Source organism: Paenibacillus sp. MABNR03, assembly GCF_050455445.1.
GTDB classification, from domain to species: Bacteria; Bacillota; Bacilli; order Paenibacillales; family Paenibacillaceae; genus Paenibacillus; species Paenibacillus xylanilyticus.
Genome location: NZ_JBCIYR010000001.1, coordinates 461,371 through 519,041, shown reverse-complemented (window position 1 = coordinate 519,041; position 57,671 = coordinate 461,371). Strand labels below are relative to the sequence as shown.

The window sequence follows — 57,671 nt, the reverse complement described above, 5'->3', positions numbered from 1 at the left end:
CACGCTGTGGGATGAGCATCTGTGCAGACTGGAGGCATTCCCGGCCTATTTTCAAGGCAGAGCCCATCTGGACAGGGTTGATATTCTGCAAATTCCATGGAGTGCCAAAACAGAACGGGGTGACTATGCCGAAGCCGAAACTCCGTTTTTTCACCTTGTTCATAATCCGGCTACCGCTGCGGGGACAGACTGGACGCAGATTAGCGCAGGAGTCACGGTCCGCAAACTGCTCACTTGTAACACGCAAAAAACCGGACCGCTAAGCGATCCGGAAATAAGAGCGCATGTACACGCCTGTATTACTGAGGGAAACCAATCCACTGAAATTCCTTTTGCTTTGGATGAACCAATTCCTTTACAGCTTGCTACCATTCCGCAATATCGTAAGGATGCCGTCCTCATTGCAGGAAGACTGGAGAAATACGGCTATGCTTGCAAGATTCACACGGCAACGATGGAGCAATTCAAAGGTCAGCTGCGACTGGAGTCCGATCTCATTCTCTTCTCCCTGATCCGTGACAGGGATGAAGAATTACGCAGAAGCGATCTCTATCTCACCTTGTCCGAGCATCTGGATGAGTCCACCCAAACGAGTGTACAAACGATGCTGCAAACCGTTATAGAATCGGCATTAACCGCAGATCGAGCGGCAGGACTGGAACAGATTGAACAATTTTTACTGGACCGGGATCTGATGTTTCATCTATCCGAAAAACCTGTCGAAACCGCCTACCTGCCTTCCGTGCGCGGGCTCTCATTCAATAGTCAGGGCTGGGTAAACTTGCGCCATATCTGGTTTCCATCTGGAAGTGCATCGGTAGGAGATTGAGGGAACAGATTAATATACGTTTCTGTATCTGATGCTACGTCTATCACTGTACAGGTGTCGCCACCGATTGGCTCTTCTCATTCTTCAGTAGAACGGTATCTTTGCGGCGATACACCCCAAGAAGTAATCCAATCATGGCATAATCAAAAATTAGATGGTTACCGTAGCCTATAAAAGGAAAGACCACACTAAGGATGGGAACTCTTCCCGTGGTCATCGCCAGCGAATAAATCATCTGCAGTGCAAACATGGATGTAATAATGACAATAATCATCCGACCAAAGTCATCCCGAATCCGAGGGAGCATATTCACCATACTTGCAACAAACCAGATGATACCTACCAATAACAGTATTCCGGCTGACCAGCCAAACACATCAATGAGCAACACACCTGGGTAATCGAAATAACTCGTTTTAAATTGGTCAAATGCTATGTCAAGTCCATTCCCCCACCATCCGGCTGATTGAAGGATGCCCATGATGGAATGGTTGTAGTAGCCATTTCCCATTGAATCATCCTCAAGATTGAACACAACCGAGAATCTTTCCAAACGATGGTAAGAATCCGTTGTAAGCAACAACAAAAGCCCGATACATACAGTTATAACTGTGGCTATGGCTGTATAGAGCCATTTACGCGTGATCCAACCAAATAATACTAGTGAAATTATCCCGAACATCACAAGGCGAACCCAATCTGATATTTGAAGCAACAGCACTGAAGGTAACGCTACCATCGCGATATAGGATAATATGGTTTTTACATTACAATTGGAACGAAGCTTGTCCAGCATAATAGCGCCAATGGTAAGTGGTAATACCCACATTGCAGCTGAGGTAAGATCTAATACAAAGCCATACGCGTTATAGTATCTGTACATCCCATTGATACTTGAGGATATCATTGGATTAACCCACAGCATGGTATTAAGCAGGATATAGATCCACCAAGCGGCTCTCTTCCATTTGCGATAATCAAAAAATATAAAGAAGGACATAAGCGTCATTCCTATGATGGTGTATACCACTTGAACGTTATAGAAGTTCTGATACCTGGCATTTGTGACATTGGTTGTAAAATTCCACATCAGAAACAGGCTAACGATGGCTAAACTGATCAATCCGCATATGAGTCCCCAATGCATCCGATGACGATGCAGCCTGTGCATGCTTTTGCCTACTGCAGCAGGATCACCCATTTGCTTTATGGCATATACGGCAGCCTCTTCCTCGGTAAAGCCCTCCTGTTCCTTGTCCAGCATCATTTCTCTCATGTGGTTTCCCAGTTCATCACGCAGATCGGTATGTACTTCACGAGCTTTGACCTGACTACACATTTCGTCAAGATAACGTTTAATTTTATCATGTTGATCCGTCATGTTAAGCCTCCTTCCCCGAGTACACGATCAACGGCTCGCCGGAACAAAAGCCACTCCGTCTTTTTGAGCTGTAAGGCCTCCATGCCCTTATCACGAATCGAATAATATTTGCGTTTCCTGCCTTCAACTTCCATCCAGTACGATTCCACCCACCCTTCCATCTCCATGGCATGCAAGATAGGGTATAACGTGCCTTCTTTCAAATTAAATACACCTTCCGACTGGCGATGAAGTTCCTTAATCAATTCATAACCGTAAAGTGGCTGATGCTGCAGTAACGTTAAAATAAGAGTCTCTGTACTTCCTTTAATCATTTGTTTGTTTACCTTCACTAATGGTCTCCTCTCTCTCATTCTTTTGATACATCGGAAATCTATGCATAGTTAATCTAGGTATAATACTACCTTATTCTTCCTTTTCTGTCTATCCATCGTTTCTGCCTGCATTGTGATAAAATAACTCTATTAAGGAGCGTGACTTTCATGAGCAAACTGATTTTCTTTCTCGGCGGTGCGGGCAGTGGCAAAACAACTCTTGCCAAAGCTCTTTCCCGCAAATATAAGGCAGCCTTCTTCGATATGGATATTCTACTCCGTCCGGCTGCAGAGGCGATCATGACGCTTCAGGGTCTTGACCCATCTGACCGGGATTCTCCTGAATACAAACGCTTATGCCGTGATCTGGGATACCGCATTACGATGGATGCTGCACTGGATAACGTACAATTAGGGATCGATACCATCGTTGTAGGCCCGTTTACGAAAGAGACCGAAACAGCTGACTGGATCGAACAGGAACTCGGCCGAATCGGACGTTCACTGCAAGATACGGATGTCCGTGTAGCCTACATCTATTTGGCGAATGAAGCCTTGTATCACAAACGGATCGTAGCGAGACAGTCGCCATTAGACGAATGGAAACTCGCCAACTGGGATATATTCACAGCCTCCCTTGCCCGAAAGCAAGTGGCCTGGCCGCTGCCTGCTTCTTCCGTCGTTTACATTGATAATTCAGAAGAAGATGTGAATGTGGCTTTGTCCGAATGTGAGAGACACATGTTCGGGTAATGAGGAAATAATTTATTCTATTCACAGCATGCAAATAGAACTGCACAAAAAAGGATTGGTTTTGTTCCCTAGCGGATTCATTTCCAATCCCTCACCAACTCAACTAAGACATCTAATCATATAAAAACTCTTTCCATTCTTTTATTAAACATTCCAAATCAACATCGTATGTTTCTTCAACTTTGTTAATATCTGCATAAATAGCCATGAACTTTTCTTTTCCGTATGTGCGAATTAAATAGTGGACGAATGAGGCTGCTTTATTATAATCATCCACATTTTCGTTGTATCCCGGATCTCCTGAATTATATTTAAGAGAATCCAGCGGGTTTTCCCATCCTTTCTTAGACGCCATATTAGCCCACACGTGCATCGCTGCTATTAAATCTATGGGATCAGATGGTTGATAAGACTGACCCGCGTATTTTTCATAATTTTCAATTACACTGTAAAGAACAGAATTCTCGTTTCTTCTTTCAAAAGTGAACATAAGGTCAGCTTTAGACTTGTTATATACGTACTGCCTGTTCTTTGCCTCAAATTCATACATTAAGGCTTCAGCAAGCCCTTCTGTAAAAGGATAGAAATCCGAAAAGATTCCCATTTGAAAAGTTATCGCATGAACGGTTTCATGTACGGCTTTGTAAGGCGGGACTTCGAAGACCCGATACAAGTCAATTGCGTAATTATCTCCTAATTTATATGTTATTCCGCCATAAGTAGGATTATATGCGTTTAAATGTGGATAGATTGTAAACGTCAGAGGATGATCCAATGTGTAGTTCATCCAATTCTCTACATAACGAACACCTTGATCCATATAGTCTTGATAATCATATACCTGTTGATAATTCCAGTTTTCTTTTTTATATCTCGCTTTAACTTTATCTGAATGAACTTCAAACCAAATCTCTTCATATGAAAAAACATAACGATAACTCGTATCAATATCACTGTTAGGAGTTTGAATGAATTCACTCCAATATTGTCCTAGTAGATTTAAATCCTCATTTTTATCCTTCATGAATATATCAACAACAGACAGTAACTGTTTTTCTTGATCCAGATATTGAACAAACAAAAAGGCAATCTGTTGTCCTACCCCTGCAATTTCTTCATCGAGAAAATTGGGGATAAACCAGGCATCCCCGAAATCCGGATATTCTCTGGAGCTTGCTGTGTTAATCCAGTTATTAACATCTCCTTCTAACACAGTAGAGGATATACCATCTTCATTATTATTATTATGCCAATACAGTTCCAACCCAACACATAACCAAGCAGGAAGTTTATAATCACTCAAATAACTAACGACTGCCCCAAGTGACTGGTCCCGATCCCCAGACACAACTATTCTAGTCAAACTATTATTGAACGGGCTTTCACTATCCTGATTCAGATAAATTTGAATTATTTTATCCTGGCGAGGAATATCTAGATGATTCTGCATATTTCGGATAATGTATTCCACTTGATTTACAAATGCTTTGTTATCAGAATCATTATTAGAGCTAAAGTAATACTGAGCCTTCTCAGTGCTAGTTTTAGACACAAATCCTACTGTTTCAACCGAAGCTATATTCTCAAAAGTTAACTCCTTTGCATTGTGTCTCAATATAACAAATCCCCATAACAATACAATTAATATACAGAACACAAGTAATGTAATAAGAATAGTACGTTTTGTTATATCTATCTCTCCTTTTCTGGTAATTATATGTTCTATGTCAATACTTCTTTTTTGTTAGTTTACAATATATAGAATATTAACCCATATTTATTTTATATTTCTATATACCTCCTTACTGTGATCTAACTCACTTGGTAGCTTGACTAAATAAAACATGCCTGTCATACAATAAGTCCATTGTTGTAGTTTTAGACGTTTATATGTTTCCGGCATGATAACCCTTACATCCAATGCACTATCACTAGTCAGGAGGGGTCGCCATGAATAAAAAGAAGCATAGATGTCATCCACCAGTGACAAAATGTTATTACAAAAAGATCACAAAATCCTGCGTAACCAAAATCAAATATGTTCCCAAGGTTAAAAAGCACTGCCATGTAACCATTAAATACGGTGTCATCAGAAAAAGAAATCACCATTAATCAAAGACTGCCGCCCTTCTCAGTTGAGAAGGGTTTTTCTAATAAAAAAACCGAGGATACATGCACCCCGGCTTTCTTCCATATCTATTAGGTTTTGGACAGCTCAATAAATCCTTCACCGAATACGTCACGAACATCATGAATCGTAATAAATGCGATCTCATCTTCTGCCCGCACAATCTTCTTCAACATAGGGACCTCTTGTTTGCTAATGACAATGTACAGAATTTCTTTCGGTGTTTTCGTATAGTATCCATGACCCGACAGAACCGTTACACCGCGATCCATCTTCTCGATCACCTGTTTCGCGATCGCATCCTGCTTCGTCGAGATAATCGTAACCGCCTTTTTCGGATTCAGCCCTTCAATGATAAACTCCATCGTTTTGGTCCCGATAAACAGCATGACGATCGTACACATCAGTCCCTGTGGCCCAATAATGAAGAAAGAGGAGAACGCCACAATTAGATCAAAAAACAGAAGTCCATAACTGATGTTCCAATCCAAATACTTATTGGCCAATCTGGCCAAAATGACGGTTCCCGCAGTTGTGCCGCCCACTCTAACAATCAAGCCAATCCCGAGACCGGCAAACAATCCGCCAAAAATCGTGTTGATCCACAGCTCGTGCGAATCAATGGTCCAGCTCTCGGTCAAGTGCAGGAACAAGGAGTTGAATACCACTGCAATAATGGTATACACCGTTGTTGTTTTGTCCAGAAATCGGTAACCCACGATTAACAAAATCCCGTTCAAAATCAGATTCATTAACCCTGGTGACCATCCCAGCAGGTAATACAGAATAATCGTAATCCCCGTAACGCCACCTTCAGCAAGATCATTCGGAATGACGAACAAATTCACTGCCAGAGCAAACAGAAATGCACCCGCCATAATAAATAAAATATCCGTGATACGTTTCTTCATCATGTATTCCATCCAATCCTTCAGAAATCAACCTATCCATCCGGCTCATAAGTTGTCATATACACCCAAGGATAGATTCTACCATGCCATCAGCAAAATTTGTATACATAATACAAATTGTTGCACGAAATGTGCAAAGGGATCTTGATTGGGATCAATTTTGAATGGTTAAACAAAAAATAGCTGCAACTGATCCAACCATGACAAATGTCATGTGTCATCCTTGATATTCATCATTACAAAGGGCTGACGTTTATGACTTACCGACAGAATCGTATTCTTTTACAATGATAAAAAGGCTTCCCTTAGAGTAAATATTCAGGGAAATACAGCGTTATAGCCGTGCATGGTTATAATGACTGAAGGAGGAACCATTCATGAGCAGAGCAAAAGAAATGGCACTGAAAAAAGAAGTCACCCCTTACGAGAAAAATGATCTTCGATTAAGTATCCGACAAATTATCAATACAATACTCCCACTCTTTTTATTATGGGCCGCAGCCTATTACAGCTTGTCCGTTTCGTATTGGCTGACTTTTCCAATTGCCCTGGTGGCATCCGGATTTGTACTACGAACATTCATTATTTTCCATGACTGCTGTCACGGTTCGTTTTTCAAAAATAAACGTGCCAATGACATCCTGGGTACCATTACAGGCGTCTTGACCCTCACTCCCTACCAGCAATGGAAAGCCGAACATTCCATTCACCATGCCACCAGCAGCAATCTAGACAAACGTGGTGTAGGCGATATCTGGGTCATGACCGTTGAAGAATACAAAGCAGCGTCACCTTGGGGACGACTGTTCTACCGTATCTATCGTAATCCGGTCGTGATGTTCGGGATCGGTCCAATCTATGTATTTCTGCTGGCTTACCGTTTTAACCGCAAGGCAGCACGTCGCAAAGAACGCATCAACACACATCTGACTACGGTACTGATCATTGCATTATATGCATTTATGAGCTGGTTGGTCGGATGGCAGGCATTTGTTATGGTGCAGGCACCTGTCTTTTTCTTCTCCGGTTTCTTCGGGATTTGGCTGTTCTACGTTCAGCATCAGTTTGAAGATACTTACTTCGAACATGAGGATGAATGGAGTTACGTCAAGGCTGCTGTAGAGGGAAGTTCATATTATAAGCTGCCGAAGCTGCTGCAATGGATCAGTGGTAATATCGGATTTCACCATGTGCATCACCTGAGTCCACGTGTACCGAACTATTATCTGGAAGAGGCACATAACGCTACACCGCCTTTGCAAAAAGCAACGACAATTACCCTGCGTTCCAGTCTGGCAGCCCTGCGCTTCCGTCTTTGGGACGAAGAATCCAAACGATTTATCAGCTTCAAGGAGATCAAATCGTTATCCCGCAAGCCATATGTTCAGCCACCTATACGTGTAACCAATCAAGCGGGTCTGACAGAGAAGCCTTAAACTCTGTCGGATTCGTTTTCTTGTATTCAGGCTGAAGTCATGCTACAGTCAGGCTAAAGTTGAGTGCAAGTGCAAGTATAAGGAGGAGAATTTTATTCAGAAGTGGTCGCAGCTCTTTTATAAAAATACAGGCTTGAATCCGTACGTATGGCTCGTCTTTTTCATCCTTCCTTTCTATTATATTTCGCAGTATTCAAAACTGTGGACCTTGGTGACAGGAATCGTGATCATTCTTGTCTTCTTTGTCTGTTATTTGCTCGCCTTCATCACCAGAGGCTGGCAGGTGTATATGTGGATTGGTCTGCTGATCGCCATATCCATTACCATGACGATCGCATATGATTATGCGTACTTCTCACTGTTTCTTGCCTTTTTTATCGGAAACATAAAAAATAAAGCTGGCTTCATTACCCTTTATTCGATCAATCTGGCTGCCAGCTTTCTCACGATAAATTATGGATTTATTATTCAAAGCTCCCGGCTGCTTAGTCAGTTTCCATTTGTATTCATTAGTCTGATGGCCTCCATTCTTCTCCCGGTGAGTACGTATAACAAAAACAAACGGGAGCAATTGGAAGGGCAGCTGGAGAATGCCAACAAACGACTGGATGAACTGGTGAAAATGGAAGAACGCCAGCGGATTGCCCGAGATTTGCATGATACCCTCGGACAGAAACTGTCCCTGATCGGCCTGAAAACCGATCTGGCGAAACGCTTGCTTCGGACTAACCCGGAGCAGGCCGAGATTGAATTAAATGACTTGCGACAAACGGCGAGCACAGCCCTGAAAGAAGTCCGGGAGATGGTTACCACGATGCGTGGCACACAGTTGGTCGATGAGCTGTTCCGTGCAGAACAGATTTTGAAAGCCGCTTCGATTGAATTCAACTTGGATGGTAACCCCAAACTGCATGACACCTCTCAGCTCAACGAAAATGTTCTGGGCATGTGTCTAAAAGAAGCCGTCACGAATGTAGTCAAGCATAGTCAGGCAACCATATGTACCATCAGACTCAAGGAGACACTCTCGGATAACATTGTGCTTGTACACGACAACGGAATTGGCATGGAACAAGGCAGCAATAAAGATCGCCGTGGTACGGGAATCCTCGGCATGAAAGAACGGTTGGAATTTGTTAACGGTTGTCTGGACATCCGTTCCGGAGCAGACATGGACGGAACAGAGCTTATTATTCAGGTGCCGAAGCTGGTTCGCAAACCAATCAAGGAGGAATAAAAATGATTAGAATCGTCATCGCCGAAGACCAGCGCATGATGCTGGGCGCCCTCTCTTCTCTGCTTAATCTGGAAGAGGACATGGAAGTGGTCGGCCGCGCAAGCAACGGACAGGAAGCGCTGGAGCTCGTCCAGGAGCATGCACCGGATATTTGCCTGATGGACATTGAAATGCCTGTCAAAAGCGGTCTGGAAGCTGCAGAGGAATTAAAAGGCATGAACTGCAAGGTCATTATCTTAACGACTTTTGCCCGGACTGGTTATTTTGAACGCGCGCTTAAAGGTGGTGTGCGTGGATACCTGTTAAAGGACAGTCCCATTGAGGAACTGGCTGAGGCCATTCGCCAGGTTATGAACGGACGTCGGATCTTTGCCCCTGACCTGGTTGATGAAGCCTATGTCGAGGAAAACCCGCTTACGGAGCGGGAAAATGCTGTACTTGGCCTGATGGCTGATGGCAAAAATACGAAGGAGATTGCCGGACATCTGTTTATCACAACTGGCACGGTGCGAAACTACATCTCCATTATTCTTAACAAATTAAATGCGAGCAACCGAATTGAAGCCATCACCCGTTCCAAGGAAAAGGGCTGGTTTAAATGAAAGCACCGCTTCAACCCATTAAGACACAAATAATAGCTTGGTCAGGAGCTTCCACACTCCCAGCCAAGCTATTTATTTTATTTATTATTTGACCGATACAACCATACCTAGTGCTTCATTGGGCACCTGATCCGTTTGAAGCTGGTGGATCTGATTGCCTTCCTGCCAGGAAATGGTGACGTTCACCGTTTTGCCGCCACTCGGATATTCCACGTTCACAAAGCCTTTATCCTTTGGAGCAGGCAGCGTATGTGACTCCAGGTACTCAACCATTTTCTTGGCTATCCCTGGATTGTTCATTTTGTCTTCGGAGACCGATCGGATTTGAAGCGTCCATCTGCCTTCCTTCCAGGTTAGATACTGACTCCCTGCAGCACCTTCAGCCATGCCTTTAATGCCATGCCCGAGGTCAACTGACATGTCTTCGGGAATATTACTCAGATCCGTATCGGGAAAAATCCCTTTGCTGTCCGGGTCCTTATCGCTTTTTACTTCAAAAGAAGCGAGCATGGATGGTGCCTTGCTGTTTGTAGCAGTCAAAGAAGCATCGTTTACCGGAACAGACTGATCTACCGAATAGAAATTCACTTTGAATGCATCAGCTGTATTTGAAGGAATGGCTGCTGCCAGATGTTTTCCTTTTTCCAGTGGAAATGAAGTCGGCAATACAGCATGTTTTAACTTCAACTGGCTGCGAACTTCCTGGACTACTTCGTTTGTGCTGGACTGACCTTGCGTTCCAAGGCTGCTTTCTGAACCGGAATTGGTTGTTTCACCTGCAGATGTACCGGTATCGCCAGAAGAATTACTACTATGATCATCAGTGCCGGCAGCAGAACCGCTTCCTTCGGTACCATTGGAAAAATCAGCTCCCCCACTACCGGATTGGGTTTGCCCACCAGCAGCTGAAGTAGATATGTTGCTTGCTTGTGACGCGTTGTTATCCTGTCCCCCACATCCTGCCAGTGCGAGCACCACTGCGGTGGTGACAGGAATGACTATCCAACGTTTTTGCTTTTTCATGATGTTGGCCCTCCTTGGTGTCTTTATTTCAATGATTCGTTTGCACAGATCAGATGCAACTCAATGAACCACCTGAATTAACGTTTATCGTTCCAAAAGTTGACCGGCTGCACTTTTTTGGTCAGAATTTCGAATTGATATCCTTCTGCCTTTAAGGTTTTCAACAATTTTGGAAGTACCTTTAACGTTGCTTCCTGATCATGCATCAGCACAACTGGCGCTGTACCCCTTTTTTGAACGTTGTGAATCTGCTTCATCACACTGTTGTACACCTTCTGATGGTCTTTCTTGTATTTCCAATCTTCGGAATCGACATTCCAATCCCACAAATGGAATCCTCCCTGAGCCAGCAGCACATTACGGTACGATGACTTGAGGTAAGGCTTACTGCCGTAAGGCGTCCGAACAAGACTTGTTTTTACTCCTGCCACTTTGTTCAACGCTGCATTCGCCTGCTGCATTTCTTTCAAACCGCTGTAGGCAGACTTATAAAACTTACCGGGTACATGTGTTGCGCCATGAAGACCCAACCCATGTCCGTCAGCAACAATACGTTTTGTCGCTTTCTGAAATTGCTGCATCTGTGGTCCAAGCATGAAAAATGTCGCTTTTGCATGATATTGATCCAGTATATCCAGCAGTTGTCCGGTGTGAGCGGTTGGCCCGTCATCGAAAGTAAGATATATGATCTTTGCATTCGCTTTTGCTCCAGCTAATTTGGAAGCACTTGGCTTCGCGGATACCGACTGAGGCAGCAGAAGTGGAATCATAAGTAAAATGGCAAGAGTGATGATCAACGATTTGCGGATATGTAACATAAATATAAATCTCCCTTGTGTCTAGTATTTCCCCGGGTGTCTACGAATTTTTCATTGCATCCCTTGGCGATATTCCTAATACTAACAAAAAGGACACGCTCCATTCTCGCTCCAAATGCTACGTTCGAGTTACACTTTTGTCAGATTAGCCAATGAAATAAAACGAAATTGATAGAATTGCAGCGAGAAAAACTCCCGTCAGGATAGATCAATTTTGACATATACTTCATTAACCGATTTTGTGAGATCTGATAGATTCATCTCAGAAATTATTGCTAGTTTTTAGAATTCGGGTTAAAAACACAGCAAAAAAGCTTGCACTAGGCAAGCTCTTCATATGTAGAACGATATACTCCATTACTGAGAATGGATACAAAAACGCAGTACTTGATTACTCTGCAGGAGCAGTGAACGAACGTTTACCAAATTCAGCATCAAGCATGTAGAATGCATTGCTGTCCTTTTCAATGCGCCGCAGCTTCTGAATAATGTTGTCAAACAGTGCTTCTTCCTCCACTTGCTCATCAATGAACCATTTCAGGAAATACATTGTGGCATGCTCACGCTCATTCAGGGCAAGGTCGGCCAGGTTATAGAATTTCTTCGTGTTTTGCTGCTCATGTGCATAACCGTGCTCAAACACATCCAGCATGGAAGTATATTCATTCTTCGGTTCTGGCAATGCCTCTAGTGTCGCGCGCTGTCCGCGATCGTTCAGGAACTTGTATATTTTCATTCCATGGAATCGCTCTTCTTCAGCCTGTACAATGAAAAAATTCGCGAATCCGTCCAGACTTTCACTGGAACAGTATGCTGCCATCGCAAGGTATACATGGGCAGAATAAAATTCAAAGTTCATCTGTTGGTTCAATGCCTGTGTTAGCTCTTTACTCATGATCGACACACCTCATGCTTTCTCTAGGAATGGTCCTATTCTATCATAATGAAGGTCTGACTGACATGGATTATCTACCAAATTGGCTAATGACTGAATTTATGTTCTTCTATATAATCAGAGAGTTATGTTTAAGTTGGATTCCAACTCTGGGAAAGTAGGTTAACACGTATGAGGAGTAATTCCATGCAGCTCAAAAAAACAATTGGCATGCCGCAGGCTGTTGCCCTCTATATCAGTGCCGTGCTTGGTTCAGGTGTGCTCATTGTTCCCGGACTTGCTGCGGAACTGGCTGGCCCCGCTTCGCTTCTTGCCTGGGGAGGAATGGTGCTGCTCATTCTTCCACTTGCCCTGTCTATGGGACTCCTGTCCGCTCGTTATCCTGATGCAGGAGGGGTGTCCCATTTTGTCACGCTCGCCTTCGGACCACGGGCAGGGGTGATTGTCGGATGGTTTTTCCTGATGTCTGTTCCCATCGGTGCTCCGGTAGCCGCCCTGACAGGTGCAGGATATATGACGGCCGCTCTGGGACTCGGTGAAGGTGCCCGAACGTTGCTTGCAGCCGTCATGCTAGCCGCCGGACTCCTCATTAATATTGTCGGTATGCAGTTGGCTGGCCGGGTACAGATTGCTGTTGTTCTCGCAATTGTCGTTGTGCTGGTTATGGCCTTTCTATTCGCTATACCCAACATGCAATCGGAACACTATACTCCATTTATGCCACATGGATGGCTAAGCATTGGCCAGGCGAGCGCCATTTTATTCTGGTGTTTTATCGGCTGGGAAGCCGTTTCCCACTTGTCTGAAGAATTCACCAACCCCCGCAAGGCTGCCATTCAGGGCGTGACCATTGCTGCTATTATCGTAGGGGTCCTGTACTTTTTGACCGCTCTGGCAACGGTCGGCACCCAAAGCTACCTTCATGGCGGCGCCGATGTCTCGCTCGTCTGGATTGTGAGTCAGGCTCTTGGCTCGTGGGGCGGCCTGCTTGCCGGGTTGACCGGAATATTCATCTGCACTGCGACCGTTATTGCTTACGCTGGCGCTGCTTCACGCGTTGCCTACGCACTTGCGAGACAGGGAGCTGCTCCACAATGGATGGCTCGCTTGTCCAGTCGGTTTCATACACCGATTGCTGCTCTCGGTTTCCTGGCGATCTGTTTTGCTCTGGTCCTCGTCATTTACGGGTCGGGGCTTGTATCGCTGACCACACTCATTCAGCTGCCCAATGCCACCTTTATTCTTACCTATCTTGGTGGGTGCGCAGCCGGAATCCGATTACTGAAGGGTAGCCGCATGGGCGTAACGATCAGCTGGATTTCCTTTGCAGTGACAGCGGTTGTATTTCCTTTTGCAGGCTGGGCCGTTCTCTATCCGGTTGTCATTGTGGTTCTATGCTGGCTTGTTAGCTTTAAACGACGTGCACGAATCTGAATAAAAAAAGCTCTGCCGGCATGGCAGAGCTTCTTTCATATGCAAGAACGTATTATACCAAGAACGCTTTGGAGATGATAACCAACAGGATGAACAAAACCAGAATGGCACCTACAGAAGTGAAACCTCCGTATCCGTAGCCTCTTGATTCTCCACCTAATACTTCGCTCATTGACCGTACCTCCTCTGCAACAGGTATGGGATATCTTATGCAGGAAGAACGGGTTTGACCGGGCGAATGCCCTAATATTTAAAATTACAACTCTTAATAACGGGGAGATTCCACCCGCATAATATCAAGAAAAGGTACTTTCGCCAGGAACTCCTCTTCGGTATGTTCTACATGAACCAGTCGTGTGCGGGAATCCAGCTTAACAATAACCCCTTGTACCTGCTCTTCCTTGCCCCATACCGTCAGCAGTACTTCCGAACGCTCATGATATGCTTCAACTAATTGATTCCCCAGCTCTTCCAGCTCAAACTCATCCCGGGTAGGTCTTTTTGCGACTTTTGCTTTTGCCAATGTGGCGGCCTCCTCTACAGCTAATCCGACGTCCCGATTCACGGGTTGTGTGCCGAGGGCATATTCAATTAGTATACCATTCATTTGCGTTCGTGTAATGTCATGACAACAAAATGGTGCAAATTTTCCAATTCATCATTGTAAGCTGCTGGACACTATTCTTCACCGTATTCTATAACGATGGTGTACTCGTTCGACCTTGCTTCGCCGCTTCGTTTCTGCCCGTTCATTTCATACGTAAACATAGCAGTCAGGAAACCTTTCAGCATTCCCGTCTCTTCCGGAGACAGTTGTGCTGCATAGGATATGTTTCTCTCTGCCCCTGGCCCCAGCTCCCCTAAATGCAGATACCTTGGCGTAGAGTATCGGGGGATACTCCACTTGACTTGACCTTCTGCTTGACCTCGCCATTTGGCTCCCGGAGGAAGAACTCCTGCGAGTTGTACTCGAGCAGACAGAGAACCTGTATTCTCAACTCGGACTTGAAAAGTAACTGATCCGCCCTGTTCGATTAAAACGGGTATCACTTCGACATATACCTTGATGATCGGGCTTTTCAGGTAGACTGTTGCTTCATTGGAGGCTGCCATACGCTGTACCATTCGTGAATCCGGCAGCCGATACGTATACAGGAGACGCGCCTGATTAACCAGCTCGAAGTAATTAGGCTGCGCTGCTCCTTGCTCCGCAATTTTGGCTTCAAATTGAATATTGATGACAGACCGTGCAGTCAGTGTTCCCAGGTTAAATCCTTTGACCGGATTGGCCCCGGGACGTTTGACACCATTCCAGCCGAGACTTCCTTCCACAAAAATCATTCCAGCAGGCAGTGAATCCGATACTTTGGCATCCACCGCATAATTGCTTTCATTCGAAATGGTAATGTCATATCGCACAATATCCCCGGCCGAGGCATTCACCGGAAGTACTCTTTTATAGATGGAAATCAAAGGCTGGATTACCTCAAGTGTGACTTCGTTTGAATAAACGGTTTCCTCCCCGCCTGCAGAAGTATACTCCAGCACCGCCTGAGTTGGTATGCTCTCTGCATCCCTTACCGCAACCACCTGGACCCGATATTGAATGCGAATGGAACTTCCAGGCTCGATGTCCCCGATTTCTATCCCGGAATCCGGTGTCATCTGGGGAGCGAACATGCCATTAATGACGACACTTGCAGGAATAAACACCAGCCCTGGGGTCAAAGCAACAGTCACCCTGGCACCAGCAGCTGTCAAAAATCCCGGATTGCTTACAACGACACTGTACAAAACAATATCCCCCGAGAAGGTCTGTATATGATCTGTCTGAAGGGCTACCTCCAAACGGGATGATGCGAGGGTGACCTCAACCGTATTGGAAAGTTCTCTGCCTGTAACCGTTCTGCCTTCTGGGGTTAAAAATTCATAATTTACCTGCGTCTGATTGAACAGCTTCAGTGACGTAGGCAAACGCACAATGGCCACTTGAAAGTGGTAGCGCATTGTGGCTCCCGGTGCCACCTCCGCAGGAGGCAGCCCAAGTTCGGGTGATGCCCCCGGTAACGGAATGCCATCGCGAAGTACACTGTTCGGAAGGAGTGACGTATCTTCCGAAAGCGGATCGACTACATAAACGATGGCTGTTCGATTCCCCGTATTCATAATCTCAATCTGGTAAGTTAGTGACTGCCCCAGTGCAGCAACGTCCACATTGCAGCCCTTTCTCACTTCAAGTCTGGGCCCAACCCATGGTGTAACTACGGTGTTGGAATAAGCCACCTGTTCCAGTTCAGTCATACCCGTGCTGAATCGAACCAGTGACTGATTCTGTAGCCAGTGGGACAACTGACCGGAAGATTGGCTCATATCACCACGACCTCTACTCTGAATGTAACGGTAACCGAAGCACCAGCAGCGATCGATCCGAGCGTTATTCCCGTATTCGGATTGCCGGTTGGCCTTGGCACTCCATCCACCGTTACGCTTCCGGTTACAAACACCGTTCCTACTGGTACTGGGTCCACCATGACCACATTATTGACCACTTCAATGCCAGCGTTCGTGACAACAACTGTATAGGTGATCACATCACCGACCACAGCATCAATGGCGTCAGTGCTTTTGACAACAGTCACGTTTGGTGCAGATACAGGAATCACCAGAACGTTGGAAGAAACGGTACCCGTCAACTGACGGCCATCCGGCGGACTGAATGTATAATTGACCACGGCCTGATTGATCAGCTGCTGATTCTGCGGTAATGAATCCACAGTAACTTCCAGGGTGACTGTCACATTAACGGAGCCACCTGGTGGTATGGTACCCACCACAATTCCGGCTTCCGGATTGGCACCTGGCTGTGGAACACCATCAATCAGGACACTGTTCGGAAGAAGCACAGCTCCATCCGGGATGTTATCCGTCAATGTCACATTTGCAGCAAGATTTCCGCTATTATTGATGGAGAAAGAATAAACGATGGTGTCACCGATCGTTGCATTGGACGTACTTGCCGTCTTGGACACGGCAATAATCGGTTGATAGATCGGTGTGACCACTGTATTCGAGTATGAAGCTCCCGAGAAGACACCCGAAGTGAAGCTTACGGATGATTGACTGCTTACAACTGGTGGTGCAGGAAGCGAATTGACGCGGACGGCATAGGATACTGCCACTGATGCGCCGGGTGCAATTGTGCCGAGAGCGATTCCCAAGGCGGGATTGGCCGAGGCACGCTGTACGCCGTCCACCAGAACACTTCCGGTGACAAATGTTGTGGCAGGATCGATCGGATCGCTCAACAGCACATTGTTAATGGGATCGATTCCGTTGTTGGTTACAACCATTTCGTATACGATCGTATCACCAACCACCGCATCTACCGCAGTTGTCGTCTTCGTTACACTTACATCCGGAGCAGACACCTGGATGTTGAGTGAATTGGATGTTAAACTGCCACCCAGTGTTCTTCCGTCTGGCAGCGTATACGTAAAGGTTGCGGAAGCCTGATTCATTATGGACTGGCTCAAAGGAAGGGTGACAATGACGACCGAGAACATGACCATGGTCGTTGTCGAAACGACGCCCAGCGGAATACCCGAGGCAGGATCAGCACCCGGTGCTGATGCACCATTGATAATAACGCTATTCGGTACAAGCTCGGTTCCGGCTGGGATTGTATCGGTCAACGTAACGGATGCCCCATAGTTCCCCGCATTGGAGATGGCGATGCTGTACACAACGGTATCTCCTACCGTGGCTATCGTCTGATCCCCCGTCTTGACCGCCGTCAGGATCGGCTGATACACCGGCGTTGTAACCGTATTGGAAAATGTTGTGGCTGAGAACACGCCTGATGTAAAGCTGACTGTGGACTGATTGTTCAAAACCGCACTTGCCGGGAGTGAAGTAACCTGCACACTAAATACAACGGTCACGGTAGCACCAGGCGCGATGGAACCGATGGTTATTCCGGTGGAAGGGTTGGCCCCCGGGCGGAGCACACCATCTACGAATACGCCGGTTGGCGCAAGGACAGTGCTTGCCGGTACTGCATCCGTGAAGACTACATTGTTCACCGTCGCAATTCCGTTATTCGTTACTGCAACACTGTATGTCACAATATCACCGACAGATACCGCCGTTGACGTCGTCGATTTCACCACATCGACGTCCGGAGCCGAGATCGAAATGGTCAGTACGTTGGAAAGCACCGAACCTGTAATGGTCCTTCCGTCAGGTAATGTGAAGGAAAGAGCAACCGAAGCCTGATTCACCAGCTGCTGTGGAGATGGCAAGGTATCAATAACCACAGAAAAGGTAATGGTTGTTGTTGCACCAGCTGCGATAGTCCCTGCTGCAATGCCTGTGGCTGGATTCGCGGCAGGCAGCGGCTGACCATTCACAATGACACTGTTCGGAACGAGAATGGTTCCCGCAGGGATATTGTCCGTCAGGTTAATCTGGGCACCATAGTTGCCGGTATTGGACACGTTGACCGTGTAGCTAACCGTATCGCCGACCGTAGCGTTTTGTGTACTTGCTGTCTTTTGTGCCGAGAGAATCGGCTGAAATACTGGCGTAACCACCGTGTTGGAAAATGTCGTGCTTGAGAATGCCCCTGAAGTAAAACTCACTGTGGACCGATTGCTCAGCTGGCCGCTTGGCGGAATCGCGTCGACACGGATACTGAAAGTAATGGTTGCGGAGGCTCCTGGAGCAAGTGTCCCCAGCGATATCCCCCCAGCCGGATTGGCTGCAGGTTGCACAACCCCATTCACTGTGACACTCCCTGCAACAAAGGAAGCTCCAGCTGGAATCGGATCAGAAAACTGAATATTGTTTACCGGTGCTATTCCGCTGTTCGTTACCAGAATGGAATAAGTGACGGTATCGCCTACAGTAGCCGCAGTCGAAATGGTACTTTTAACCACGGCAACGTTTGGCGACGAGACTGGAAACGTCAGTGTATTTGAAGTGGCTGTTCCTGTTAACGTTCGTCCGTCAGGAGGTGTAAATGTAAAGGAAGACGCAGCAAAATTGCTAAGCTGCTGCGGAGATGGAAGTGAATCCACAACAACGGCGAACGTGACAACAGCAGTCGCTCCCGCTGCAACAATACCTACCGGAATGCCCGTTCCGGGCGTCGCTCCAGGCTGTGGCACACCAGATACCACAACACTATTGGCCACTAAGGTAGTGGCGGCAGGAATGGTATCTGTCACCGTAACATTTGCCTCCAGATTGCCTGTGTTGCTGACAGTTACCGTGTATACAACCGTATCACCTACGGTCGCATTTATCGTATTTGCCGTTTTGACGAGTGTAATCTGCGGTTGTATGACCGGAGTCTGTGTTGTATTGGATGATGATGACCCCGAAAATGAACCGGATGTGAAGCTGACCGTCGACTGATTGTTAATCTGTGAAGGGATCGGCATAGTAATCGTCACCTCAAAAGTTACGGTAACCTCGGCTCCTGGAGCCAACGTACCGATTGGAATGCCGGCGGTCGGATTGGAGAGCGGGAATGAAATCCCGTTCACAATGACGCTTCCGGGTACAAATGGGGTATTCGGAGGAAGAGGGTTGACATATACCACATTGTTAACGGCTGCGGTTCCGTTGTTGCGAATAACAGATGTGTACCTGATGACATCCCCAACTACGCCGTACTCTACATTGTCACTGTTTACAACAGTTACATTGGGCAGAGATACAGGGATAGAGATGGTATTCGATGACGAGAATCCGGCAACGGTTCTCCCACTTGGGAGAGTGTAGGAGAATGAAGCCACCGCCTGATTAGTCAATTGCCTGGAATCCGGCAAACTTGTGACCGTTGCTACAAAGGTGACCGTTGCGCTTGATCCTGCAGCGATCGACCCCAGACTGATTCCGGCTGCCGGGCTTACACCAGGCGTAGGTACACCATTAATAATGACGCTGTTCGTACTGAATACAGCTCCTGCCGGGATCGGATCCGTCAAGGTAACTGTTGCGGCAATATTGCCTGTATTGTTGATCTGAAGACTGTAATTAAAAGAATCGCCTACCGTCAGATTGGTTGTGCTTGCTGACTTTACCACTTGGATTACAGGCTGGAATATGGGTGTACTTACCGTGACAGATGAAGAAACGCCATTAAAACTGCCTGACGTAAATGCTGCACCTGCCCGATTGGTTACCGAACCTGTGGACGGAACGGATGTTACTCTGGTCTGGTAGGTCACAGTCACACTATTTGAGCTGTTCAAGGTTCCCACAGCAATTCCCGTAACCGGACTTGCGCTTCCGGCAGCCGTTCCATTGATGGTGACACTGCCTGGCACGAACTCTGAGCCGGACGGCGTATCCGAAATAACGAGATTTTGTACAGCACTAATTCCCGCGTTCGTTGCAATAACGGTGTAGGTAAATACATCTCCTACAGTCGCATCCGGAGTATTTACAGTTTTGCTAATCGATATATTGGGAGCTGATGCAGAGATGCGCACGATATTGGATTGGCTGCTGCCTGAGAGATTTCGTCCACTCGGAAGCTGGTACGTATAACTTGCTGTACCCTGATTTTCCAGTGCTGGCGGAGATGGGAGTGTGCTAAGTGTAGCGCGAAACACCACTGTTGAAGTAGCTCCTGGCAGAAGACTTCCAAGCGTTATTCCGGTTAAGGGGCTTGTTCCGGGGCGTGCAGCACCATTCACAGTTACTGAATCCGGGACAAACGTCAGGCCTGCTGGGATTGTATCGGTAACCGTTACTTGAGCCCCTAAGTTTCCAGTGTTTGTCACTACCAGTGTGTAGGCCAGCTGGTCCCCCAGTGTTGCATTCGTTTGACTCGCCGACTTGTTGATGCCAATGATGGGCTGGTATGCAGGAGTTGTGATGGAATTGGAGTTGGAAATCCCTGTGAACGCACCTGAGCTATAGGACACGGAAGCCCGATTCAGCAGCGAACCTGATGCGGGCAAAGATTGAACAGTAACCTGAAACGTCACCGTTGCTGAACTTCCGGCAGCCAGTGTTCCAATAGAGATTCCACTGCCCGGGTTAGCAGATGATACGACAGTTCCTCTTACTGTCACACTGCCTGGAACCAATGTTGTTCCGGCAGGGAGAGAATCTGTGAGAATCACGTTGTTAATCGGCTGAATGCCGCCGTTGGTCGTAACCATGGTATAGGTAAACGTCTCACCTACGGCTACGTCGCTGACTGAGGCCGATTTTACCGCTGTTACATTGGGTAATGTCACCGGAATCGTCAAGGTGTTCGATGCTGTTGTTCCGGTTATGGTCCGTCCGTCAGGCGAGTTGAATGAATATGACGCAGTGGCCTGATCCACAAGGGTTGGTGGCGTAGGCAAGCTTGTAACGAGCACTTGAAAGGTTACGGTATTCGTGCTGCCTGCAGCAATACTGCCTAAATTAACACCAGCAGCCGGATTGGCTCCGGCAATTACATTTCCATTCAGAACGAAGCTGCCTGCTACATACGAGCTGCCACTCGGAATGTTATCCGTTAATGTAACGTTGGCAGCCACATTCCCTCCGTTGTTTACCTGAAGGGTATATGTTACCAGGTCACCTACCGTGGCATTGGTTGTACTCGCTGATTTCACAATGGACAGGTTAGGTGAATATACAGGGAGTGTGGAGTTATTGGACGGAATAACGCCTGTAATAATCGGCCCCCCTGCCACACTTTGAAACGTAAAGGCCGCATTTGACGAATTCACCAGCTGCAGGATGCTTGCATCCTGACCAATGAGTGCTCGATAGGTAACGACAATATTGCCGGACAGGTTTAATGATCCCAGCGGAATACCAGCAGTCACATCAAGTGTAGGACGGGACACCCCTGCAACGGTGACGCTCCCTGGAATAAACGTAAGTCCTGCAGGCAGTGAATCGGATAAAACCACGCTTGCCGCACTGGCAGTACCTGCATTGGTTACGGTGACGGTATAGAGAATGCTATCTCCTGCAACCGCACCAGTGGCTGTTGCCCCCTTCGCCACTGTAATTCTCGGTGCATTAATATCAACCTGAATGGCATTGCCGTTAACGATGTAGGCATCTCCCGAGGTTGTTAACGTCAACACTGCTGAAGACTGGTTATTAATCAGTCTCGCAGACACATCCACATTGGTGATATCCCAGCCTTGGCGTCCACCGGAAATGTTGGAGCCTGGTGCCCCATTAATCTGATTTCGGGTTCCAAATGTCCCTGTTGTGTTGAGTGCTCCCGTGTCTCCGTTGATTTGGGATGCAAAAAAATTGGCAGCGAGATTGTTGGGCCCCGACAAGGCAACCGAAGTAGTCGAGGTTGGTCCGAATAACGCCTGATCCCCTGTCCGATTCGCGTCTCCCTCTTGTGCACTGAACAGGGCTCTTCCTCCGAGCGCGCCGGAAACGGGAGTCGCAAATCCTGTCAGTGTGGTAACTACGGGCGGAGAAGTGGATTGGACAAGAACTCCCCCAGCACGCAGTGACATGTTCCGGAAAGGCAAATTGGGATTTTGATAAATGACTCCAAGCGTCCAGCCTGCGTGATTGGCTGTCGTATCGTTGTTGATGACGATCGTGCCCACAACTGCTCCAGTGATATATGTACCGGCTCCTCCATTTTGTACAAGCGTCGTAACATTGGCAGAACGCACATAGCCAGCAGCGCCGTTCCCCAGATCAAATTGATTGTATGTCACGGGGTCAGGAGTAACGCTGGATGTCCCTGCAGGTGTGATGAAAGTTACCGGATTGTTGATGGCTGCACTCAGGTTCACATTGCCATTAATATAACTTCCGCCCCAAATCAGTTCTGCATATAGTACAGTGCTGCCTGCAGGAAGAACAAGAACTGCAGCGGAGCTATTGCTCTGATACAAGCTTGTTGTACCCAATGGATACGTCCCAAAACTTACGGAGGCATTGGTCGTGGTGAAAGCCCCTATACTGTCCTGTGTACCGGGAACCCCAGTCGTATCGGAACGACTTAGTCCAAGCGTGTTACCCGTAAATGTTATTGCTCCCGTAGCGTTGACAGTTGAACGAACGACAAGAGGAATAGAGATCACCTCCTTCATCAAGGATTGCAATCATATGAAACGGAGCCTTGATCCAGTCTATGATGTTCCATCCGTAATTTGTTTGTCCCTTTGAAAACTTTCTGTCCCGTTCCTGTAACATATGTCAACTTTGTTTTCACCATATAATTTAAAGATTTGCGTTTTGCACAATCTGTTTTATAATCAACTAATACGAGAGTAATTCTGTCGTATCATTATGATGCAGTCAGCGGTGATATATGAAGAGTTTTTCAACAAATAGCAGCCATATTCCAACAGAGTATGAATTCAAGCATTCCAAATGGATTAAAAAAATGCTTCGTGCCTACTGGGTTGTCGTGATTACACATTTCGTTGTTCAGATCGGCTGTTTTCTGTTTCTGGAGTATGATCGCACTCCTGAAGATTTCATGATTCATGTTTTATTCTGGCCTACAGCCTCAAGTATTGCTTCCATTCTAATCGCCAGTTGGATCGACCGGCACTTCAGCTCATTCTCGTTCTATGCCATGTCGGCGGCCAGTACAGTTGTTGCGTGGACTATCATTCATGTCAATTACGACATTCGAATCATTCAAGCGATCAGTCTGCTGCCCATTTTCACGTCCGTTTTGTTTTTTAGCAAAAAGCGTGTCTGGATCGCATGTTTAATGCAAACGACAGGTTATATTTTGGTTCTTTTTGATTCAGGTTATCGTTCCTATCTGACTTCATTTGACATGGTCTCCATTCCAGCCTTTCTGATCGTGGGTACATATGTAGCCCAGGTCATTGTCACAAGCGGCGTGGAGGTGCTGGATGATCTGAAGGAGAGCATGTTAGCCAAACAGGAACTGATTGTACGTAATGCGATCATGACCAAGCAGTCCAAAACAGATGGACTTACCAATCTGTATAATCAGAGTTCTTTCAAGGACTATTACGATAAAGCGTATGAATATGCCAAGAGCGGGATGAGTCTTCACTTGGCTCTCATTGATATTGATGATTTCAAATCGATTAATGACACCTATGGTCATCGGGTAGGAGATACTATCCTGGAGAAAGTTTCGCTGGTAATTCAGGAGAACATCACTTCAAGCGATATTGCAGCACGCTACGGTGGTGAAGAATTCGCCTTGCTTATGTTTGAACAGTCTTTCGATCAGGCATATGCACTCGTGGAACAGATTCGTCAAAAAATTGCCCTAATGGGTCATCTGGAACTGGAAGGCCAATCCATTACCGTAAGCGTTGGACTCAAAAGTTTCAATGCGCGTCTAACCAAAGAGAAGCTGTTCGAAGAGGTAGATGCCTGCTTATACGCGGCAAAGCGAACAGGTAAGAATAAAACCGTTACCTCCCTTGACCTTGTTCAGGTTTAGGAAAAATAAAAGAGACACCAAAGAGTTGTACCGCGAACCGAATTCGGTTGTGCAGTACAACTTTTTTGTTTCACAATATGTGATTAATCGGCCCATTCCCAGCGATGAGCGTATTGTTCAAGTTTAGGATGAAGGGAATCCGTCTGACCATCGATAAGGAGACGGAGTTTCGTAATCCAATCCTTGAATGAGTCAAATGAAGCAAACAAATTCGCCATTTCAGAGGTCAGATAGAGAAAATGAGGTGCCGGATATTCAGCTGTCAGATGACGCAGAGCAGAATCAATTGGCGTATACTTCTTCCTCTTGCCTTCCAGCCCCTCGACTTTGATGCGGAATTCCATATGATCTCTCCTCCAGTCATGAAGGCGATCCTCCCTTTTATAATAGGCCTGCACTCCATCCTTGCTCATTCGCTTGACGGTGCTCTCATGCAGCGGGTAGAGAACCAGCTGTGTAAACGCACGCGTATCTGAAGCGACTGATGCACGTTCAAGCTGCTCATCTGTTACATGCTCGAATGAATCATAGAAAATCAGTGTACCCTTCCGGTTTGCCGGTGGCGGCTCGTAACCGTAAGGAACCGAAGTATATTTTCCAGACATGTTATCCCTCCCTGTCCGAGTATGTTCATGTTCACCTATCTATTCGTATCCTGTTCTTCATGGTCCTTCTTCAAATCCACATAGAATGTCATTTTATTCTTGCCCGAACGCTTCGATTCATACAATGCTTCATCAGCCATTCGGATAATTTCACTCGGATTGACGCTGTTTGTCGGATACTCGGCACCACCGATACTGCAGCCAATGCGAATCCGTTCATATTCAATGATAAATGGTTTATTCAGACTCTGGATAATTTTTTCCGCGTAAACACTCGCTTCCTCTTTTGGATCAGTCCCGATGGACCGAAGGACAATGAGGAATTCATCTCCGCCCAGTCGAACCGTAATACCCTTGTCATGGCTAAGGGCCATCAGGCGCTGACCCACTTTTTGGAGCAGGACGTCCCCGGTTTGATGTCCAAGAGTGTCATTTACCCGTTTGAATCCATCCAGATCCAGATAAAGGAACGTCAGTGTATGATCGGCACTCTCTGACACAAGAGATTCCTCCAGATACACTTCGAGCGCTGTCCGGTTAGGCAAACCTGTCAGTTGGTCATAATGAGCCAAGTTCTGCATGAAGACCAGTTCCGAGTCTTTATTGGTCAGCGTGGTCAGCATGTCCCTAATTGACACGGATAACACTTCAATCTCCTTGATCCCCCTGTTCTCCGGAATCTGTACCTGATCACCTGCACGAAGCTGGTCTGCCACTTGAGTTAAACGCGCAATCGGGGATGAGATCCGGCGAGAAATAAGCCATCCAATGAGTGCGAACAGTACTGTAACCGCAAGTCCCGCCCAGACGTTAAACCATAACATGTCAGTTACGGAAGCAAAAGCCGTGGACTTGAGCTGACGAACGACAATGGTCCATCCAAGGCCGGGATAATCGAGATGACCCTGGCTGAAGGCCATTCCGGTAACATATTCCGTCCCGTCCGCCCACTTCTCTATGGACCAGCTCGTCTTGTTGATCTCCGCTGCCTGCATTCCCGACAGTTCCAGTGGTTGACCAATCCATTCCTCAGGACCAAGAAGGACCGTGTGCTCTTTTTGACTCACGATGAACATCTCGATGTCCTTTTCCCTGTATTTCAAAGGCTCAAGAACAGCCTTCTGCACCTCTTTCGCCCACGCCCAGCTTAAATGTGCAGCCAGCACACCCGCAACCTCACCATCCTTATATTTCAGGGGAAAACTGATATCAACAAATTGCAGCGGTTCTCCGCTTGGATTCGGAAGCAGCTTGGCTAAGAGAACTGCGTTATGTACGTCTCCAATAAACTTACCCTTGATTCCTTCCTGATACACAGGTCGTTCAGACAAATCTTCACCACGCAAGATGCCATCCGTCGAAGCTAACACTTTTCCTTTCGGATCCATGAATCCTACCCAGGAGAATGAGGGAAAGCTATTCTGTAGCTGATTCAGCAGCATCTGGATTTCGGAGGGATCAAAGCGGTCTTCAAGCGCAGCCATCTGGCCAAGGAGATCCAATTCTCCGGAACGCGCCCACATGAAGCGATCCAACTGGTCCGCTGTTTGGGAAGCCGTGCTGGTCAGGGAGTGACCTATCTCTGTTTCAACAGCGACCGCTGACTTTTGACTGAAAATGTAACCGATCGTTAATGTCACCAGCAAGGATAACACGGCGAAGGTCATGGTAAGTATGGTTCTAAGTTTGTAGGACATGTTGGCCTCCAGTAATCGGTGAAACCATCTTGCTTTCAACACTAGACATGCTGGAAAGGACACATGGGATGTCACCTGTTCGTTTTCATCTTTATCGGAAATCATGCCCTGTTTTATTATACACGTCACATCCAAAGTTATATCGCCGTTACATACTCAGGAACCGCGGGTTTCTTCCATTCAAAGAATAGTCACGATTCTGTATATACATACTTGGGTTATGAATATAGAGAGCAAGCATATCATCCTATGATGAGATGACGATCAGCATGTTAGTCATACAGAGAGAACTTCAACTAGAATTGGGGGGTGTAATATTGAGCCTGCTTCATCTTGCTGTTATTTTCCCTTTTGCGATGGGAATTTTGCTTACGATGTTGAACCGCTTCTTCCGTAAAATACATATGGGATGGCCGGTTCTTATTGTTCCAACGGTGTTGTTCGTATATTTTACGAGCCTCATTCCTACCGTGTCTCAGCGGAACCCGGTATCCGGGTATGTCCCCTGGATTCCGTCACTGGACATTGGATTTAATCTATATCTTGATGGTTTAAGTTTGCTGTTGACCCTGTTAATCACAGGTATCGGGGTTTTGGTGGTGCTCTACTCCATTTATTACATGAATCAAAAAGAAGACCTGAAACGCTTCTACCTGTATTTGCTCATGTTTATGGGCGCCATGCTGGGTGTCGTGTTGTCTGACAACATGATTGTATTATATGGATTCTGGGAACTCACGAGTATTACCTCATTCCTGCTGATCGCCTTTCATTACAAACGCAAAGCCTCCACATCAGGGGCCCAGAAGTCATTTCTAATTACCGTATTTGGCGGTTTCGCCATGCTTGCCGGATTCATGATGATGTACCTGATGACCGGAACGTTCAGCATCCGTGCAACCATTACGGAATGGGGACAGATTCAGGAGAGCGCATTATTCTTGCCTGCACTTGTACTGATTCTAATCGGCGCATTTACCAAATCCGCGCAATTTCCGTTTCATATCTGGCTGCCGGATGCAATGGAAGCTCCGACACCCGTCAGTGCATACCTGCATTCGGCCACCATGGTTAAGGCAGGGATATACGTCGTTGCCCGGTTTACTCCAATCTTCGGTGGACAAGGAACGTGGTTTTGGCTCGTAACAGGCGTAGGTCTCCTGACTTTATGTTACGGATCATTCCTTGCTGTGAAAAAGAACGACCTCAAAGCAATTCTTGCCTATTCCACAATTTCACAACTCGGATTAATCATGTCACTGTTTGGCGTTGGCTCAGCTGCTCTTTACTTCGGTTATGGCGAGTCCTCTGCCGTTTATACCGTTGCAACGACAGCCGCTTTGCTCCATTTGTTCAATCATGCGACCTTCAAGGCAGCTCTCTTCATGGTTGCCGGCATTGTGGATCATGAAACGGGTACACGCGATATTCGCAAGCTTGGAGGACTGGCATCCTTTATGCCAATCACGTTCACGGTAGCGCTCGTCGGTACACTTGCCATGGCTGGCATTCCACCCTTTAACGGATTTCTGAGCAAGGAGCTGTTCTTCCAAGCCATGGTGGAAGTGACACATTTGCGAATATTCGGTCTCGGTTCGTGGAGTGTACTATTACCAGTACTCGCTTGGCTTGCCAGTGTGTTCACCCTGATCTACGCGCTTATTATTGTGTTCAAAACATTCCTCGGTCAACGTCGCAGTGAACTTCCAGTGGAGAAGCTGCATGAAGCTTCGGTTGGCATGCTGATTCCTCCGGTTATCCTCGGTGTACTCGTCATTACATTCGGTCTATTCCCGAATCTGCTGGCTGGATCCCTCATTGAGCCGGCGATGGCCTCGGTACTTCCAGCCCTTTTGGATGGCAAAGAGCACTTTGATGTGCATTTCTCTCTGTGGCACGGAATTACGCCTGAACTAATCATGACCATCGGTGTGGTTATTCTTGGGGTTACATTGTATAAGCTGTTACCGCGCTGGAAAAATATTTATGAACACTACCCGCAGGGCTTAACGATTAACAACATCTACCATGTTGTTCTCGACAATGTGCAGCATTATGCCCGCAAATGGACCGAAGCTTATATGAACGGATCTGTTCGAAACTATCTGGTGTACATTTTCTCGTTCACCGTTGCCTTGCTCGTTTATGCCTTTTTCCGTTCAGGCGAAAATATTACCTGGAATTTCAAAGGGCATGCTCCGTTCTCCTTCTATGAAGCGGTTCTGCTTATTGCACTGATCGCAGCTGCAGTCTCCATTCCTTTTGCCAAAAACAGATTGTCTGCTGTTATCATGACAGGTGCTGTCGGGTACCTTGTGACCCTGCTGTTCGTATTGTTCCGTGCGCCCGATCTGGCATTGACCCAGATGATTGTAGAGACCGTCTCAGTTGCCCTGTTCTTGCTATGCTTCTACCATCTGCCTGAGCTTCAACGTGGGCGATCCAGCCGCAGATATCTGAGTGTAAATATGATCGTAGCCGTAGCAGTTGGTATTGTGATGACCTTTGTAGCCCTCGCCGCAAGCGGAACTGCTTCATTGGAGAGCATTTCCAACTTCTTCGTTCAAGAAAGCTACAATCTGGCAGGGGGAAAAAACGTTGTCAACGTGCTGCTGGTGGACTTCCGTGGGTTTGATACCATGCTGGAAATTATGGTGCTGGGGGTTGCCTCGTTATCCATCTACTCCATGATCAACCTGAATCTTGAAGCGAAGGATCTCGGAGCCCGGTTGAAATTCCGGAAAAAAGAAAATACCCAAGAAAACGATAAACATCTGGATGACGAAGCAGATAATACGAAAAAATATGGAAACCAGGAGCGCAGCTCTTCCACCTGGGATACAGTGCCGCTGCAGAGTAACGACGTGCTGCTGCAAACGACCACCAAAGTGGTTGTGTTTATCATCCTCACCTTTGCACTGCATTTGTTCTTCGCTGGACATCATAATCCAGGTGGAGGTTTCATAGGTGGATTGGTCACCGCTGCTGCACTCGTCCTGATTGCTCTTGCATTCAGTACAGATACAGTACGTAAAGCGCTGCCCATTGACTTTCGCAGCTTGACAGCCGTCGGATTAGCCATCGCCCTGTTGACGGGAGCAGGTTCCTTTTTATTCGGCGCACCTTTCCTCAGCCAGACCTTTGGTTATTTCGAACTGCCTTTGCTGGGAGAGACCGAGCTCGCCACCGCCATGCTGTTCGATCTCGGCGTGTATATCGCTGTCCTTGGCGTCACCATGAATATCATTCTACAGATCGGGGAGGATCGCTGATATGGAAATATTGATGTGCGTTGCTGTAGGCATTCTGTTTGCCGTCGCCGTCTTTTTAATCTTGTCACGGAGCCTGCTCCGGATCGTGCTGGGCATGTCCATCCTTACCCATGGGGTGCATATGCTTCTGATGACGATGTCACGGCTTAAAACAGGTGCCCCTCCCTTGCTTGGGGAAAAGGCAGAAAGCTATGTCGATCCGCTGCCTCAAGCACTGATTTTGACATCCATCGTGATCAATTTCGGGTTAACCGCCTTCTTCTTTGTTCTGTCGTACCGTTCCTATTTGAAGCTGAGAACGGATGATATGGAAGAAGTAAGGGGGCGTCCATATGAATAATCTCGTCGTTTTACCATTACTGCTGCCGTTGATAACAGGTGTTATTGCCATTCTGTTTTTCCGGAAGATCCGTATCCAGCGTATCGTCAGCGTCATCGGACTTCTATTAACGGCTGCTGCATCAACCGTATTAATTACACAAGTGGCGAGTTCAGGTGTACAGACCCTGAATATGGGCGGTTGGGCTCCGCCATACGGTATCGTACTTGTTGCCGATATGGTATCTGCCCTGCTCGTTATAGCTGCTTCTATCATAGCGCTGGCATGTCTGCTCTATGCCTTTCGAAGTATAAACAAGGAGCGGGAAGAACATCATTTTTACGTCTTCTTTCATTTTCTGATTGCAGGCGTAAATGGTTCTTTTCTGACAGGCGACCTGTTTAACCTCTTTGTCTGTTTCGAACTCATGCTCATTTCTTCTTATGCGCTAATCGTACTTGGAGGAACGGAAAGACAACTGCGGGAAACGATCAAATATGTTCTGATTAATATTGTTTCATCCGCATTATTTGTCGCCTCCATTGGCTTCCTCTACTCCATAACAGGCACGCTGAACATGGCACACTTGTCCAATCGGATTGCGGAAGTGGGTCAGAGTGGTGTGATCACGCTGATTGCGGTTCTGTTTCTCATTGTCTTCAGCATCAAGGCGGGTCTGTTCCTGTTCTTCTGGCTGTCAGGTTCCTATGCTGCTCCCCCCGCTGTGGTAACGGCTCTGTTCGCCGGGTTGCTGACCAAAGTGGGACTATATGCGATTGTGCGTACATTCACACTTATTTTCTACCATGATCCGGACTTCTTTAATGCACTGATCGGATGGATGGCTGGCGCAACCATGATTCTAGGTGTAATTGGAGCCATCTCTTATCGTGACGTGAACAAAATTCTGGTCTATAACGTTGTTGCAGGTGTTGGATTTGTCGCCTTCGGCATGGCCGCAGCAAGTCGTCAGGCTCTGGAAGGTCTGCTCTTCTACATGCTGCATGATATGCTGATCAAAACACTGCTCTTCCTGCTGGGAGGTGCCCTGATCGCAGTTGCGGGTACGTCCAAACTCGACAACATGGGTGGTCTGATTCATCGCTATCCGCTGCTTGGCTGGATGTTCTTCATCAGCGCACTTGCACTGGCAGGTATCCCTCCGTTCAGTGGTTTCCCGGGTAAACTGCTGCTCTTCGAAGGCGGCCTGCAAGCCGGTCTGTACGGTCTTACAGGAATAGCGGTACTCTCCAGCCTGCTGATGCTCTACTCGGTTCTGCGCATTTTCATTCAGGCGTTCTGGGGCGAACCGCCAGCAGGTGTTATTAGACGGCCCTATGCCGTGAACGGCCTGTTAATCCCTGCCGGAATTTTGTTTATATTCATCATCGTAATGGGCTTGGGCGCTGAAGGGATGTTCCAGCTGACCGCCCGCGCAGGCGACATTCTACTGCATCCCAATATTTATATTGATGCCGTATTGAAGGAGTAGATGTTTATGGCCTTTCAAATTGTATTAAATCTCATTATTGCCTTTGTATGGATGTTTCTGAATAACGCTTGGGACGGTGTTGGTTTTCTAATTGGTTATCTGCTGGGACTGCTGCTGATCGGCAGTATGCGGCGATTCTTCCCCCAGCGCTTCTATATTGTGCGAGTCTGGGCCATCATCAAACTGATCTTCCTGCTGTTCAAGGAGCTGATTCGGGCCAGCATTGAAGTCATCCGCCAGATTATTAAGCCCAAACTGGAAATTCGGCCCGGTATTTTCACCTATCGAACGCAGTTGTCCTCTGATTGGGAGGTTACCTTTTTATGTCTGCTCATCTCGCTTACACCGGGCTCACTGCCCCTTGAAATATCGGGGAATCAACGGAAGCTCTTTATTCACGCATTGGACATCAAGGATGAACAGAAAATGAGGGACGATATCAAAAACACGTTTGAAAAAGCCATAATGGAGGTGACGCGTTAATGTTAACCTCAATGTTATTCCTCTCCCTGCTTGTGCTATCCCTGGCGATCCTGGGGTGTCTGTACCGCGTGCTGCGTGGACCATCCATGGCTGACCGGATCACTGCCCTGGATACGATTGGCATTAACGTCATTGCCGTCGTAGCCGTTCTGTCCATGATGCTCCATACGCAGGCTTATCTTGATATCATATTGCTGATTGGTATCCTTGCTTTTCTCAGTACAGTAGCATTCGCACGTTACATTGAACGGGGGGCGGTATTCAAAAATGAAGGAGATCGTTAATGGAGCCGCTGAAATAGCGATCGGTCTGATCGTTTTACTTGGAGCCTTGCTGAGCGCACTCAGCGCATTTGGATTGATTCGACTCCCAGACGTCTATCTGCGGGCACATGCCGCAACGAAAAGCACCACCCTCGGCGTGTTTTGTGTACTCATCGGAACGTTTTTCTTCTTCTGGTATTTCGACAACTATATCAGTGCGCGTGTATTGCTCGGTATTCTGTTTGTCTTCATTACCGCCCCGGTTGCCGGTCACCTGAACGCACGTGCAGCCTATCGCACGGACGTTCCGCTCTGGGAACAGAGCGTCCAGGATGAACTAGAACCGCTGCTCAAAGGTAAAAAAGTCAACCATGAAGCCAAGGACATGATGGAATGACTGATAATGTACATTTTCATATGGACAAAACCATGAACAACCCCGCAGCATTCGCACTAGGTGCGCCATGTTACGGGGTTGCTTTGGGATCACGTGACACCTATTTATAGAAACTTCTTAAGCCAACGATAGGCCTCGTCACCGCTAATCTCATGTCCGCCTGCAAAAAAGTCCGCACCAAGAACATCCATTGCATCCTCTTGTTCATAAATCTCACCCAATCGTACGTATGCCTCCCTTGCCGTAACCTGCGGAAATACCCGATCCTCACTTCCTGCTTCAATGAATAACGGCCTTGGGACAATCAGACCCAGGATATCCGGTAACTCGGCTTCACGTAAGATACCCGGAATATAATTATCCAGACAATGATTTCGGTCAAGAATACTGCCTTGAAACGTATTGGCATAACCGCTGATTACTGTCGCGCGGCATCTTACATCCAGCGCTGCTGTAAATGCAGCTACCAACCCGCCGCCTGATATACCCATGATTCCGATTCTCTCTGCATTGACTTCTGGACGGGAGGACAAATAATCCAGGACTCTTATTGTCTCATATACCCGATGTCCAGCCAGCGTCTGTCCGGCCATCAACAGATGGGCTGCAATCTTGGTACATGAACTAGTTCCTGGCGGTGCATCCCGATCCTCCTCCAGTCTCCGATCTCCGAATCCGAGCAGCTCAGGCGCGGCAACAACGTAACCCTGCTGCACCAGGGCTACCGCAAAATCCTTATGGAGACCCTTCTCTCCTGCACGCGGCGAACCGTCAGGCTCCATACCGGTAATCTCCCGGCTCCCGTACCCATGGCCATGACAGGCGATCACAGCGGGGATGGGCTCCTGTTTACCGTTTATCCCATTTGGGATCAACACATATATCGGCATACGCAATCCCGCATAGGTGGTAATCTCCACACGTTCTCGCATGTAACCGTCACAGGAAGTGCGTTCCAGCAGGACAGCATTCAGTTCTGCTGCTGCAGCCGGAAAATCCCCCAACCTTGTCCTTATCCTCGATCGCAGCTGCTTGCTCCATTGTTCAAGCGGCTGCCCTGCCTGATACGCGGAACGACCGCGGGGGCTTGTTTGTTTACGCAGATAGGACTCAATCTCCGCCATTATGGTTTATCCCTCCCTGTTCATTCAAGCTCTCACTTATACAAGAAACAAATATTAGGCTAACCGGACTTATTAATATCCAGTACTTTTCCAGTACATTATAGAACAACCCTACTGCATGTAAATTCAACATTAATGCCTGATTATTCCGAATACATGCTATTTTTATGAAAAAAGAGACATCCCTGCAGCCTGGACAACAGACTTTAGGAATATCCCTCTACTGGATGCCAACCAGCATGAGCTTGTATGATGTAAATCCGGAAGATGATAGCTTTGGACTTTTTATGTTTTCTGCCCTGGCAGCCACCAGTTCCATTTCCCCATCAGCTTCATCAGTGCAGGTACAAGCAGCAAACGGATGACGGTAACATCAATGAAAACGGCTGCGGTAATTCCAACACCAAGCTGCTTCACCCCTTCCACATCACCAAAGGCAAACGGCACGGTTACTGCAAGCAGGATGGCTGCCGCCGATGTAATCAAACGACCGGTTGATGCAAGTCCTTGCATCACGGCCTGGTCACTGTCTCCTGTACGTCGATACACCTCTTGTATACGAGAAAGCATAAATACGCCATAGTCCATTGAAATGCCGAACACAAGGCCTGCGATAAACACCGGAATCATGATGGCAATCGCCGCTGGCTCCATTCCCAGATGCCCCTGATTGAAGACCAGTACCAGTGCTCCGAAGGAAGCTGTCAGGCTGAGCATGTTCATTAGAATGGCTTTTATTGGAATAAGCAGTGAGCGAAACGCCGCGAGCAATACCATGTAATTGGACACGATCACGAATACCATTACCTTGGGAAGTTGACCCAAGATTTCCTGAATGATTTCATGCTGTGCTGCTGCTTCTCCGCCATAACGGATGGGTATTTCTATATCCGATTGTTCCGCGTCTCTGTCTTTCATTCTTTTCAGCCAGTCTGCGGCTTGCCCCGAACCAGGTGCTCCCTGGATGGTAGCCACCGTGCGAATCGTGTCCTCGGATACATACAAGGGAAGTAGAGAATTTTGTAAAGTCATCTCCCTACCTGTGCTTGTACCCCGAATTGTCCTACCGATACCCGGCCTGTCCTTTTGCCGTATTCCCCATACGGACTCGATCTGTAAAACATCTTCATCTTTCAGTAGGTCCCGCACCTTCTGAAGTGCCGTATTCCAGTGCGCAGCAGTTAACTGCTTTCCTGTTCCTCCGATAAGGATATCAACGGAAGATACATCCTTTTGGCCGAAAACCATCTGCAAGTCCTCTGCCGCCTGGCGGGATTCTATCCTTGCGGGCAGAGACGTCGCATCCGGAATCGCCATCTCCAACTGTCTGACGGGAAGTACACAGAAAAGCAAAATGCCGGTGCCTAGCATTGTCATCCGGACAGGCTGTTTCATCACCGTGCCGAACCACCGATGCCAAAAGGAACGCTTACGCTGTGGCGTACTGAACGAGTACTGCTTTTTCCGTTTAAAAATCCGGTGGGCATAGAGTGAAAGAATGGCAGGCAGCAGGGTCACGTTGAGCAGTACCGCTATTACCAAAACTGTCATTGCTCCGAGCGAGACACTCAGAAACATGGGCAGTCTGATCCAAACCAGTGACAGTAAACCAAGCAGCACGCAAGCTGCAGAAAATAAAACAGCCCTTCCGGCTGTGCGTAACGTCCTTTGAAGAATCTCATAAGGATCCGGGGCTCTATGATGCTGATCCCGCTGCATCTCTTCCCGGTATCTGCTCAGAATAATCAGCGCAAAATCAATGCTTAGAGCCATTCCCACCATCGGTATGACATTGATAACGAAATTCGATAGCTCCACATAATACCCCATGAGCGAAGTAACGCCCATCGCTGTGACGACACCAACGATACCCATAATTACTGCAATTAGTGCCGCATGCAAACCTCGGAATGCAAAACATAAAATCAGCAGCGCAATCGGCAGGCCAACCATCTCTGCCCGCTCCAGATCGCGAAAGCTCAAATGATTAACATCCTCCTGGACCACAGGCTTTCCGGTTAGACGAATGAATCCGGCATCATCGGCCGCAACCAGGGAGCGAAGACGCTCAATGGGAACATCCATCCGGTGTGCCGGGACATCAAAATCCAGCAGTGCATATGCAGTGTCATCCCGCATCATGGCGCTTCCTCCAGCTTCAAGCGGAGAGATTATGGTTGCCATATCGGGAAGTGTGCGTATTTGCTGGAGATGCCTCCCGATCCACTTTCGAAATTCTGCCGAAGAGGTTCCTGTCTTTTTTTCATAAACGACAATTACCGGATCATCCGGTATTCCGAAGTCTTCCTTGAGAATCGCTTCCACGTGATGTGCATCCCCGTGAATCCGTTTTAACCCGTGATCCTGCACAATACCGGGCAATTTCCATGCCCAAACGGCTGACATCCCGATAATAAGAACCCAGCTGATCATGATGAACCGTGGATATCGGCCAATAAGGAAAGCAAGGCTGCGATATCCCATATCCAGGCTCCTCTTGTATCCGATTGGTATACCAATTTTCTTCGTAGGGGTTGGCGAGTAACAACGGTCATATAACGTATTGGAATAGTACAAGTCTATTCAGCCCAGGATCAGTTTATGTGTTCAGCAAACAAGCAAAGACGGACAACCTGCACATCTTGCACAGATTGTCCGTCTTAAATAGGGAGCCGGTCTCGAACTCCGCATAGCGGTTCATATGAGGAGGCGATGTTTCTATACAGGCCGTACCACCGTAAATCGCTCGCCAAGCTTGGCGTAGTCATTCCCGGCTAGCCGGCTGATCGGTTTCAGCTGATCCATCAAAATGTAATGATGAGCAGGATCATAAACTTTTTCATTAAAATGATACTGTACAATGCGAACCAGCAGCAGATCAGTGACAGGTTTGCCCTCGTCATTAGACACAGGAATGTGTTGATATAGTTTGCATTCCATGCGGATGAGTGCCTCCTGTATTCCTGGCACCGCTACAACAGTGCTGCCCACTGTTGTCAGGTTAGTCCGCTCCAGCTCACTTTCATGCGGTTCGAGCAGGGCTGCCGTCTCGTTCATCTCGTTGACAATCGATTCATCACAGATATGTACTACAAGCTCTTGCCCAGCAATGACATTGCGGGCCGTGTCCTTCATGACTCCATCCTTGCGGTTAATGGAAATCGATAGTACGGGCGGATCTGAGCTAACGACATTAAAGAAACTGAACGGAGCAGCATTCACGACGCTGCCATCCTCTGAAAGCGTTGTGACAAAAGCGATCGGGCGCGGCACTACCGAACCACTCATCAGTTTATAATTATCCCTGCTCGTCAAATCATTTGGATTCAATGTGTACATCATAAAATTTTCCCCTCCCTCATCAGGAAACGAACGGTTTCCCCACAGATGCTGCTTCCTAGTCATTATATATCGCGGAAGGTTGAAATAACAAAAAACTCCCTGATGCCCATGACACCAGAGAGTTTACAATGATGTGCAACCGACATCATGTTCAATTCAATTTATTTAACAATGCTGTTCTGAATATCTTCCAGAATTTGAGTGTTCGCTTGAACTCCGCTATACAGCCAGCTGCTTGTGCTCTCAAATTCAAATACATCTCCGTTTTTCACTGCAGGTATACTTTGCCATACAGCATCGTTCAACGCTTCTGCCCCTGCTCCCTTATCACTGTTAACCAGGAACAGATAGTCAGCGTCCATTTCTGCGATCTTTTCCATGGAGATCTCGGACCAGTTACCTGTTGCCTTTGCCGATGCTTCCTTCACAACTTCAGGCTGTAACAGTCCAAGTTCGTTGTACATGACTTCACCGCTGGAGACATTGTTACTTACAACATAAAACTTGTTGTTGAAAAGCCACAATGCCGCTGCAGACTTCGTACCACCTGTAACCGAGGCAACTTTTTCCTTAATTTCTTTTGCTTTTGCATCATAATCATCAAGGGCTTTTTGTGCTTCATCCGATTTGTTCAGGAGTTCACCTATTTTCAAAAGAGCCTGACGCCAATCTTTGTTTACATCATCACCAAGTACATACGTTGGAGCAATTTTGTTATACTGCTCATATTTTTCACCTTCAACGGTACTCTCACTGCCCATGATAATCAGATCTGGCGAGAAGCTGGCCATGGCTTCAAAAGGAAGTTCGCTTGCAATTGTAGGAATTCCATTCAGATTTTCTTGAAGATAATCCTGCACACTGCTGCCATCACGGGCTGACCACTGAGCAGCCGGCTTAACGCCGAGTGTTACCAGATGATCTTCTAGATAGGAAGCAATGACACGCTGCGGATTAGCTGGAATCGTCACATCATGACCCTGTGCATCTTTGACTGTTCGTTCTGCTGGTGCTTCTGTCTGTGTCTCTGTCTCCGTTGTTGTATTGGTCTCTCCTGCTGCTGTTCCGTTGTCTGCGGACTTCGTTCCACATGCGGCCAGCCACATGGACATGATCATAATCGTAATTAAAAGCATGATCCCTTTTTTATTACTCTTCAACACGTGATTATCCCCTTTCATGATGAACACCTCTATTTGAGCTGGTATGGCAAATTTAAAAAGGGCCACACACTCTCCGTGCATATAATCCCTGTATGTACTTGTCATTTCCATTGACAATGATAATTGTTATCAACTAAGTTGTCAATGCAGTTCTTGCTGATATACAGGGATCGTTGTCTACGAGTCCATTCACCTTTGGGCGAATGCCACCATATGATGTTTTCAGAATACGACGACAGGAAGGATGTTCGTAGATGGATTACGTGAATAACAGCTATGCAGGATATGGAGAAAATCGTTCGGTTCAGTTGTCTCCATTGTTCCCGGGAGGCGGACAGCCTACCCAAGGGATCCCCGGAGGACCGGGCTCTTATCCTCCGTTTTATCCAGGCGGAAGTACCGGTGGACAGCCACCATTTTTTCCAGGGGGTGGTCAAGGCACGGTTCCAGGTGTTCCTGCTCAGTTAACACAAGGTAATCTGCCTACCGTGCTGAGCGCCTATCCCCGCCCGGTAGGTCAGCCGCCCGCGGAGATGGTATTTCTTTATAACCTGATCAAAAGCAGCCCAGGGCTTCTGCCGCTGTTTATCCAACAGCAACCGCAGAATTTGACTCAGGCTGTGCAATTCGCCCAAACGGGCGTAGCTGCGCCCCGGGATCATAACCAGCGTGTACTGCCCAACTTTTGCTATAACCGATGGTCCCTTGTATTTACTTATAATGATGTCTATCTCATGTGGCCTGCCATCAACCTGTTCGGTTTTGTCGTAGGATACTTCTATCCGTTCCTGACTCCTGGCATTTTGCTCAATACGCAAATTTTGTTTGCTCTCTGTTAAAAAATCAAAGCGCCCCGTCCGGAGCTTAAACCTACGGATGGGGCGCTTTCGCGTTTCATTGTATTTAACGGGTATGTTGACGAGACCCACGCTTGCCCACCATAACCAGGTAGATCAATAATGCACCAAGATCAGCACAGGCGATAACGATCCCCATGGGTACAGCCGTTCCTTCTCCTCCCAAACCAACGAGCGGAGCTACGATACCGCCAAACAAAAATGTCATGACTCCTATAAGTGCAGATGCGCTGCCTGCTGACTTTTCCTGATTGGCCATAGCCAGTGCAAAAGAAGCTGTGTTAACGAGACCTACGCTGGAAACGACAAGAAACAGCGGAATCAGTATGGAGATCAGGTTTCCCCCTGCCAGAATGGAAATAAGCAGGGATGTGCCTCCCAGTGCAGCTGCAGCGAGACCCGCGATTAGCAGACGGGTTTCGGACACTTTGCCCGCCAATCTGCCGGCAATCTGACTTGCCAGAATGATTCCCAAACCATTAATGGCGAAGCAGACACTGAACATCTGCGGAGAGACGCCATAGATCTTTTGCAATACAAACGGTGAACCGGATATGTAGGCAAACATCCCGGCTGCTACAAACCCTTGGGTTAACGCATAACCCATGAACAGACGGTCCGCTGTGATTTGGCGAAATGTGACCAAGGTCTGCTTCAACCCTCCGCTAGATCTCCGTTCGGACGGCAGTGTCTCTCCCAGCCCGAAAATAACGGCCAGTAACGTGAGCACACCAATAAGGCTGAGCAAGATGAAAACGCCTCGCCAAGATGTATAAACGAGTAATTGTCCACCGATAATGGGTGCAGCAATGGGCGCTACGCCGTTAATAAGCATTAGCAGAGAGAAGAACCGGGTTAACTCCGGACCGGAATACACATCCCTTACAACCGCCCTTGAGATTACAATTCCGGCTGCACCCGCAGCCCCCTGAATAAAACGCAGCACAACAAATGAACCCATCGTTGGGCTCACCAAACAGAGTATCGAAGCGATAGTATATAGCACCAATCCTGCAATAAGCGGAGTACGGCGTCCTCGTACATCACTGAGTGGTCCTGCCAGCAGTTGTCCGGCTGCAAGTCCAACCATGCAGGCTGTTAGACTAAGCTGCGCGTACGAAGGCGAGGAATGAAAATCCTCGGCCAATGTAGGCAGTGCAGGCAGATACATATCCAGGGACAGCGGACCGAAGGCCGACAATGTCCCCAAAATCAATGCCATGCGTACACGAGATGTGGATGAATGGTTTAAAGAGGCTGGTGTACTTTTCAACATGTATGACTTGTTCCTTTCCCTACGAGGTGCTTGCTGCCCTAGTGTTCACCGTCTCCAAGCAGCCGCAGCAGATTGGATGGCAGTGTAAACTGTTGATTGTTAATGATAATACGGCGCAGCTCTTCTTCATCTCGCTCATTCTCTGCATCCTTGATCTCCTGGATCTCCCGGTGGAGTCTCTCCATTTGTTGATCGAGGGCGTTCGCGGAATCTGCTGCACTTTTCAATTCTTTGGTCAGACGTTCAGGAACGTCCTTGTTGTATTTATAGAAGATTTTGTGTTCAAGGCTCGCCCAGAAATCCATCGCAATGGTACGGATCTGAATCTCAACGCAAGCACGCTCTTCACCATTCGACATATACACAGGTACATCTACCAGAAGGTGCAGGCTTTGATATCCATTCGGTTTCGGATTTTGGATATAATCCTTCACCTCAAGCACGCGCAGATCACTCTGATTGCACAGCATATCCTTGATCCGATAGATGTCCGAGATAAAGGAGCACGTGATGCGCACCCCGGCAATGTCCTTGATGTTTTTCTTGATACTTTCGAAGGTCAATTGGTGATTTTTGCGGAACATCTTGTTCATAATGCTTTCAGGTGACTTCAATCTGGATTTTGTATGCTCAATGGGGCTGTAATCATGCAAGGACTGAAACTCTTCCTTCAGCACTTCAATTTTGGTCTCCATTTGATCCAGAGCAAATTTATAAATCATCATAAATCTTGTAATTTCATATTTGAATTTCTTGAATTGATCAATTGGATGTGGAGCGTTCATCATGGTTTTCTTCCTTTCTTAATGCACACTTGAGTTATTTATAAGGATGAGAATACAGGCTGTAATGCCTTCTCCTAATTCATTATAAATCATATGGAGCCAATAAACGAATTTGTGACACACAGACTGTCAGGATGATCGGAAGGTATGGGATCTTTTTTTTGACACATGCTACATGGTATTCCCTGCTCTGATCGTTATCATATCAACATCTACCGACCATGAAAGAGGCTGATTCTTTTTGCTCTATCAAGTGACGTATTCCTCCAATGAATTTCGTGTAAAAGCGTACATGTGTCTGCCCGAAGGTTGTATGCTCACTTCTTCCCGGATCAGGCTAGGCATGGAAGATCATGCTCAGTTATGTAATCTCGACTCGTTGGATCAAGTGGAGTTTCAGCTGCTCGCAAGTCGATATCCTCCGCAGCAGGACATAAACAGTATGCAAGAACAGTGGCCGGTACTGATCTATTGTCGCGGAGGACTCGGCAGCTATGGGGGTGTAAAAACGGCCTGGGTAGAGCAGTTTGCCCACAAGGGCTATATTGTGTTTGCCCCTTCCTATCGTGGCAATGAAGGCGGCGAAGGCCGGGACGAGTACGGCGGACATGATATCGAAGACGTACGTGCGGCATACCGATTGATGTTAGAACTGCCGTTTGCCGATCCAACACGCATCTCACTGATGGGATTCTCACGTGGAGCCATTAACGCCGTTCATACCGCAACCTCCTTCAACGAAGGGCCTAATCGTGTACATAAGCTTGTGCTTTGGAGTGGTGTTGCGGATGTGGAACGAACGTATCACGAACGAACGGACCTGAGACGTACATTGAAACGCGTACTGGGTGGGTCGCCCCGTGCCGTGCCCGAAGCCTATCTCGCCCGTTCTCCACTGTCTGTTGTTTCCAAGCTTCGCTGCCCGGTGCTAATTATGCACGGTACGGCAGACACCCAGGTGAACTATAGCCATGGAACCCGTATGTATCATTGGTTGAAACAAAGAGGAATCGAAGTGAACTTTCATGCTTACGGAGGACAGAATCACTGGTTTCATGAGCATATTCATCTGACCGCTGTTGATAACATGTTTGATTGGCTCACAGCACCTTAGTTTCAGGTGGAAATCGAAGGCGGCGTCTTTATTTTATGGGATGATGCTGTATACTGGAGGGGTTAAGGATCTATTGAAAGGACGGAATCATCATGCAATCACTGCCTCAACAAAAATATTCCCTTCTGCTGTTGTGCCTTGCAGCTGGAATGGTCGATGTCATTGGATATCTAGGGCTGGGACATGTGCTTACTGCCAATATGACCGGTAACATCGTACTGCTAGGTATTGCGATTGCCCGCGCTCAGGAAATTGTCGTTTTGCGTTCATTGATCGCTCTCGCAGGATTTATCGCCGGCAATGCCATTGCGGCTCGCATGATCGGTACCAATCAAACCAAAAACGGCTGGTCTCCCCGCGTTACACATGTGTTCGTGGTTGAAAGCATTCTGCTTCTGATGTTCGCCATCGCCATGGTCAGCCCTTATTCAGAACAGGGGTCTTATCTGCTCATTGCTATACTGGCCGCTGCTATGGGGATGCAGACGACAGCTGCCCGGCGGATCGGAATCGCCGGAATCTCCACAACCGTACTGACTAGCAATCTCGCCGCAGTTGTCGAAGATGCCGTAGGTATTCTTCAGCGTCTCCGGCACGCAAGTGTGGGTTCCCTTTTGAAGGTTTTATCCACTGACTCGTATTTACGGGCGTATGCCGTAGTCATCTATCTGATTGGCGTTATTGTAGCCGCGCTTCTGTTCCACAACGTGCCTATCATTGCTGTCTGGGTACCTGTAATATTGGTTGGGGGCGTAACCGTAATTGCCAAATACCGTTTCACCATTGATCGAGTTGAACAATCCGAAAGCTAGTGTGCTAACGAATCTCTAAAAGCATAAGTCCATATGACTCATCCACTTTGAGCTTCATTCCTTTGGGATGCTTCCTGCCGAATGAACTGTACCAAATGCTGTGCTGCAGGTGACAACACCTCGCCAGCTCGGGTACAGACGGCTATCGTGTTTTTTAGATGGACCCCTCGAACGAATACACGTGCAAGCCTGCCCTCCCGAACATCCTCCTTCACCACCAGTGAAGAAATAAAGTTGGCACCATAACCCGCTTTTACCGCACTGATCGTTTCATTCAGACCATTAAACTGCAGCGCAATACGAGGAGAAGCCAGGTTGTTTGTGGTGCACAATGAGACAAGCCGTTCACGTGTCACGCTGCCTTCTTCACGCATGATAAATGGTTCTGCCACCATATCGGCCAGATCCACTTCCCGCTGGGCATATGGATGATCGGGATGCACGACAAACCACATTTCATCCTCAAACAGTTCATCCCAATGGACGCCATGATGTGTGATCCCGCTTCCACCGTAAATGGCAATCTCCGCCTCATAGCGCAGCAGCTGATCAAAAGCCATTCGGGTATTGGTCGTGCTGACGACCAGTTCCACATCCTCATGCATCTGCTTGAACTTCGCAATCCAGCCAGGCAGCAAAAAGTTGGAAGGCAAGTATGTCGCCGTCAATCGAATCAACCCTTTTTTCCCTTCACGCATATCCTTCACAAAGTTCTCCACATCCTGTTCCAGCATAAACAGGCGTTCCGCATATCCTTTTAATTGTGCCCCTGCATCGGTAAGAACCAGTCGTCTACCCTCCGAAACAAATAACCGAATTCCCAGTTCACGTTCAAATTTCTTCACCTGAGCCGATACCGCCGGCTGGCTAATATTCAATTCTTCTGCGGCACGCGTGACACCGCCATATCTTACAATGGCATGAAACAATCGCAGTCCATGTAAATTCATTTCTTTCACTCCTTCCATCCTATAACACATAACTTATTATTATGATTATATTCATAATATATATTTTATTTATGTTTTTACAAGCCTTATAGTTGAATTATGAAATTCAAAACATGGTTATTGGAAAGGAAGATATCCCGATGAAAAATGTACATCCTTCCTCAGCTCAACACAACTGGACTCAGGTGGACGATTATTTGAATAAGCTTCTGATTCCCACGGATTCACTGCTGGAGCAAACGCTGCAATCCAATGCAAAAGCCGGTTTGCCGGCCCATGATGTTGCTCCAAACCAAGGGAAATTGCTTCAGCTCCTGCTTCAAATTCACAGAGCGGCACGGGTACTTGAAATCGGAACCTTGGGTGGATACAGCACAATCTGGATGGCTAGAGCACTGCCTGAACACGGGAAAATTGTTACGCTTGAAGCTGATCCGCATCATGCTGAAATGGCACGTACCAATCTTACGCGAGCCGGGCTTATCAATAAGGTTGATCTGAGAGTCGGTCCTGCACTAACGACCCTGCCTGACGTGCAGGAAGAATACAGGGAACCTTTTGACTTTATCTTCATTGATGCTGACAAACCAAGTAACCCCGATTATCTAAGATGGGCACTCCGTCTGTCCCGGCCGGGAAGCCTCATTATCGGGGACAACATCGTCAGAGACGGCGAAGTGGTCAACGCGGAAAGTACAGACAACAGAGTTCAGGGCGTACGCCACTTCCTGCAGCTGATCTCCGAGAACCCCCGTCTGGAAGCAACGGCCCTACAGACCGTAGGCAGCAAAGGATATGATGGATTTGTGATCGCTCGCGTGATTGAACATCATGACACAAAATAAACAGCGGTCAATTCTTCCGCAAATTCTCCTTTCCTGTTAAACTGGAATCACTGCACTGGTAACGACTGGGGGATTCTACTTGAGGGTTTTACGACAGATTCATGCTGAAATTCGGGGTTGGTCCCGAAATATTCAACTCTTTTTTCTGGCAAGCATTCTGTATCAGATCGGAAATGGCATGTTCTCGGTTCTGTACAATCTGTACATCCAGGGACTGGGCTACAATGATACGATGAATGGCCAGATCGTAAGTATACAATCGTTGGCGACAGCCATCATGTTTGTGCCCATCGGATTATGTGGCGATCGGTTCAGCCGAAAACGCCTGCTCATTACTGGGGCTTTATTCAGCGGAATTTTCCTGATTGGCCGTTCATTTGATTATTCTGCGAGCGGCCTGATCTGGTTCGCCGTATTTTCAGGGCTATTTGCGGGAGTATTTCAGGTCCTGGCCATCCCGTTTCTGGCTGAGAACGTGAAGAAAAGTCAGCGATTGAAGATGTTCAGCTATTATTCCTCCATTGTACTCGCTTCACAAGTGCTTGGAAGTCTTGGCGGCGGAGTATTTGCCGACCTTCTGCATACAGCGGGAATCGCCAAGGTTACTGGATTGCAAACCGTATTGTTCATTGGTGGTGCAGCGACACTGGCAGCGTTTATTCCGCTTCTGTTTGTATCCGATGAGAAGGCTCCTGCACACATGGCGACGACTGATCAAGCCGTTCCTGCACCGATTGCGTCAGAAAATAGAAATGGTTCAGCTGCCCAACAGCTCGGGGATGTAAAGGGCAAAAATAAAGACTCCCGACTGATTGGTCAGTTTGTAATCACCCAATTACTGATTGGATTCGGTTCCGGACTGGTCGTCCCCTACCTGAATCTGTATTTCACCAACCGTTTTTCCGTTTCACTCAGTGCCATGAGCTTGCTGATTTCGCTGGGCCAGATTATGACGATCGTATCCATGCTGATTGGGCCAACTCTTGCCGCCAAAGTGGGCAGTGTGCGGGCCGTGGTCATCTTTCAGGTGCTGTCCCTGCCATTTTTGTTATTAACCGGCTTCACGAATCTGCTGCTCATTGCCTCTGTGAGCTTTCTGTTCAGGCAAGCATTGATGAATGCTGCCAATCCGATTCAATCTGCCATTCTGGTGGACAGGGTATCCGACAAGCGGCGCGGCATTGCGAATTCCCTGATGCAGACTGCATTTATGGTTGGGTGGGCCACGATGGGACCCGTTCAATCCCATCTTGTAACCACGTATGGCACCTATTGGGGCTACGCCATTACGTTTAGCATTACTGGCAGTTTATACGTGATTTCCTCGCTGATGTACTATATGATGTTTAAAGAGCCCAAGCCTTCAGCACGTGTTCGGTTGAACTAAACCAATGGCACCAAGTTAGCTAACATCAATAGTTGTTAACATCTAATCGTTCGCAAACATTGAACAGCTGCGGGATTCGTATTTTACCATCAGGAGTGATCTTACATGAATCGCACTTTCAATCCAGACTCATATTCACTGCTCATAGAATCCGATTCAGCCGGAAGACGTTGCGGATGGAACTGATGCATAGACTCAGTCCCTCCGCCTTTTTCCGTTTTATTCTTAGTCTTGGCGTCTCTATTCTTGGCGGACTATTGTTCACCGCGATCCATACGCCGATTCCCTGGCTGCTTGGACCCATGGTATTCATGCTGCTTGTCTCACAGGTGGCTAAACTGCCGCTCATGTGGCCAACCTCCATCCGGGACTATGGCATTCTGATTGTTGGCTACTCTATTGGGTTAACATTGACAGAAGATGCTCTGGAAAACATTCTCCACCAGCTCCCCATGATGCTGCTTATGACCATGCTGTTAATTGGATTATGTACATTGACCGCATATATTGCTTCCAAGCTGACTGATTTTGACTTTCCTTCCCTGCTCGTGGGCAGCATTCCCGGCGGGCTGTCTCAAATGGTCTCTCTTGCAGAGGAGATGAAATCGATCAATCTGACTCTGGTGACCTTTTTGCAAGTGACCCGGCTGATCATGATTGTGTTCTGTGTTCCGTTCCTGCTGTTCAGTCCGTGGATTGGCGGAACGCTGGGTGCCTCAACTGATCCGCAAGGGATTGAAGCTGCTACGTGGATTGATCTCTTTCCGGAGATTCTGCTCTATGGACCGCTCTGTGTAGCTGGTGCCTGGGTGGCTCGCAGACTTCGATTTCCTACAGCGTTTATGCTTGGGCCGATGATTGTCATGTGTGTCATTCAACTGACTACAACGATGGATACACCACCGCTGCCGTCCTCCTTGCTGAACATATCGCAATTAATGATTGGCAGTCACGTGGGTCTCATGCTTCGACCGCAGCAATTACAGCGCAAGGCGCAGACCATTACCCTTGCTGTGCTCAGCAGTGTTCTTCTTATTGCAGGCTCGCTTGGGCTAAGTTATGTGCTGATGCATCTATATTCACTCACGGCTGCTACCTCACTGCTCAGCATGGCCCCAGGTGGAATGGACCAGATGAGTATCATGGCTCATGAGGTGAACGCCAATTTGTCCGTTGTGTCAGGGTATCAGCTGTTTCGTATCCTTTTTATTTTCTTCATTGTATCCTCACTATTGAAACTCCTTCTCACACATCTGCTGAAGAGACAAGAAGAGCGGACCCGTACCACATCCACCTCCTGAAATGGATAAGCACACCAAAAAATAAGAGTATCCATAGATTTATTATCCATGGATACTCTTTTTAGCCTATTTCCAGATATGAAACTTGTTTAATGCAAAATTGACTTTTTCGTTCGTTTTATGAGTACGTGCGATTATACATCCAGCTGACTACACCTACTGTCACCACGGCAGCAGCAATAAAAACATAATATCCCGTCTTGCTCTTCGATTTAGAATAATAAGTATAATTATCCTTTTCCAATAAAACAACTTCACTCTAGAATCCGAGGGTTGGTTTCCTGTTCCAGCCAGGCCAGTATATCAAAAGCCTCCTGATCCGTACTTCCACACATGTCAGCCGAAGCCTGCAATCCGCTGCATACAGCCGGACGATCCGGCTGACCGAATATGCTGCAGCGATTGTCCTCCGTCAACTGTACACAGCGTACACCTGCTGGTTTACCATCTTCCATACCCGGGATCGGTGAGGAAATGGATATGGCAATGCAACATGCGGCGCAGCCTGTCCTGCATTCCAAATGAATTCCCCCTTTCTTCTTCTCATATCTAGATGAATGGACGTCATCCACGATTTACCCAAGTCCACGTCCGTGCCAGCCCTTGTGCAATTCTCCGGTTCATGGCGCTATTTCCGAAGTACCCTCCATGACTAAGCGGATTCCAACTCCCGATCCAGCCACCCGAGTTAATCTCAATATCCGCCTTGACCGCAGCTTCATAGGCCGGATCGATGGGCCTTAAAGGATATCCAAGAATATCGTCCCGATCATAAAAATTAACCCACTCCCCCTCCAGCCCAGGGAAGTACTGCTGTGCCGCCATGGAGGACGGCACCTGAATTGGACAGCTAAAATCATGATAGCGCAGACTCCATAGTGGCAGTGTCGTTCCAAATGAATAGAAGTTCGTTAACGTGTCTCCCCGCTCCAATGCAGATGTGACATCCACAATCGACGGAACCCGACTGGATGGAAACTGCAGATCATAAAAAAAGTTACTGGCAATGACAGCACCCAGGCTGTGGGCGATAACACAGAGCGGGGCTTCAGGACCGCTGCGCTGTGCAAGTGCATGCAGGGCTCGGTTTAAGCTGCCATGCACTGCGTCATAATTATGTCCTTGATGCTCAACCGGCTGATAAGCAACGGCATCCGCCAGATAATGTATAACAAATCTTCGCAGCACCTGGTAATTCAGCCGTTGTGAGCTAACAAGCTGCTGGTATAAGGCTTCTTCTCTCTCTTCAAAGACGTCAGCCCAGAAGACTGGCTCAATATCCAAATATTTTTCCGCAGCACCACGCATAACCATCACCTGATCGAATTCCTTATGCAAACGTGATATCAGTGTATCCGCATAATCATCCCTTTGCATACCCAGCCCATGAATAACCATTACTGTGACACGGGTCATGGCTCTCCTCCTTTGTCCACTACACTAGGAACTCTTCCTGAACCATATGAATACTCCATCAGTAACATGCATATACGCGGCGATTCAACGATGATGTTATTTTAAATTTTAATTTATACATAGTGTATCATGACACCAAAGAAAAACGAACCAGTTACAGGCTCACACCTGGGCTGGTTCGTCAATGAAATGAAGCAGAATTTTTCTATGAAGAAAGAAAAGCTGGTTAGCCTTTCAAGTGAACGGTCAATATACCATTCCGATTCGATGAAACATCACCTGTGGTGACTTCCACCCGATCAACCATATCCTGCCCATCCGGGATAATAATCGGGGTGATGAGCGGATATCCAGCAGCTTCAATGACCTTACGATCAAATTCCAGCAGCGTTTGCCCGGCTCTTACATGCTCCCCTGCTTCGACATGCATGTTGAAGCCCTCGCCCTTCAGCGATACAGTATTGATCCCGACATGGATCAGAATTTGCAGACCACTCGCATGTTCCAGAATGACCGCGTGTTTGCTTTTAATTACATGTGCAACTTGTGCATCAAACGGAGCAACCACCTGATTGCCTGAAGGTTCAATCGCTACCCCTTCACCCATCTGCTTCTCTGCAAAAGCCGGATCAGGCACTTGTTCCAGCGGCACCGCTGTTCCAGTTAATGGAGCCATTATTTCCAGGGTGTTAACGGGTGCATCCCCAACTTGTGCATTTGTGCGAGTCCGCTCAGCTGCCGCTGTATCTGTGTTGGAGACTGCTGTATTTGCAGTGGATGCTGCTGGTGTTGTTTTGCTTACAGAATCAGTCCCGGTATTGTTGCTGCGATCTTGCTTTCGCATCTTCGCTCTGCCGAAAATAACCGTCAGGACAAATGGAACGATCAGCACAATCGCCATCCCGATAAAGAATACTCCCCACTTATTCGGGAATATGGAAAGGAATCCGGGAACTCCACCTACACCGATGGAAGTCGCCTGAACATTATTCATGGTCAACAGAACTCCACCAATAGCCGAACCCACCATACCGAAAATAAATGGATAACGATAACGGATATTCACCCCAAAGATTGCAGGCTCCGTTACGCCGAGGAAAGCCGACACGGAAGAAGTAGCCGCAAGCCCTCTCATCTTCTGTTCGCGCAGCACAAGCATCATCGCAAGCGCCGCAGAACCTTGTGCGATATTGGACAGCGCCAGCATCGGCCACAGGAAGGTACCTCCCTGACTACCAATCAGTTGTACGTCTACCGCCAGGAACGTATGATGCATACCCGTAATAACCAGCAATGCATACAGACCACCATAGATCAGACCACCGAGTGCTGCATAGGATTCATAAATATAAATCAGACCTGATGTAATCGCATTCGCAATGGCGAACGTAACCGGACCAATGATGGTAAACGCGAGAAATCCGGTAATAAGCAATGTTACGGGTGCAACGACAAGCAGCTTGACGGAATCATGCACTCTTTTGTTCAGGAAAATCTCCAGTTTGGCCAGCAGATAAGCCGAAACCAATACCGGCAGCACCTGACCCTGATAACCAATTTTCTCAATGTGCCAGCCGAAGAGATTCCAGGTCGGCACGGTACCTTCATTTACTGCATTGGCATAGCCATAGGCACTCAGCAGATCAGGGTGCACCAGGATCAGTCCAAGCACAATCCCGAGCAGCGGGCTTCCGCCGAATCTTTTTACAGCTGACCAACCAATCAATGCAGGCAGGAATGTAAAGGCTGTACTCGCAATGGTATTAATGATGGATGCGAGGTCCTTCCATGCCGGGTAGACGTCAACCAGTGATTGTTCATCAAAAAAGATGCCTGGCCCTGTCAATATGTTGTTGATTCCGAGCAGAAGACCTGCCGTAATAATGGCAGGCAGGATCGGAATAAAGATATCCGAGAGCGTTTTGATTGCGCGTTGGATCGGATTTTTCTTTTTGCCGGCAGCCGCCTTCACATCATCCTTGGAAGCACGGTCGCCGCCTGTGATCTGGATCATCTCATCATATACCTTATCGACCAGCCCGGGTCCAATAACGACTTGAAACTGTCCTTGGGATGAGAATTGGCCTTTGACCAGATCGTTGCGGTCCAGACCTTCGGTATCCACTTTACTTTCATCATACAAGGCAAACCGGAGTCGTGTAACGCAGTGCGTTGCTGCTTCGATATTCTCTTTTCCACCGACAGCACGTACGATCTCCTCAACCTGTTTTCTATCGATTGCCATATTGTCACTTCCCATTTCAATAATGTGAATTAGTCCTCTTGTGGTACAAGCCACATATAGGATGCGTACGGACGGAGTGAGATGACCTGTTCCAGATCAGGTGACGTCTCCGTATTGCCAATGAGCAATTCAGCCGTTTTTCCGGATACATGATCGTTCCAGACCGCAGCTGGAAATGTAAAGGAAACGTCTTTCTTGCTGAAATTGGACACTACAATCAACGTTTCATTCCCGTTCGTCCGTGCATAGGCGAATACTTCTGGGTGTGCATCATCCAGTCGTTCATACAAACCATCGGTCAACACAAGAACCTGTTTGCGCAGAGCTATGAGCTTGCGGTAGTGATAGTAGATCGAATTCGGATCAGCCAATTGCTCAGCCACATGAATCGATGGATATCGTTCATCTACTTTGATCCAAGGTGTGCCCGTTGTAAATCCGGCATTCTTGCTATCATCCCATTGCATCGGTGTACGGGAGTTATCCCGGGAGCGCTCTTTCACAATTGCAAAAGCTTCTTCCGCCGTTTTTCCGCGTTCTTCCTGCAGCAGCCGGTACATATTCGTGGATTCAATATCTCGGAATTCGCTCACGTCGTTCCAGACGGGATTCGGCATTCCAATCTCTTCCCCTTGATACACGTACGGCGTACCCTGCATGCCATGGATCGTTGTTGCCAGCATTTTGGCACTCTCGGCACGGTAGTCTCCATCATCTGCGAAACGGGACAGTGCTCGCGGCTGATCATGATTGTTAAGGAAGAGCGCGTTCCAGCCTCCACCAGCCTGCATCCCTGTCTGCCATTCACTGAACAACCGTTTCATCGCTTCAAAATCATAAGGCATCAGTTCCCATTTCTGCCCGTTCGGGTAATCCACTTTCAGATGGTGGAAATTGAATGTCATTGAAAATTCACGGGAAGCTGGGTTCGAGTAGCGGATGCAATGTTCCAGTGTTGTGGAAGACATCTCTCCAACTGTGACCATGTTATATGGTCCAAACACTTCGTCATACATCTCGGTAATATATTCGTGAACACGTGGTCCGTCCGTGTAAAACTTGCGACCGTCACCAGGACCTTCGCTGCCGTCATCATTAGGGAAACGCTGATCCTTGGAGATCAGATTAATGACGTCCATCCGGAAACCGTCGACACCCTTCTCTGCCCAGAACTTGATCATGTCCCGCACAGCCTTGCGAACCTGTTCATTTTCCCAGTTCAGATCAGCCTGTGTCTTATCAAACAACGTCAGGAAATACTGTCCCGTCTGTTCGTCATACTGCCATGCCGGTCCGCCAAACTTCGACTGCCAGTTGTTCGGTACACCGCCATCCGGAGCCGGATCTTTCCAAATATAATAATCCCGATACGGGTTATCCTTGGAAGATCGCGCCTGCTTGAACCATTCATGCTCTGTGGACGAGTGGTTCACCACAATATCAATCATCAGTTTCATGTCACGGTCTTTCAGACCCTTCAGTAATTCATCAAAATCTTCCATCGTGCCGAAGTCCGGATTAATCTCGTAATAGTCCGCTACATCGTACCCATTATCATTCTGCGGAGATACATACACCGGCTGTAGCCACACAATATCGATTCCCAGATGCTGCAAATAGTCCAGCTTCTCGGTCAGCCCCCGAATATCCCCGGTGCCAGAACCCGTGGTGTCATTGAAGCTCTTGGGATATACCTGATACACCGTGGAGGTTTTCCACCACGATGAGGAAGTTGTATCGTTTGAACTCATGTTAACGCCTCCAATAAATTGTATTGCTCATGTTCGATATCTCAGTTAACTACATTTCTATATTACATAAGTAAACATGTATATACAAGTTGAAACTATAATATACCTAGAATATTCCTCTTCTACACATTCCCCATTAATGGTTGCTCTGTAACATAAAATAAGCATGATTACGTTTGACAACTCCCTGATACATGTATTGAGGAACTAAAAAAACCGCCTGTCTTCACAGTCATAAGACTGCAAATACAGACGGTTTACATGGGATTGAGGGTTCATTTCGTGTATACTGATTCGGTCGTTATCGTTGACTACAACGTCAGTGATTGGCCAGGTGCCAGTACTTGACCTTCAAGTCCTTTGGCAGCGAGCTGCTGCACAAACTTCTCGGAATCCTGACGGATCACCGGGAACGTGTCATAATGCACAGGAATGGTCAGCTTGGCGTTAAACCACTCTGCAGCTTGCAAAGCATCTTCAGGCCCCATTGTGAAATGCCCGCCAATCGGCAGAAAAGCGACATCGATCTGATGACGATCACCAATCATTTTCATATCGCCGAAAAGGCTCGTGTCTCCGGCATGCAGAATCGTTTTGCCGCCGATGTTAATGATATATCCCGCAGGCAGCCCTGCATACATAATCCGCTGCTCTTCTTCCAGCACAATTCCCGAAGTATGGAAAGCCTGAATCATCTTGGCTTGAGCGAAATCCAAATCCACCGTTCCGCCCATATTCATGCCAATCGTATCGAGCCCTTTCCATGACATGTATGTAGCCAGCTCCACGATTGCTACCACTTTGGCGTGATTCGCCTTGGCAATCGGTTCAGCATCGAGAATATGATCCATATGTGCATGTGTCAGCAAAACGGCATCCGTTTTGATGTCTTCCGGTTTGGTAACGGCCAGCTCATTGCCGCGCAGGAATGGATCAATAATTAATGACTTCTCCTCCGTACCCAATTGCACACTGGAGTGTCCGTGATACGTAATTTTCAACATAGAGTAACCTCCTGACGATTCCGATATGAGCAACCTTATCTGGTTGATTCATGTCAATTATAATGGCATTTACCTATCTCATTATAATTCAAACCCTTGGGGAGAAGCAAAATGCTTCCTTTAGGATTTCATCATGTACACCCTGGCCTCATAAGGCTGCAGCAGAATTGTACCTTCATCCGTTGAATACCGTCTCTTCACATTGCCGATGACCAGCTTGGCCTGATTCTCCGTCCATCCTTCGGGCCAGTGCATTTCAGGTTCATTCCCGCGGAAGTTCAAAATGATGAGCATCTTCTCGTCACCCAACGTGCGAGTGTATGCATAGATGTCCGGATCATCTGGCAAAAGCAGCTCATACTCACCATAGATGAGAACTTTGCTCTTTTTTCGGATGGCAATCAGCTTGCGATAATAATGCAAAACGGAACCGGGGTCATTTTCAGCGGCGGCCACATTGATCTCGGTGTAGTTATCATTGACCTTAATCCAGGGCTGACCTTCTGTGAATCCCGCATGCTCTGTATCATCCCATTGCATGGGTGTACGTGCATTATCCCGGCTTTTCTTCCAGATGGCTTCCATAATGTCATTCTTGTCCCGCCCCTGTGCGATATAATGCCTGTAATAATTCATTGTTTCAATGTCACGATACTGGTCAATATTCGGAAAAGCCACATTCGTCATACCGATCTCTTCTCCCTGGTAAATATAAGGTGTTCCCTCCAGGGTAAGCATCCAAGTCGCCAGCATCTGGGCTGAGCGGACCCTGTAACGTCCGTCATCTCCGAACCGGGAAACCGGGCGCGGCTGATCATGATTGCCCATATAGTTCGCATTCCAGCCTCTGCCGTGCAGAACCGTTTGCCAGCGGCTCATGATTTCTTTCAATTCGGTCAGCTTCCACTCCCGGTAGTTCCACTTGCCAATCCCGGAAGATTTGGCATCCACAAACATATGTTCAAACTGGAACACCATGTTCAATTCATTGCGATCTGTACCAACATAAGCAAGTGCCTGCTCTGGGCCAAGTCCTGACGTTTCTCCAACAGTCATGGGACCATAAGGTTTCAGAATCATATCGTTCAACTTGTTCAAAATGGAATGCACCTGTTCCAGGTTGGAAAACAGCTGATATGCCGGTACTACGGGCAGATTGTCAGGATTATGCGCACTCGGCAGCCCTTCTGCCTTGGCAATATGAGCTACCGCATCAAAGCGGAACCCGTCTACCCCTTTTTGCAGCCACCAATGTACCATTTCATACATTTCTTCTGCCATCTGTGCGTTGTTCCAATTCAAATCGGGCTGATGTTCCGAGTACAGATGCAGGTAGTATTCATTCGTTTCCGGATCATGCTTCCACACGGATCCGCCAAAATAGGATTCCCAGTTGTTTGGCACCTGACCATTTTTACCTGAGCGCCAAATGTAATAATCCCGCTTGGGATTGACTTTGGAGGAACGGGATTCGGCAAACCAGGCATGCTCATCCGATGTATGATTCAGCACCAGATCCATCATGATTTTGAGGCCTCTGCGGTGAGCCTCTTCCAATAACCGATCGAAATCATCCATCGTGCCGAATTTGCGCATAATGGCATAATAATCGCTTATATCGTAACCATTGTCATATCCGGGAGATTCATAAATGGGACAGATCCAGATCACGTCGATCCCCAGATCCGTCAAGTAATCGAGTTTTTCATAAATGCCTTGCAGATCACCATGACCATCTCCATCCGAATCCTTGAAACTGATCGGATAGATCTGGTATACAACACTTTCTTTCCACCACACGATGTGAATCACCCTGCTTCCGTTGTATTCTATTTCAGGCTGTATATTACGCTTCCTATATCTGCTGTATGAACATGTATGCCTTTTCAATACAGAATAACCCGTTAATATGTTTTATCCGAAATGCAGGTCATATAAACACACCCGTTTCTCGAGGCACGAAAAAAGATCAGAATAAACTTCCGCCTCCGTGGCAGATTTCTATTCTGATCTTGTTCTGGTCTGGATGAACAGGCGAAAAGCAGCGTATCCAATCCAGGCGCCTACGGTATTAAGGATAATATCATCGACGTCAAACGAACCAACACGCGTGACCAGCTGCGTCAACTCAACAGCAAGCAGCAGCAAAGTAACTGCCATCGTAAATCTCAACCCTGTTCGACATTTGCGAAACAGCCAGGGAATCCATATGCCTAGTGGAATAAACAGTACAATGTTACCGAACAGGTTTTTCACCCAGGTTTCCGCATTATACCTGTCCCTTTCCAACAATAAGGGTTTAATCGTCTCCAAGGGGATCAGATTGTATTGATAACGCTCCCCTGAGGTTCTCCCTTGAATAAATAGCAAATTGCCCATAATCAGCATATATGCAATTGCCAAAACGGCAACCAGGGGCAATATCCACGGAGCATGGATACCCTTTCCTTTGTTCATTCTCTGTACTCCTCCGGTCCTTTTTTTTCGCAGAGCGGCTCCTTTATTTTATCGGAATGTAGATCTTCATGTCCAATTGCTCAGGGGTTGATTTCCACACATCGGTCACCTCGAAATCAGGTCCTTCCCTGCGTTCATAATTTGACTGAGGCAGCCAGCTGCCATAAATCATTTTCCGGATATCTTGCCCGGAACCATCGACCGTGAACTCAGCGTAGAAGCCGCCCGGAATCTCAAACGTCGTATATCCCGGCTGAAGCTCCGGCGCATCCGATGAACTTTCCTCTCCAATAAGGAATGTGAACGCTCCATCATCTTCGAATCTACAGGCTATCCCATAAGCCAAATCGGGACGTGTTCGTTCAGGGATATTCATAAATTTCTGCTCTGCGCCAAAATCATGATAAAATCCGGGGATATCCGTATAATGCTGATCTCCATTTAAATTGGTCTGGTACGCATAACCTATAATCTGAATGGCATCCATAGTAACCAGGCGTGGTTTATTCATATAAAATTCTCCTCCTAGCTGTGTTCGATAATCATTAAAATCAATACTCCGCTGCATCTTCGAAGAACACGGCTGTTCATCCAGCCTGCGAAACCGGGCGGGTGTCATTCCCCAGTGAGCCGTGAATGCCCGTGTGAACGCTTCCTGAGATTGATATCCCCAACTCAAGGCAATATTGAGTATGCCATCTGCCGAGTCACGCAAATGGCGTGCAGCTTCAGTCAACCTGCGTTTGCGTACATACTCCAGTACGGTAAATCCTGTGATCGCCTGAAATAAACGCTGGAAATGAAATGCGGAAAAGCCTGCTTTGGCCGACGCTTCTCTAATATCAAATTCTTCTTGCAAATGATCTTCGAGATACGTAATGGCAAGCTGTATACGTGTGTAATGATCCATGGCGAATACGTTCCTTTCTTGGTCGGAATATAGATACCATCATTTCTTCTTAATTATCGCTCAGCGGCAGCGTCTTTTTTTTGATTTTGCGTGCGAAGATGAGAATACCGTCTTCTACAACAAAAACAGCATGACAAAGTCCCCTTGGATCAAGGGGACTTTGTCTCTTCACTTATTTAAAACCTTATAAATCCCTTATTCATTTTAGCCC

48 protein-coding genes (2 of these 48 only partly in view) are annotated in these 57,671 nt (G+C 47.3%); 19 read left to right on the top strand and 29 right to left on the bottom strand.

Translation table 11 applies throughout. The features are described 5' to 3' along the window. Nucleotides 1–829, top strand: the 3' portion of a protein-coding gene (locus AAIH57_RS02275; RefSeq protein ID WP_430020397.1) for an ABC transporter substrate-binding protein. 893 nt of this gene lie to the left of the window's left edge; 829 of the gene's 1,722 nt are visible here — the last part of the coding sequence; its start codon lies off the left edge, out of view; the stop codon is at nucleotides 827–829. 43 nt (nucleotides 830–872) lie between these two features. On the opposite strand, the gene AAIH57_RS02270 is transcribed toward AAIH57_RS02275, so the two are convergent. Together AAIH57_RS02270 and AAIH57_RS02265 are read right to left on the bottom strand one after the other, a co-directional pair. After that, complete coding sequence (locus tag AAIH57_RS02270) at nucleotides 873–2,210, bottom strand: FtsW/RodA/SpoVE family cell cycle protein (RefSeq protein ID WP_430020396.1); 1,338 nt, start codon at nucleotides 2,208–2,210, stop codon at nucleotides 873–875. Next, complete coding sequence (locus AAIH57_RS02265; RefSeq protein WP_175396286.1) at nucleotides 2,207–2,542, bottom strand: PadR family transcriptional regulator; 336 nt, start codon at nucleotides 2,540–2,542, stop codon at nucleotides 2,207–2,209. Before AAIH57_RS02265 ends, AAIH57_RS02270 begins: the two co-directional genes overlap by 4 nt. Nucleotides 2,543–2,692: 150 nt before the next feature. Between AAIH57_RS02265 and AAIH57_RS02260 the strand changes: the two genes are divergently transcribed. Beyond that, nucleotides 2,693–3,277, top strand: a complete 585-nt coding sequence (locus AAIH57_RS02260; RefSeq protein WP_430020395.1) for an AAA family ATPase — start codon at nucleotides 2,693–2,695, stop codon at nucleotides 3,275–3,277. A gap of 112 nt (nucleotides 3,278–3,389) precedes the next feature. Here the strand turns inward: AAIH57_RS02260 and AAIH57_RS02255 are convergent, their stop codons facing one another. Together AAIH57_RS02255 and AAIH57_RS02250 are read right to left on the bottom strand one after the other, a co-directional pair. Continuing rightward, nucleotides 3,390–4,892: a hypothetical protein gene (locus AAIH57_RS02255; RefSeq protein ID WP_430020394.1), complete on the bottom strand. Its 1,503-nt coding sequence runs from the start codon at nucleotides 4,890–4,892 to the stop codon at nucleotides 3,390–3,392. A gap of 584 nt (nucleotides 4,893–5,476) precedes the next feature. Then, nucleotides 5,477–6,316, bottom strand: a complete 840-nt coding sequence (locus tag AAIH57_RS02250) for a YitT family protein (RefSeq protein WP_175396411.1) — start codon at nucleotides 6,314–6,316, stop codon at nucleotides 5,477–5,479. Nucleotides 6,317–6,693: 377 nt separating this feature from the next. Here AAIH57_RS02250 and AAIH57_RS02245 point away from each other — a divergent pair, with 377 nt between their 5' ends. From AAIH57_RS02245 to AAIH57_RS02235, 3 genes are all read left to right on the top strand, one after another. Then, on the top strand, nucleotides 6,694–7,752 hold the full coding sequence (locus AAIH57_RS02245; RefSeq protein WP_175396283.1) for a fatty acid desaturase: 1,059 nt from the start codon (nucleotides 6,694–6,696) through the stop codon (nucleotides 7,750–7,752). Nucleotides 7,753–7,846: 94 nt separating this feature from the next. Further along, complete coding sequence (locus AAIH57_RS02240; protein WP_175396410.1) at nucleotides 7,847–8,989, top strand: sensor histidine kinase; 1,143 nt, start codon at nucleotides 7,847–7,849, stop codon at nucleotides 8,987–8,989. 2 nt (nucleotides 8,990–8,991) lie between these two features. Beyond that, nucleotides 8,992–9,591 (top strand): response regulator transcription factor, encoded by a 600-nt coding sequence (locus AAIH57_RS02235; protein WP_175396282.1) that lies wholly within the window; start codon nucleotides 8,992–8,994, stop codon nucleotides 9,589–9,591. A gap of 84 nt (nucleotides 9,592–9,675) precedes the next feature. Here AAIH57_RS02235 and AAIH57_RS02230 read toward each other — a convergent pair whose 3' ends face one another. From AAIH57_RS02230 to AAIH57_RS02220, 3 genes are all read right to left on the bottom strand, one after another. After that, a complete protein-coding gene (locus AAIH57_RS02230) occupies nucleotides 9,676–10,614 on the bottom strand; it encodes a hypothetical protein (protein ID WP_430020393.1) in 939 nt (312 codons plus the stop codon). A 77-nt stretch (nucleotides 10,615–10,691) separates the two neighbouring features. Then, on the bottom strand, nucleotides 10,692–11,432 hold the full coding sequence (locus AAIH57_RS02225; protein ID WP_430020392.1) for a polysaccharide deacetylase family protein: 741 nt from the start codon (nucleotides 11,430–11,432) through the stop codon (nucleotides 10,692–10,694). A gap of 391 nt (nucleotides 11,433–11,823) precedes the next feature. After that, nucleotides 11,824–12,327 (bottom strand): ferritin, encoded by a 504-nt coding sequence (locus tag AAIH57_RS02220; RefSeq protein WP_430020391.1) that lies wholly within the window; start codon nucleotides 12,325–12,327, stop codon nucleotides 11,824–11,826. 171 nt (nucleotides 12,328–12,498) lie between these two features. Between AAIH57_RS02220 and AAIH57_RS02215 the strand changes: the two genes are divergently transcribed. After that, the gene (locus tag AAIH57_RS02215) at nucleotides 12,499–13,761 is read left to right on the top strand and encodes an amino acid permease (protein ID WP_430020390.1); all 1,263 of its coding nucleotides are present in this window, start codon (nucleotides 12,499–12,501) and stop codon (nucleotides 13,759–13,761) included. Between the two features lie 52 nt (nucleotides 13,762–13,813). Here the strand turns inward: AAIH57_RS02215 and AAIH57_RS02210 are convergent, their stop codons facing one another. From AAIH57_RS02210 to AAIH57_RS02195, 4 genes are all read right to left on the bottom strand, one after another. Next, the gene (locus tag AAIH57_RS02210) at nucleotides 13,814–13,933 is read right to left on the bottom strand and encodes a dihydroorotate dehydrogenase (RefSeq protein ID WP_175396277.1); all 120 of its coding nucleotides are present in this window, start codon (nucleotides 13,931–13,933) and stop codon (nucleotides 13,814–13,816) included. A gap of 93 nt (nucleotides 13,934–14,026) precedes the next feature. Next, the gene (locus tag AAIH57_RS02205; protein WP_175396276.1) at nucleotides 14,027–14,284 is read right to left on the bottom strand and encodes a YolD-like family protein; all 258 of its coding nucleotides are present in this window, start codon (nucleotides 14,282–14,284) and stop codon (nucleotides 14,027–14,029) included. 155 nt (nucleotides 14,285–14,439) lie between these two features. Next, nucleotides 14,440–16,131, bottom strand: coding sequence for a hypothetical protein (locus AAIH57_RS02200; protein ID WP_430020389.1), 1,692 nt, complete (start codon nucleotides 16,129–16,131; stop codon nucleotides 14,440–14,442). Next, nucleotides 16,128–22,847: a DUF7507 domain-containing protein gene (locus tag AAIH57_RS02195; RefSeq protein WP_430020388.1), complete on the bottom strand. Its 6,720-nt coding sequence runs from the start codon at nucleotides 22,845–22,847 to the stop codon at nucleotides 16,128–16,130. The genes AAIH57_RS02200 and AAIH57_RS02195 overlap by 4 nt, the downstream gene beginning before the upstream one ends. Nucleotides 22,848–23,068: 221 nt before the next feature. Between AAIH57_RS02195 and AAIH57_RS02190 the strand changes: the two genes are divergently transcribed. Next, nucleotides 23,069–24,193: a GGDEF domain-containing protein gene (locus AAIH57_RS02190; RefSeq protein ID WP_430020387.1), complete on the top strand. Its 1,125-nt coding sequence runs from the start codon at nucleotides 23,069–23,071 to the stop codon at nucleotides 24,191–24,193. An 83-nt stretch (nucleotides 24,194–24,276) separates the two neighbouring features. Here AAIH57_RS02190 and AAIH57_RS02185 read toward each other — a convergent pair whose 3' ends face one another. Then, nucleotides 24,277–24,798: a hypothetical protein gene (locus tag AAIH57_RS02185; protein ID WP_430020386.1), complete on the bottom strand. Its 522-nt coding sequence runs from the start codon at nucleotides 24,796–24,798 to the stop codon at nucleotides 24,277–24,279. Between the two features lie 35 nt (nucleotides 24,799–24,833). Then, nucleotides 24,834–26,495 carry a diguanylate cyclase domain-containing protein gene (locus AAIH57_RS02180; protein WP_430020385.1) on the bottom strand — a complete coding sequence of 554 codons (1,662 nt, stop codon included), beginning with the start codon at nucleotides 26,493–26,495 and terminating at the stop codon, nucleotides 24,834–24,836. 317 nt (nucleotides 26,496–26,812) lie between these two features. Between AAIH57_RS02180 and AAIH57_RS02175 the strand changes: the two genes are divergently transcribed. Genes AAIH57_RS02175 through mnhG form a run of 6 tightly spaced genes read left to right on the top strand, consistent with a single transcriptional unit; the run spans nucleotide 26,813 to nucleotide 32,721 of the window. Continuing rightward, on the top strand, nucleotides 26,813–29,767 hold the full coding sequence (locus AAIH57_RS02175) for a Na+/H+ antiporter subunit A (protein WP_430020384.1): 2,955 nt from the start codon (nucleotides 26,813–26,815) through the stop codon (nucleotides 29,765–29,767). 1 nt (nucleotide 29,768) lies between these two features. After that, a complete protein-coding gene (locus AAIH57_RS02170; protein WP_175396270.1) occupies nucleotides 29,769–30,107 on the top strand; it encodes a Na(+)/H(+) antiporter subunit C in 339 nt (112 codons plus the stop codon). Beyond that, nucleotides 30,100–31,578, top strand: coding sequence for a Na+/H+ antiporter subunit D (locus AAIH57_RS02165; protein WP_430020383.1), 1,479 nt, complete (start codon nucleotides 30,100–30,102; stop codon nucleotides 31,576–31,578). The genes AAIH57_RS02170 and AAIH57_RS02165 overlap by 8 nt, the downstream gene beginning before the upstream one ends. Before the next feature lie 6 nt (nucleotides 31,579–31,584). Next, the gene (locus tag AAIH57_RS02160; RefSeq protein ID WP_413033763.1) at nucleotides 31,585–32,061 is read left to right on the top strand and encodes a Na+/H+ antiporter subunit E; all 477 of its coding nucleotides are present in this window, start codon (nucleotides 31,585–31,587) and stop codon (nucleotides 32,059–32,061) included. After that, the gene (locus tag AAIH57_RS02155) at nucleotides 32,061–32,345 is read left to right on the top strand and encodes a Na(+)/H(+) antiporter subunit F1 (RefSeq protein WP_175396267.1); all 285 of its coding nucleotides are present in this window, start codon (nucleotides 32,061–32,063) and stop codon (nucleotides 32,343–32,345) included. The genes AAIH57_RS02160 and AAIH57_RS02155 overlap by 1 nt, the downstream gene beginning before the upstream one ends. Next, nucleotides 32,329–32,721 (top strand): monovalent cation/H(+) antiporter subunit G, encoded by a 393-nt coding sequence (gene mnhG, locus AAIH57_RS02150; protein ID WP_175396266.1) that lies wholly within the window; start codon nucleotides 32,329–32,331, stop codon nucleotides 32,719–32,721. Before AAIH57_RS02155 ends, mnhG begins: the two co-directional genes overlap by 17 nt. A gap of 104 nt (nucleotides 32,722–32,825) precedes the next feature. Here mnhG and AAIH57_RS02145 read toward each other — a convergent pair whose 3' ends face one another. The 4 genes from AAIH57_RS02145 to AAIH57_RS02130 form a co-directional block, all read right to left on the bottom strand. Further along, the gene (locus tag AAIH57_RS02145) at nucleotides 32,826–33,845 is read right to left on the bottom strand and encodes an alpha/beta hydrolase family protein (RefSeq protein WP_430020382.1); all 1,020 of its coding nucleotides are present in this window, start codon (nucleotides 33,843–33,845) and stop codon (nucleotides 32,826–32,828) included. Nucleotides 33,846–34,130: 285 nt separating this feature from the next. Next, nucleotides 34,131–36,329: an MMPL family transporter gene (locus AAIH57_RS02140; RefSeq protein ID WP_430020381.1), complete on the bottom strand. Its 2,199-nt coding sequence runs from the start codon at nucleotides 36,327–36,329 to the stop codon at nucleotides 34,131–34,133. A 234-nt stretch (nucleotides 36,330–36,563) separates the two neighbouring features. Continuing rightward, nucleotides 36,564–37,184, bottom strand: coding sequence for a flavin reductase family protein (locus tag AAIH57_RS02135; RefSeq protein WP_175396408.1), 621 nt, complete (start codon nucleotides 37,182–37,184; stop codon nucleotides 36,564–36,566). A 164-nt stretch (nucleotides 37,185–37,348) separates the two neighbouring features. Next, nucleotides 37,349–38,350, bottom strand: a complete 1,002-nt coding sequence (locus tag AAIH57_RS02130; protein ID WP_312884298.1) for an iron-hydroxamate ABC transporter substrate-binding protein — start codon at nucleotides 38,348–38,350, stop codon at nucleotides 37,349–37,351. Between the two features lie 254 nt (nucleotides 38,351–38,604). Between AAIH57_RS02130 and AAIH57_RS02125 the strand changes: the two genes are divergently transcribed. Then, nucleotides 38,605–39,189 carry a hypothetical protein gene (locus AAIH57_RS02125; protein WP_175396262.1) on the top strand — a complete coding sequence of 195 codons (585 nt, stop codon included), beginning with the start codon at nucleotides 38,605–38,607 and terminating at the stop codon, nucleotides 39,187–39,189. Nucleotides 39,190–39,253: 64 nt separating this feature from the next. On the opposite strand, the gene AAIH57_RS02120 is transcribed toward AAIH57_RS02125, so the two are convergent. Both AAIH57_RS02120 and AAIH57_RS02115 read right to left on the bottom strand, forming a co-directional pair. Next, entirely contained in the window at nucleotides 39,254–40,483 is a 1,230-nt protein-coding gene (locus tag AAIH57_RS02120; protein WP_430020380.1) for a multidrug effflux MFS transporter, read from the bottom strand. Between the two features lie 38 nt (nucleotides 40,484–40,521). Continuing rightward, nucleotides 40,522–41,268, bottom strand: a complete 747-nt coding sequence (locus tag AAIH57_RS02115; RefSeq protein ID WP_430021314.1) for a GTP pyrophosphokinase — start codon at nucleotides 41,266–41,268, stop codon at nucleotides 40,522–40,524. Between the two features lie 241 nt (nucleotides 41,269–41,509). On the opposite strand from AAIH57_RS02115, the gene AAIH57_RS02110 reads away from it, so the two are divergent. Continuing rightward, complete coding sequence (locus AAIH57_RS02110; RefSeq protein ID WP_430020379.1) at nucleotides 41,510–42,382, top strand: alpha/beta hydrolase family protein; 873 nt, start codon at nucleotides 41,510–41,512, stop codon at nucleotides 42,380–42,382. Nucleotides 42,383–42,474: 92 nt separating this feature from the next. After that, nucleotides 42,475–43,194 (top strand): YoaK family protein, encoded by a 720-nt coding sequence (locus AAIH57_RS02105; protein ID WP_430020378.1) that lies wholly within the window; start codon nucleotides 42,475–42,477, stop codon nucleotides 43,192–43,194. A 38-nt stretch (nucleotides 43,195–43,232) separates the two neighbouring features. Here the strand turns inward: AAIH57_RS02105 and AAIH57_RS02100 are convergent, their stop codons facing one another. Then, nucleotides 43,233–44,144, bottom strand: coding sequence for a LysR family transcriptional regulator (locus AAIH57_RS02100; protein ID WP_430020377.1), 912 nt, complete (start codon nucleotides 44,142–44,144; stop codon nucleotides 43,233–43,235). 140 nt (nucleotides 44,145–44,284) lie between these two features. Between AAIH57_RS02100 and AAIH57_RS02095 the strand changes: the two genes are divergently transcribed. The 3 genes from AAIH57_RS02095 to AAIH57_RS02085 all read left to right on the top strand — a co-directional run bounded on the left by AAIH57_RS02095 (nucleotide 44,285) and on the right by AAIH57_RS02085 (nucleotide 47,677). After that, nucleotides 44,285–44,989: an O-methyltransferase gene (locus AAIH57_RS02095; protein ID WP_430020376.1), complete on the top strand. Its 705-nt coding sequence runs from the start codon at nucleotides 44,285–44,287 to the stop codon at nucleotides 44,987–44,989. 79 nt (nucleotides 44,990–45,068) lie between these two features. Continuing rightward, nucleotides 45,069–46,376 carry an MFS transporter gene (locus AAIH57_RS02090; RefSeq protein ID WP_430020375.1) on the top strand — a complete coding sequence of 436 codons (1,308 nt, stop codon included), beginning with the start codon at nucleotides 45,069–45,071 and terminating at the stop codon, nucleotides 46,374–46,376. Between the two features lie 176 nt (nucleotides 46,377–46,552). Next, nucleotides 46,553–47,677 carry an AbrB family transcriptional regulator gene (locus tag AAIH57_RS02085; protein WP_430020374.1) on the top strand — a complete coding sequence of 375 codons (1,125 nt, stop codon included), beginning with the start codon at nucleotides 46,553–46,555 and terminating at the stop codon, nucleotides 47,675–47,677. 254 nt (nucleotides 47,678–47,931) lie between these two features. On the opposite strand, the gene AAIH57_RS02080 is transcribed toward AAIH57_RS02085, so the two are convergent. The 9 genes from AAIH57_RS02080 to AAIH57_RS02040 form a co-directional block, all read right to left on the bottom strand. Then, the gene (locus AAIH57_RS02080; RefSeq protein WP_175396256.1) at nucleotides 47,932–48,198 is read right to left on the bottom strand and encodes a YkgJ family cysteine cluster protein; all 267 of its coding nucleotides are present in this window, start codon (nucleotides 48,196–48,198) and stop codon (nucleotides 47,932–47,934) included. A 43-nt stretch (nucleotides 48,199–48,241) separates the two neighbouring features. After that, a complete protein-coding gene (locus AAIH57_RS02075) occupies nucleotides 48,242–49,093 on the bottom strand; it encodes a chemotaxis protein (protein ID WP_430020373.1) in 852 nt (283 codons plus the stop codon). Nucleotides 49,094–49,319: 226 nt separating this feature from the next. After that, entirely contained in the window at nucleotides 49,320–51,338 is a 2,019-nt protein-coding gene (treP, locus tag AAIH57_RS02070) for a PTS system trehalose-specific EIIBC component (protein WP_430020372.1), read from the bottom strand. A gap of 29 nt (nucleotides 51,339–51,367) precedes the next feature. Further along, nucleotides 51,368–53,089 (bottom strand): alpha,alpha-phosphotrehalase, encoded by a 1,722-nt coding sequence (gene treC / locus AAIH57_RS02065; protein ID WP_430020371.1) that lies wholly within the window; start codon nucleotides 53,087–53,089, stop codon nucleotides 51,368–51,370. Between the two features lie 311 nt (nucleotides 53,090–53,400). Then, the gene (locus AAIH57_RS02060; RefSeq protein WP_175396252.1) at nucleotides 53,401–54,093 is read right to left on the bottom strand and encodes a metal-dependent hydrolase; all 693 of its coding nucleotides are present in this window, start codon (nucleotides 54,091–54,093) and stop codon (nucleotides 53,401–53,403) included. Between the two features lie 120 nt (nucleotides 54,094–54,213). Beyond that, entirely contained in the window at nucleotides 54,214–55,902 is a 1,689-nt protein-coding gene (locus AAIH57_RS02055; RefSeq protein ID WP_430021312.1) for a glycoside hydrolase family 13 protein, read from the bottom strand. Nucleotides 55,903–56,094: 192 nt separating this feature from the next. Beyond that, a complete protein-coding gene (locus AAIH57_RS02050; RefSeq protein WP_430020370.1) occupies nucleotides 56,095–56,550 on the bottom strand; it encodes a VanZ family protein in 456 nt (151 codons plus the stop codon). Between the two features lie 43 nt (nucleotides 56,551–56,593). Next, nucleotides 56,594–57,460 (bottom strand): effector binding domain-containing protein, encoded by an 867-nt coding sequence (locus AAIH57_RS02045; RefSeq protein ID WP_430020369.1) that lies wholly within the window; start codon nucleotides 57,458–57,460, stop codon nucleotides 56,594–56,596. Nucleotides 57,461–57,664: 204 nt separating this feature from the next. After that, nucleotides 57,665–57,671: the end of a glycogen/starch/alpha-glucan phosphorylase gene (locus AAIH57_RS02040; protein WP_430020368.1), read on the bottom strand. 2,426 nt of this gene lie beyond the right edge of the window; only the last 7 of its 2,433 coding nucleotides appear in the window; the start codon falls outside the window, past its right edge; it ends in the stop codon at nucleotides 57,665–57,667.

Coding starts and splice junctions, on each gene's coding strand:
- AAIH57_RS02210 (WP_175396277.1), bottom strand. CDS start 13,933: ATGAGCGAAGTATTAGGTGGAGAATCAAGAGGCTACGGATACGGAGGT.
- AAIH57_RS02125 (WP_175396262.1), top strand. CDS start 38,605: ATGGATTACGTGAATAACAGCTATGCAGGATATGGAGAAAATCGTTCG.
- AAIH57_RS02085 (WP_430020374.1), top strand. CDS start 46,553: ATGGAACTGATGCATAGACTCAGTCCCTCCGCCTTTTTCCGTTTTATT.
- AAIH57_RS02060 (WP_175396252.1), bottom strand. CDS start 54,093: ATGTTGAAAATTACGTATCACGGACACTCCAGTGTGCAATTGGGTACG.
- AAIH57_RS02250 (WP_175396411.1), bottom strand. CDS start 6,316: ATGAAGAAACGTATCACGGATATTTTATTTATTATGGCGGGTGCATTT.
- AAIH57_RS02190 (WP_430020387.1), top strand. CDS start 23,069: ATGAAGAGTTTTTCAACAAATAGCAGCCATATTCCAACAGAGTATGAA.
- AAIH57_RS02095 (WP_430020376.1), top strand. CDS start 44,285: ATGAAAAATGTACATCCTTCCTCAGCTCAACACAACTGGACTCAGGTG.
- AAIH57_RS02120 (WP_430020380.1), bottom strand. CDS start 40,483: ATGTTGAAAAGTACACCAGCCTCTTTAAACCATTCATCCACATCTCGT.
- AAIH57_RS02230 (WP_430020393.1), bottom strand. CDS start 10,614: ATGAAAAAGCAAAAACGTTGGATAGTCATTCCTGTCACCACCGCAGTG.
- AAIH57_RS02225 (WP_430020392.1), bottom strand. CDS start 11,432: ATGTTACATATCCGCAAATCGTTGATCATCACTCTTGCCATTTTACTT.
- AAIH57_RS02200 (WP_430020389.1), bottom strand. CDS start 16,131: ATGAGCCAATCTTCCGGTCAGTTGTCCCACTGGCTACAGAATCAGTCA.
- AAIH57_RS02235 (WP_175396282.1), top strand. CDS start 8,992: ATGATTAGAATCGTCATCGCCGAAGACCAGCGCATGATGCTGGGCGCC.
- AAIH57_RS02145 (WP_430020382.1), bottom strand. CDS start 33,845: ATGGCGGAGATTGAGTCCTATCTGCGTAAACAAACAAGCCCCCGCGGT.
- AAIH57_RS02260 (WP_430020395.1), top strand. CDS start 2,693: ATGAGCAAACTGATTTTCTTTCTCGGCGGTGCGGGCAGTGGCAAAACA.
- AAIH57_RS02115 (WP_430021314.1), bottom strand. CDS start 41,268: ATGAACGCTCCACATCCAATTGATCAATTCAAGAAATTCAAATATGAA.
- AAIH57_RS02135 (WP_175396408.1), bottom strand. CDS start 37,184: ATGTACACATTGAATCCAAATGATTTGACGAGCAGGGATAATTATAAA.
- AAIH57_RS02100 (WP_430020377.1), bottom strand. CDS start 44,144: ATGAATTTACATGGACTGCGATTGTTTCATGCCATTGTAAGATATGGC.
- AAIH57_RS02215 (WP_430020390.1), top strand. CDS start 12,499: ATGAGGAGTAATTCCATGCAGCTCAAAAAAACAATTGGCATGCCGCAG.
- AAIH57_RS02105 (WP_430020378.1), top strand. CDS start 42,475: ATGCAATCACTGCCTCAACAAAAATATTCCCTTCTGCTGTTGTGCCTT.
- AAIH57_RS02180 (WP_430020385.1), bottom strand. CDS start 26,495: ATGTCCTACAAACTTAGAACCATACTTACCATGACCTTCGCCGTGTTA.
- treP (WP_430020372.1), bottom strand. CDS start 51,338: ATGGCAATCGATAGAAAACAGGTTGAGGAGATCGTACGTGCTGTCGGT.
- AAIH57_RS02170 (WP_175396270.1), top strand. CDS start 29,769: ATGGAAATATTGATGTGCGTTGCTGTAGGCATTCTGTTTGCCGTCGCC.
- AAIH57_RS02045 (WP_430020369.1), bottom strand. CDS start 57,460: ATGGATCATTACACACGTATACAGCTTGCCATTACGTATCTCGAAGAT.
- AAIH57_RS02140 (WP_430020381.1), bottom strand. CDS start 36,329: ATGGGATATCGCAGCCTTGCTTTCCTTATTGGCCGATATCCACGGTTC.
- AAIH57_RS02185 (WP_430020386.1), bottom strand. CDS start 24,798: ATGTCTGGAAAATATACTTCGGTTCCTTACGGTTACGAGCCGCCACCG.
- AAIH57_RS02075 (WP_430020373.1), bottom strand. CDS start 49,093: ATGACCCGTGTCACAGTAATGGTTATTCATGGGCTGGGTATGCAAAGG.
- AAIH57_RS02165 (WP_430020383.1), top strand. CDS start 30,100: ATGAATAATCTCGTCGTTTTACCATTACTGCTGCCGTTGATAACAGGT.
- AAIH57_RS02160 (WP_413033763.1), top strand. CDS start 31,585: ATGGCCTTTCAAATTGTATTAAATCTCATTATTGCCTTTGTATGGATG.
- AAIH57_RS02220 (WP_430020391.1), bottom strand. CDS start 12,327: ATGAGTAAAGAGCTAACACAGGCATTGAACCAACAGATGAACTTTGAA.
- treC (WP_430020371.1), bottom strand. CDS start 53,089: ATGAGTTCAAACGATACAACTTCCTCATCGTGGTGGAAAACCTCCACG.
- AAIH57_RS02270 (WP_430020396.1), bottom strand. CDS start 2,210: ATGACGGATCAACATGATAAAATTAAACGTTATCTTGACGAAATGTGT.
- AAIH57_RS02155 (WP_175396267.1), top strand. CDS start 32,061: ATGTTAACCTCAATGTTATTCCTCTCCCTGCTTGTGCTATCCCTGGCG.
- AAIH57_RS02245 (WP_175396283.1), top strand. CDS start 6,694: ATGAGCAGAGCAAAAGAAATGGCACTGAAAAAAGAAGTCACCCCTTAC.
- AAIH57_RS02050 (WP_430020370.1), bottom strand. CDS start 56,550: ATGAACAAAGGAAAGGGTATCCATGCTCCGTGGATATTGCCCCTGGTT.
- AAIH57_RS02195 (WP_430020388.1), bottom strand. CDS start 22,847: ATGAAGGAGGTGATCTCTATTCCTCTTGTCGTTCGTTCAACTGTCAAC.
- mnhG (WP_175396266.1), top strand. CDS start 32,329: ATGAAGGAGATCGTTAATGGAGCCGCTGAAATAGCGATCGGTCTGATC.